Raw genomic sequence first — 57671 nt, forward strand, 5'->3', positions numbered from 1 at the left:
GATGATCCCAGCAAGTTTTTGATCGTAATAGTGAAACCGACAAAAACAGCTACATATAAGGATTTAATTGATATGATTGATGAAATGAAAATTGCCGATGTTAAATCTTATGCCCTCGATGATGACAACATTTCAAAAAATGAAGAAACTTTCATGAAGTTAAAAGGCATATAACAGAAAACCCCGATTTTGTCGGGGTCTTCTGTTAACTTTATATTAAAGGGTAAATTCAGCTTTAACTTTATCTACGAAATCTAATTTTTCCCATGTAAAAAGCTCAACTGTTACGCTTTTCTCTTCACCATTTGGCGTTCTGAAAGTTTTGGTAACCGTTTCGGGTTTTCTTCCCATATGACCGTATGCAGCGGTTTCGCTGTAGATTGGATTTCTCAATTTTAACCTCTGCTCAATGAAGTAAGGGCGCATATCGAAAATTGATTCTACCTTTTTGCTTATTTCGCCATCTGTAAGGCCTACTTTAGAAGTTCCGTAAGTAACCACATTTATTGATGTTGGCTTGGCAACACCAATAGCATAACTTACCTGAACTAAAATTTCATCGGCGATGCCGGCAGCGACTAAGTTTTTAGCAATATGACGGGTTGCATAGGCTGCACTTCTGTCTACTTTACTTGGATCTTTACCTGAAAATGCACCACCACCGTGTGCGCCCTTGCCGCCGTAAGTATCAACAATAATTTTTCTACCTGTTAAACCTGTATCACCATGCGGGCCGCCAATTACAAATTTTCCGGTAGGATTAATGTGGTAAGTAATCTGGTCGTTAAACAAATGGGCATATTGAGGATATTTTGCCTTAATTCTGGGAATTAAAATTGAAATCAAATCTGATTTAATTTTTGCAAGCATTGCTGCTTCTTCATCAAAATCGTCATGTTGCGTAGAAATTACGATGGCATCAATGCGTTGCGGCTTGTTATCATCAGAATACTCTAAAGTAACCTGCGATTTTGCATCCGGACGCAAATAAGTAATTTCAGAATTTTCTCTTCTTAAGTTTGCCAGTTCTATCAATAAGGCGTGAGACAAATCCAATGCTAAAGGCATGTAGTTTTCTGTCTCATTGGTTGCGTAACCAAACATCATACCCTGGTCGCCTGCGCCTTGTTCTTCTTTAGTTGTTCTATCTACACCCTGGTTAATGTCCTGAGATTGCTCGTGAATTGCAGATAAGATACCACATGAATTAGCCTCGAACATGTATTCACTTTTAGTATAACCAATTTTCTTGATTACATCACGGGCAATTTGCTGAACATCCAGATAAGTTTTGGATTTCACTTCGCCCGCCAAAATAACCTGCCCGGTGGTAACCAAAGTTTCGCAGGCAACCTTCGATTCGGAATCAAAAGCTAAGAAGTTATCAATTAAAGCATCCGAAATTTGATCGGCAATTTTATCAGGATGGCCTTCAGAGACAGATTCTGATGTAAATAAATACGACATGTATTAAATAATTAAGAATGAAATTAAAACAATTTAATATTGCTAATGTTCCCTGAAACCAGGTTCATTGTATTATAGGAAGGTATTAGCAATTTTTTTAAGTGGTTGCAATCCGGTCCCGATGTCTCGGGATAGCAAATCAATCCACTTTTAAACGTTGCAAAATTAGCATATTTTCTTTATTTCAAAAATTATAGATTATTTTGTGTCCTCATTCTAAAGTCTTGCAAGTCAAAATTAATATTTTATTCATAATTAACCCCATCTCAGGCGGAAGGGCAAAACTGCGCATTCCTGCGCTTATAGATAGATATCTGAATAAAGAAAAATTCAATGCAAATTTCTTTTTAACTGAATATCCAGGCCATGCATCGGAAATTGTTGAAGAGGCGATAGCAAAAGATTTTGAAGTATTCGTTGCAGCCGGAGGCGACGGAACGATAAATGAAGTTGCGTCGAAAGTGCTCGAACACGGGAAAACACTTGGAATTTTACCTTTGGGATCAGGAAACGGTTTAGCGAGATTCTTAAACATTCCGCAAAATTTAAAGGCCGCTATCTTGCTGCTCAATCAGTTTAAAAAAGATAGGATCGATTCTGCTTATTTTAACAACAAATACTTTTTCAACCTGGCGGGGATGGGTTTTGATGCCCATCTGAGTTCTGCTTTTTCTAAAGATAAGAGAAGAGGATTGGCAGGATACATTAAATTAAGCCTTAAGGAAGTATTTAGCTATAAAGAGGAAATTTATGAAATCAATATAGACGGCGTAAATTATAAGAGAAAAGCATTTGCGGTTACTATCGCTAATTCATCTCAGTATGGTAACAATGTTTACATTTCGCCTGATGCCTCCGTGAAAGATGGCTTACTGGATGTTTGTATTATCAAACCATTTTCCATATTGAAACTACCCCTTCTAAGTTATGTTTTGCTAAAGGGCACAGCAGAAGCTTCTGATATGATAGAAATTATTAAAGGAAAAGACATCAGAATATCCAGGCCAAAAGATGGGCCGGTCCATGTTGACGGAGAACCGTTAAAAATGGGGAAGGAAATACAAATTACTGTAAATCCATTATCATTGGAGGTGATTGTTCCCTGATCATCTTTGCAGCCATTTCAAATCTTCCCTTACATTTGTATTATGAAACCAAAAAAAAATAGTTTAAGTGATTTAGGCGGGATCATGTACTCTACAAACCCCGATTTTGAATACCCGATAGAAACAGATGATATGGCTACCGCCCCAAATCAGCAACAAGACTTACGGGTAATGCTCGATAAAAAGAATCGTGGAGGTAAAGCTGTAACGCTAATTACAGGCTTTAAAGGGAAAACTGAAGATTTGGAGATTTTGGGCAAAATGCTGAAAAATAAATGTGGTGTTGGTGGTTCCGTTAAAGACGGCGAAATTCTAATTCAGGGCGACGTTAGAGATAAGGTATTGCTTTTGCTTCAAAAACAGGGTTATAAAGTAAAAAAAGCAGGAGGATAGCCGGGCTGCTTAGTGTATTTTTCAAAAATTTTTAACCTCCTTTTTATTTGCTTAAATAATTGTATATAAGATGATTAAGTCATAGCGTACAAGCTACAATATGTAAAAAAGTCGTTTAAAAAATTTGATTCTTCCGTAAAAATCTGATTACATTTGCTCCACTAACTAACTTATTGTTATGAGCAAAATGGAACTTCAATCGCCGGATTTAAGCTATTTAAATCTCCAGCCTGGTTTATGTGTTAAATATCAGTTATCTGCTGCCGAACTGGTTAGAGAAGCACTTAAAAATGAGGAGGGCATTTTGGCTTCTTCGGGTGCTCTTGCTGTTGATACCGGAAAGTTTACCGGCCGGTCACCTAAAGACAGGTATATTGTATGCGATGAGGTTACAGAAGACAGCGTTTGGTGGGGTGATGTTAATATCAAGTTTAGTCCATCAAATTTCGACAAGCTCTTTCACAAAATCACCACTTACTTAAATAATAAAACAATTTATGTCAGGGATGCAAAGGCTTGCGCAGATCCTAGTTATTCAATTTCCATCAGGGTCGTAACAGAAAATGCCTATCAAAATCTTTTTGCAAATAATTTATTCCTGCGTCCGGCAGAAGACGAATTAGGTAAAACTCCGGAATGGACAATTATTGCTGCCCCTGGTTTTTACGCTGATTCACTCGTCGATGGCACGAGGAAGGAAAATTTTTCGATTATAAACCTTTCAAAGAAGATGATTTTGATTGGTGGAACAGGCTACACCGGGGAAATTAAAAAGGGCATATTTTCAGTTCTAAACTTTCTGTTGCCTACATATAATGATACGCTTTCTATGCATTGTTCAGCTAATTTGGGTGTAAACGGCGATACAGCCATCTTTTTCGGCCTGTCGGGAACAGGTAAGACCACTTTGTCAGCCGATCCTCAAAGGTCCCTAATTGGCGACGACGAACATGGTTGGGGAACAGAGTCCATATTCAATTTCGAAGGTGGATGTTACGCCAAATGTGTGGATTTAACTTTGGAAAAAGAACCACAGATATTTAAAGCAATTAAATTCGGTGCACTATTAGAAAACATAAACTTTTATCCAGATAGCCATGATGTAGATTTTTCGAACATTGAAAAAACTGAGAACACCAGGGTTGCTTATCCTATCAATTATATTGATAACGCTGTCCTGCCATCAGTGGCATCAAGACCTGAAAATATATTTTTCTTAACAGCAGATGCTTTTGGCGTGCTTCCGCCAATATCTAAATTAACTGTCGAACAGGCCATGTTTCATTTTATGAACGGCTACACAGCAAAAATCGCAGGCACAGAAGCCGGCATTACTGAGCCTCAGTTAACTTTTTCAGCCTGTTTTGGTAAGGCATTTCTGCCTTTGCACCCTTCAAAATACGCGGATTTATTAGGTAAAAGGATAAAAGAGCATAACGTGAATGTCTGGCTGGTAAATACCGGGTGGACAGGCGGACCGTATGGGATTGGGCAAAGGATGAAATTAAAATATACCAGGGCGATGATCACTGCTGCATTAAATGGTGATTTAGCGCACCACAATTACAAAAAGCACCATGTATTTGAGTTAATGATGCCTTTACATTGCCTTAACGTTCCTGATGACGTTCTGGATCCGGCAAAAACGTGGAATAGCCAGGAAGAATATTTTATAAAGGCCTATGAATTAAATAACGCATTTATTGAAAATTTTAAACAATTTCAGCAAACTAAGGTGTCAGAAGAGGCCAAAGAAGTATTGAAAATGTGTTAAAATGCAGTTTTAAATGCATTTTTTGATCAAAAAATTTGCAATTCGATTTTTTTTTAGTTTTCATTGTGAAAGAATTGCCTCCGGCTGGGGCAATTTTTTTGTTATAGACCGACATATAAGTGGTGAACTAAAAAGTTAAGTAACGATTTAATTGTTTATTGATTTATTAATTTGTAATTTAAAATCAATTTATAAATTTGTTTTCGCAACAAAATCAGGTAAACTTGCGTTGTGTGTAATACAATATAAAAAAACAGCTAAAAATTAAAACAAGAACTAAAACTAAAAATTAAAAAAAAATGGCAAACGCACCAAAACCAACAACTGTTAAAACTGAAAGCTCTTCAAGTGCATCGAATGTATTTGCAACATTTGTTATTCCAATTTGTATCGTTATCGGATTTGTAATCTGGAGATTCGTATTGGGTGCTTCTGATAACTTTATCGGAGGAGACAACAATAATTTACCATTACCTAACAACTACCCTGGTACAGCCTATAAAGGTGGTCCGATTGTAGCTATTTTAATCGGCTTACTTTTAGTTGTTATCGTTTTCTCTATCGAGCGTTTGATCGTAATTGGTAAAGCAAGCGGTAAATCGAGCTTAGATACATTTATCGTTAAAGTAAAAGGTTTCTTAAATTCTGGCAACATCGAAGCTGCTAAAGCGGAATGTGATAAACAACAAGGTTCAGTTGCTGCAGTAATTAAATCGGGTTTAAAAAAATACAGTGAAGTAGAAGCAGACACGAATATGGACGTTGAGCAGTCAATTGTGGCCATCCAAAAAGAAGTAGAGGAAGCAACTGCATTAGAAATGCCAATGTTAGAGCAAAACCTAACTGTAATCGCAACTTTAGTGTCAATTGGTACACTAATCGGTTTATTAGGTACTGTAACAGGTATGATTCGTGCATTCGCTGGTTTGGCAAACTCTGGAGCTCCGGATCAATCAGCATTAGCGGTAGGTATTTCTGAGGCATTAATTAACACCATGACAGGTATTGCTGTATCTACTTTAGCTATTATCATGTATAACATCCTGACTTCTAAAATTGACAAGTTAACTTATGCAATTGATGAAGCTGGTTTCAGCATCGTTCAAACATACGCTAGTTCGCATAAATAAGAATTTTGAAAAAATTTTTACCGGCTTTATGGAAAACCGGAAAAAAGATCATCATTATTAAAAAACTAGTAAAAATATTATGCCTAGAATAAAAGTTAAAAGAACGAGTACAGTGACAGATATGACGGCCATGTGTGATGTGGCATCATTGTTACTTACTTTCTTCATTTTGACTGCTACGGCAAGACAACCCGAACCATTAGCTGTTTCGACGCCTTCATCTACTTACGAGTATAAGGTGCCTGCAGAGAATAACGCAGTTTTAACAATTGGGCAAGGGAAAGTTTTCTTCGAAGTAGCAGGAACAAAAGTGAGACAAAGAACATTGGAGCTGATGGGCGAACAGTACAAGATAGCGTTCACGCCTGATGAAAGTAAAAAGTTTTCAAATATTGGAAGTTTTGGCGTGCCAATACAAAATTTAAAATCATTAATTTCTATGAATCCCGGAGATCGGATGAAACCAGGTGTTCAGCCAGGTATTCCTTCTGATTCAACCGATAATCAGCTGAATTCTTGGGTTTTAAATGCACGTAAAGCCACTAAAGAACTTAACAACCAAGACATGAGAATTAGCATCAAAGGTGATGCTAAAGAAGAGTATCCTATTGTGAAAAAAGTTGTTGATGTCCTTCAGAAGCAAAAAGTGAATAAGTTTTTGCTGGTAACAAATTCTGAAGCTAAAAAGAAGAAATAAGAAATGGCAGAATTAAACACAGGCGGGAAGAAAGCCACGCCAAGAGTCGACATGACTCCAATGGTTGATTTAATGTTTCTTTTGGTAACATTTTTTATCTTAACTACAGTGATTTCTACGCCTCAGGCAATGGATATTACGAAGCCTGATAAGAATGATAAACTGCCTGAAAACAGATTGGAACTTAAGGCGACAAAAACTATGACAGTTCTATTGGGCAAAAACAATAAGATAGCATGGTATATGGGTGAAGCGGGTAAAAGTTCACCAGTTATTGAATCATTCTCAGATATTGAGAAAACAATTGATGAAAATAGAACAAAAGCAAATAATTCTGGTGTAGCAGGTGAATTTACTGTTTTGGTTAAACCAACTAGTGGTTCTACTTTCCAAAATTTTGTTGATATGATGGATGAGCTGGAGATTATGAAAGTTAATTCTCGTCAAATTGATGATGACAACATCCTTGATAATGAGAAGGCTTTCATGAAGGAACAAGGAATTTTATAATTAGTAATCAGGAATTATGTCGAAGTTAGATATATTTAGAAAAGAATGGCTGGAAGTCGTTTTTGCTGATAAAAACAAAGCTTATGGTGCTTACCAATTAAGAAAAGGTAGCGCTAACAATACAACTAAAGCATTGCTTTACGGTTCTGTTGTATTTTTGATTTTGTTTTTCTCACCGAAAATCTACAGTCTTATAAAAGGCGCTATTCCGGAAGAGGAAAAATTAAAGGCACAGGAAGTGGTACTTAGTCCACCGCCCCCTGTTAACCCTGAAACGCCACCTCCGCCACCAGTAGAGCCACCGCCACCAAAAGTTGATCAGGTAAAAATGCCACCTCCGATTGTAAAACCGGATATTGAAGTTCAGGACGAACCACCTACAGTCGAAAAACTAAAAGAGGCAGATCCAGGACAAAAAGATATCAAAGGTGATCCTACTGCGGATATCGTTATTGCAGAACCAGTTGGTGAAGGACCTAAGAAAGAGGCAGCTGTTGCTGTTGATGATAATAAAGTTTATGACTTCGTTAGCATTGAAAAGGTTCCTGAATATCCGGGTGGTATGCCTGCCTTCTATAAATATTTAGGGCAAGCCATTAAATACCCCCCTATGGCACAGGAAAACAACGTTCAAGGTAAAGTTTGGTTGTCTTTCGTTGTGGAACGGGATGGTTCTTTAACTGATATTGTAGTAACCCGTGGTTTAGGAAGCGGTACAGATGAGGAAGCTAAGCGTGTACTTAAAGCAAGTAAACGGTGGATCCCAGGTATCCAGAATGGTAAGCCTGTACGTGTAAAATACAACATAAACATCAACTTTACACTTCAATAGTAGAATGTTAAATTTTGATATTTTTAAGCAAAAATCGCCTAAACAGCGGTTTTTGCTCATTTTAGGCCTTATCATGTTCGTGTTTTATTTAGGTATTGGCCTTGCCTGTATATTTTGGGCTGAACTGCCTTTGAATATTGCCCGGCCTTATAAAATTGGTATCGGGATATTTTTAATTATTTATGCTTTTGTAAGATTACTAAGCCTGGGAAGACGGGATTAATCATTATGAAAAGAATTATTATATTATTCTTCGCGTTATCATTTTTTGCCTGTAAACGGAAGGAAAAAGCGAGCGGCATCGAAGAGACTCGTACTAGCGGAACGTTAAAAATACTCGTAGACGAAAGTGTCGGGCCAATTGTTCAGCAAGAAATTGAAATATTTAAACTGGATTATCCTCAGGCAACATTTCTGACTACAGTAAAACCGGAGTTGAAATTATTGCCAGCATTTTTAAACGACACCGCCCGAGTAATTGTTTTACCGAGAATGCTGACTAAAACAGAGGAGAAATTTTACAAACAAAGGAATATCAAAATTAATACATCGAGATTTGCAGTAGACGGATTGGCATTAATTACGAATAAAGACAATATTGATAGTACAATTAACGTTAAGGATGTAGTTGATATATTACAAGGGAAAGGATCCGGGAGACAATTGGTATTTGATAACGCTTATTCCAGCACATTTCAGTATTTTAAACAATTGGCTAAGATTAGCCAGTTTCCTTCAAAAGATGTTTATTCTAAAAATTCCAGCAATGAAGTAATTAAACTAATTGCAGAAAATAAAAATTTTATTGGTATTTTAGGAGTTAACTGGCTTTCAGATAAGAACTCAGAATGGAGTAAGCATCAAAATAATATTAGAATATTGGGTGTAAAAAATTATATTGGTCAGCCCGGAGCTGATAGATATTACCAACCTACACAAACAAATTTGATAAACGGGGATTATCCGTTTTTGAGAAATATAAATATAATAGATTGTGAAGGAAGGGATGGTTTAGGCACAGGGTTTGCTGTATGGTTAAGAAGTCAGAGAGGACAACTCATCGTACTAAAGTCCTCGTTGGCACCTCACAAATTAATGCCCAGAGAATTAAATATTACAAAAAAATAATAAATTGAACCACGGTTGCCTGATAGCAATCAAATTAAAAACAGATATCAGATAAGGACTGCTTTACATAAGCAACTTTATAACCATTAAAAAACATATTAAAGAACTATGAAAATTTCAAAGAAAGCAATAACCTTAAATGTAGGTTTGGTGTTGATGGGTTCTGCAGTTTTTGCTCAAAGTTTAAACGACGCGAAAAAAGCGATTGATGCTGAACAATATCAGAAAGCATCGTCAATGCTTAAAGCATTAACAACCTCCCAAGCGTCTAATGGTGATAATTTTTACAACCTTGGATTGGTGTACTTGAAAACCGGATACATTGATTCCGCAAGAGCAGTATTTAATAAAGGCATCGCAGCGGATGCAAAAAATGCATCTAACTACGCTGGCTTAGGAGAGGCCGATTTGTTGTCTAACAACCCAACATCTGCCAAAGCTAATTTTGATAAAGCAGTTTCCGTTGCACCAAAGGATTATAAAACGTATTTAGCAATTGGCAAGGCCTATTTGGCACAGGATAAACCTAGTGAAGATGTTTCTAAACCAGATTTCACTAATGCGATTGCAAATTTAACTAAGGCAGATGAATTAGATGCTAAAGATAAAGATGCAGAAGTTTTTATCGGCTTAGGTGATGCTTATGCATTGCAAAAGAAAAATTCAGAGGCAATTGGTCCTTATTTCCGTGTTGCAGATATCGACCCGACTAACAGAAGAGCGTCAACTCAGGTTGGTAAAATGTACAAGGAAGCTCGTTCATTTCCTGAAGGAGAGGAGGAATTAAAAAAAGTAATTACGGCTGATGCCAATTACGGTCCTGCTTATCGCGAATTGGGTGAACTATACTTACAGTGGAGTAGCTTTGGTACAGATAAAGAAAAGGCGGCTAAAGGTGTAGAATACTATAAAAAGTATCTTGATTTAACTGATAAATCATTGGAATCTCAGTTACGTTACATGCAGTTTTTGTTTTATGCAAAAGATTACCCTGCTTTAGAACAAGTTGCATCATCAATTCAGGTTCCTGCCAACGATCCGAAAGGCATAATCGTTTCAAGATTGAAAGGATGGTCAGCTTACGAGAATAAAAATTACCCTCAGGCATTAACGAACATGACGGATTATTTCGCTAAGCAAAAGGATACAACAAAACTACTGGGTTTCGATTACCTATATTTAGGTAAAGCCCAATTAAAGGCCGGACAGGACAGTTTAGCTTTGATCAACATTACTAAAGCTGTTGCTAAAGATTCTACTAATGCAGAAGCATTATCAGAAGTTGCGAAAAGCCTTTACGATGGCAAGAAATATGCTAAAGCAGCACAGGTTTATGAAAAGGCTATAAAAGCAAATCCTAGCGGTAAAGGTGCTTTATATAATTACTACTATAATGCACTTGCGAATTATTTCGATTACGGTGCTAAATATAGTGCTAAACAAAACCCATCGAAAGATATTTTAGTAAAAGCTGATTCATCAATTGCCAAGGTAACGCAATTGGCACCAGAGACTTATGATGCCTATTTAACAAGAGCTCGTATCAACAGTTTAATGGATGATGATAAGGATCCAAAGGGTTTAATGGTTCCTTTTTACGAGGAGTTTATTGCAAAGGTAACTGCTAAACCAGAAGTTGCAAGTTCAGGTACTTATCCAAAACGCCTTTCGGAAGCTTATGATACTTTAGGCGGTTATTATTTTTATAAAGATAAAACTAAGGCAAAAGAATATTTTGATAAAAGTGTAGCTGTTTATCCAAGTGGAACATTTGCAGCAGCGAAGTTAAAAGAATTAGCTGCGCCTACTCCAAAGGGAAAAGGAAAATAATATTTATAGTTAAATAATTTAGAAAGGCAGAGTTTGGTAACTCTGCCTTTTTCTTTTACTTTTGTTCAGAAATACAAAATTATGCAAGCGCAAAGTTCGTCAATAGATTTTTTACCAATTATATTTCAGGTAGTTGTTGCTTTAGGCTTCGTTGTAACAACTTTGGTTGCTACACACTTTTTAGGGCCGAAACGTAAAACCAGTGATAAATTAGAAACTTTTGAGGCCGGTGTTAAGTCAGTAGGTAATGCCCGTCAGCCCTTCTCTATTAAGTATTTTGTCGTCGCCATTTTATTTGTATTGTTTGATGTTGAGGTGATTTTCATGTATCCCTGGGCAGTAAACTTTAGGGACTTAAAAATGGACGGAATGATAGAAATGTTTATTTTTATGGGGACATTGTTGCTGGGCTTTATTTATGTTATTAAGAAAAAAGTATTGGATTGGAACTAGCCAGCTGGCAGTTTTCGGTTTGCAATTTCAAAACTCAGAACAGAAAATTGGCTTCTGAAATTGAAGTGTATCGATTACAATACTCAAGTAGGAAATTATTTAGAAAGGTTCTAAATCAGGTTAAGCTACTTTAATTGCCTTTAAAATATTGTAAATTTGTTGCTCATTCTGCAAAGGGATGAGCATTTTTTGTTTATACACATGAGTGAAATTAATATAGTTGATGCGCCTCCAGGTACCGAAGGGCCTGGCTATTTTGCAACATCTTTAGATAAGGTGATTGGTTTGGCTCGTTCAAATTCTTTATGGCCTTTGCCATTTGCAACTTCCTGTTGCGGAATTGAATTTATGGCAACCATGGGTTCTCACTATGATTTAGGTCGTTTTGGTGCAGAACGCTTGAGTTTTTCTCCTCGTCAGGCAGATGTTTTAATGGTGATGGGAACCATTGCGAAAAAAATGGCTCCGGTATTAAAACAAGTATATATTCAAATGGCAGAACCACGTTGGGTAATGGCTGTTGGTGCTTGTGCAAGTAGTGGAGGTATTTTTGATACTTATTCTGTTTTACAAGGTATTGATGAGGTTATACCGGTAGATGTTTATGTTCCGGGTTGCCCGCCAAGACCTGAAGCTATTTTAGATGGTTTCCAACGTATCCAGGATTTAGTTAAAAACGAATCAGGCAGAAGAAGGAACTCTGATTACTATAAGGATCTTTTAGGTCAATACGGTATTAAATAATGGAAGAGACAACGCTGAATAACACCATCCATATTAAGCTAACTGAAAAGTTTGGCGAAAAAGTTACTGCCATTTCTGAGCCATATGGTTTATTAACTTTTGTAGCCTACAAAGATGTTATTGTAAATGTGCTTTCACATCTTAAGGAAGAATTAAAATTTAATTTTCTTACTGATATTACTGCTGTTCACTATCCGGGCAAAGACCATGGCATTGCTGTTGTTTATCACCTGCATAATATGGTAGAGAAAGTTAGGGTTAGAATTAAGGTTTTCATTTCTGAGCAAAATCCTACCATTCCAACTGCGACAACGGTTTGGAAAGGAGCCAACTGGATGGAGCGTGAAACATACGATTTGTTTGGAGTTAAATTTGAAGGCCACCCTGATTTGCGCCGTATTTTAAATATGGACGATTTAGGCGTACACCCGATGTTAAAACAATATCCTTTGGAAGATCCGAACAGGGTTGATAAAAAAGACGAATTTTTTGGAAGGTAATTTATATGAATCATAACCATCCGGTATTTACAGATAACGACCCGCAAAGTGAACTGGTAACCTTAAATTTAGGTCCGACACACCCTGCAACACATGGCGTTTTTCAAAACGTTTTGCAACTAGACGGCGAGCGTATTGTAAGCGGCGTTTCTACAATTGGGTATATCCACCGTGCTTTCGAGAAGATTGCCGAGCACCGCCCTTTCTATCAAATTACACCACTAACCGATCGCTTGAACTATTGTTCTTCGCCTATTAACAATATGGGCTGGCACATGACGGTTGAAAAATTGTTGAATATCCAAATGCCAAAACGTGTAGATTATCTTCGCGTAATCATTATGGAGCTCTCGCGCATTGCTGACCACATTATCTGTAACACCATTATAGGTCAGGATACAGGTGCAACAACAACTTTTCTCTACCTTTTTCAATTTCGTGAACATATTTACGAAATCTTCGAAGAGGTTTGCGGTGCCCGTTTAACTACTAATATTGGTCGTATTGGTGGTTTTGAAAGAGATTTTAATGAAATTGCTTTTACTAAAATAAATAAATTTTTAAAAGAGTTTCCGATAGCGTTGAAAGAGTTCGAAAACCTCTTAACCCGTAACCGCATTTTTATAGACAGAACAGCAGGTGTTGCTGAAGTAACTAAAGAAACGGCTTTGGAATATAGCTGGACTGGTCCACTTCTTCGTGCAACAGGAGTAGATTATGATGTTCGTGTGAGTGACCCATATTCCTCTTATCAGGATTTCGATTTTGAAATACCAGTAGGAACGAGTGGTGATATTTATGATAGATACTTAGTTCGTAATGAAGAAATGTGGCAAAGTTTGCGCATTATTGAACAGGCAATTGTGAAGTTAAAAACAGAGCCAAAGGGTATCTTCCATGCCGACGTTCCTGAATTTTACCTTCCTCCGAAACAAGAGGTTTATAACAATATGGAGGCATTAATTTATCACTTTAAAATTGTGATGGGCGAAATCGATGCACCGAAGGCAGAAGTTTATCATGCAGTAGAAGGCGGAAATGGTGAGCTTGGTTTCTATCTGATTAACGACGGCGGCCGTACACCATATCGTTTGCACTTTCGCAGACCGAGTTTTATAAATTACCAGATGTTTGCGCCGATGAGTGAAGGCATGTTATTGTCTGATGCCATCATCAACATGAGTAGTATGAATATTATTGCAGGAGAATTAGATGCTTAAAGTAGAAGAACAAACACCTGTAGTGTTCTCATCAGATTTGCTTGCCAAATTTGATGATGTTATAAGTCGTTACCCAGAAGGTAAACATAAATCTGCATTATTGCCATTGCTTCACTTGGTGCAGGCCGAGTTTCTTTGGGTGCCGACATCCGCAATGGATCAAGTTGCTGAATATTTAAATATTCAGCCAATTGAAGTTTATGAAGTAGCAACTTTTTATACCATGTACTTTTTGAAACCCCAGGGTAAATATGCCTTGGAGGTTTGCCGTACGGGTCCTTGCTGCTTGGTTGGCGCAGAAAAAATATTAGATCACTTAGAAAATAAGTTGGGGGTTAAAGAAGGTGAAGTTACATCAGACGGTTTATTCAGCTTTAGAGGAGTTGAATGTTTAGCCGCTTGTGGTTTCGGTCCGGTACTGCAAATTAGTCCGGAATATACTTTCTATGAAAACTTAACGATCGAAAGTGTAGATAAACTGATTGAAGATTTGAAAAATAAATAAGATTTGAGAAACCAGATATGAGATATGAGAATTAGCAATTTGTCTAGATCTCAGGTCTCACATCTCACATCTAAAAAATAATGAGTCGCAAATTATTACTTGAGCATATAAACGTACCGGACATCAATACACTTGAGGTCTATCGCCAAAAAGGTGGGTACCGTGCCGTAGAAAAAGCCCTTAAAACTTTAACACCTGAAGAGATTGTTGAAGAAGTTAAGAAGTCAGGCTTACGCGGTCGTGGTGGTGCGGGTTTCCCAACGGGGATGAAATGGAGCTTTTTGGCTAAGCCTGAAGGCGTTGCACGTTATTTGGTTTGCAATGCTGATGAATCTGAACCGGGAACGTTCAAAGACCGTTATTTGATGACTTACATTCCTCATGCTTTAATCGAGGGCATGATTGTTTCGAGTTTCGCCCTTGGGGCAAAAGTTTCCTACATTTACGTTCGTGGAGAAATGATGCCTCAAATTCGTATTCTGGAAAAAGCAATTGCTGAAGCAAAAGCTGCCGGATGGTTGGGAAAAAATATATTAGGAACAGGCTACGATTTAGAATTATATGTTCAGCCAGGCGGTGGAGCTTATATCTGTGGTGAAGAAACGGCATTATTGGAATCACTTGAAGGCAAACGAGGTAATCCCAGAATTAAGCCACCATTCCCTGCAATTGCAGGTTTATATGGTTGCCCAACAGTGGTAAATAACGTAGAATCGATTGCTGCAGTAGTACCAATTATCAATGATGGTGGCGATGAGTATTCAAAAATTGGTATTGGAAGAAGTACAGGTACTAAACTAATATCAGCCTCTGGAAATTTGGTGAAACCAGGTGTTTATGAAATTGAGTTAGGTTTACCTGTTGAAGAATTTATCTACTCTGATGAATACTGCGGTGGTATAGCGAATGGTAAGAAATTAAAAGCGACGGTTGCAGGTGGTTCATCTGTACCGGTTTTACCAGCTAATTTAACGTTAAAACTCGCTAATGGCGAACCTCGTCTAATGAGCTATGAATCTTTATCCGAAGGTGGTTTTGCTACAGGAACCATGATGGGCTCCGGCGGTTTCATTGCTTTTGATGAGGATCAGTGTATTGTTCGGAATACCTGGAATTTTTCAAGATTTTATCACCACGAAAGTTGCGGACAGTGTTCGCCTTGCCGTGAGGGTACCGGATGGATGGAAAAAGTATTGCATAAAATCGAACATGGTCATGGTTCAATGGATGATGTCGATTTACTTTGGGATATTCAGCGTAAAATTGAAGGAAATACGATTTGCCCATTAGGTGATGCGGCAGCCTGGCCGGTAGCAAGTGCAATTCGACATTTTAGAGATGAGTTTGAATGGCACATTAAAGAGCCGGTTAAGAGCCAGCAACAGAATTATGGTTTAGCAAATTATGCTAATCCGATAGAAAAAGCTCCGGTGACAGAAGAAAAATAATTTAACTTGTTAGTAAGGGTATATAAATATATTAAATCTTAAGGTCACAAGATGTGACCTTAAGATTCAACTTAATAAAGAAAACATATGTAAATGAAAGATGTAATATCACCAGCAATCATCCCCAACGAAGTAATAATCAATAAAATATATCTTTTTAGGGGAGTCAAGGTGATGTTAGATTCTGATTTAGCAGAACTTTTTGGCGTTGAAACTAAACAACTTAAGCAACAAGTTAGAAGAAATATAGAGCGTTTTCCTAAACACTTTATGTTTGAATTAACAAAAGAAGAAAATGAAGTTCTAAGGTCACAATTTGTGACCTTAGAACAAGGAAAATATTCAAAGTACCTCCCGTTTGCTTTTAGCGAACATGGTATTTTGCAACTGTCAACCGTTTTAAAAAGTAAACAGGCGATAGAAGTTAGTATCAAAATTATAGATGTGTTTGTTCAACTTAGAACAATGGTTTTAAGTAATACAGAAATAAGATTAGAAGTAGAGAAAATAAAAAAGAAAGTAGATAGTCAAGACAAGAACATTGAAGTAATATTCAGGTATTTTGATGAACTATTAGAACAAAAAGTGCAGCCAAGAAAAGAAATTGGTTACAAAATCTCGAAAGAGAAGAAATAATAAAATTGGTTCGTGAAAACACGAATCAAGGCGAGACAAAGAAATAAAAGATTATCATTAACCATGAGTGAAAAAGTTAAGGTTACGATAGACGGGATAACAGTAGAGGTTGATAACGGAACCACCATTCTAAATGCTGCAAGGCAAATTGGAGGTGATATTGTTCCGCCAGCGATGTGCTATTATTCTAAATTGGAAGGCAGTGGTGGTAAATGCCGTACTTGTATTGTTAAGGTAACAAAAGGATCAGAGAAAGACCCACGCCCAATGCCGAAATTGGTTGCATCTTGCCGTACAACAGTAATGGATGGCATGGAGGTCTTAAACATTACTTCTCCGGAAGTTTTGGAAGCACGTGCGGGTGTCGTGGAAATTTTATTAATCAACCACCCTTTAGATTGCCCGGTTTGTGACCAGGCAGGTGAATGTGATTTACAAAATCTTGGTTACGAACATGGCTTGCAAAAAACGCGTTATGAGTTTGAACGCCGTACTTTTGAACGAATCGATATTGGCGATAAAATTCAGTTGCACATGAATCGTTGCATTCTGTGTTATCGTTGTGTTTTCACTGCCGACCAGATTACAAATAAACGTGTTCACGGTATCTTAAACCGTGGCGATCATTCAGAAATCTCGACTTATATCCAACAAGCAGTTGATAATGATTTCTCTGGAAATGTAATTGACGTTTGTCCGGTAGGCGCTCTAACTGATAGGACTTTCCGCTTTAAAAATCGTGTTTGGTTTACAAAACCAGTTGATGCACACCGTAATTGCGACCATGAAAAATGTAGTGGTAAGGTTACGCTTTGGTATAAAGGTGAGGATGTATTACGTGTTACAGCTCGTAAAGATCAGTTTGGCGAAGTAGAAAGTTTCATTTGTAATACTTGTAGGTTCGATAAAAAGGCTACATCAGATTGGGTTATTGAGCATCCAACGCATATTGATGATACTTCGGTAATTGCATCCAATCATTACGAAACACTGAAACCTTTGCACGTTATTCAGCCAAATGAGGCTCTGCAAGTAGCAAATGAGATTGAATTACATAAAACAGTTAAATACTAATGGACATAGCTTTTATCATAGAGAAATTCATTCTGGTCGCGGTAATATTCGGTATCAGTTTGGTAATTGCCATGTATTCTACTTATGCAGAACGTAAAGTTGCGGCTTATCTTCAGGACCGTTTAGGCCCGGATAGAGCCGGTCCGTTTGGGATTTTACAGCCGCTTGCTGATGGTGTGAAAATGTTTATGAAGGAAGAAATAATTCCTGCTTCATCAAACAAATGGTTATTTATCGTTGGTCCGGGTTTAGCATTACTTTGCGCCTGTATTGGTACAGCCGTTATACCATGGGGAAGTCCGATGGAAATCGGGGGGAAGATTGTTCCGCTTCAGGTTTCTGACATTAATGTTGGCGTTTTATACATTTTTGGTGTGGTATCACTCGGTGTTTATGGTGTAATGATTGGCGGCTGGGCATCGAATAATAAATATTCGTTGTTAAGCGCTATCCGTGCTGCCTCACAAAACATCAGTTATGAAATTGCAATGGGATTGTCAATTATCGCATTGCTTCTAATGACCAACACTTTAAGCTTAAAAACAATTGTTGAGCAACAACATGGCTGGCATTGGAATGTTTTATATCAACCGTTGGGATTTCTAATTTTCATGGTCTGTTCTTTCGCTGAAACCAACCGTGCGCCTTTTGATTTACCTGAATGTGAAACAGAATTAATCGGTGGTTATCATACCGAGTACTCATCAATGAAATTAGGTTTTTACCTTTTTGCTGAATACATTAATATGTTTGTTTCTTCAGCAGTAATGGCAACCTTATATTTCGGTGGTTACAACTATCCGGGCATGGATTATATGGCAACATTGCTGGGCCCAACTTGGGCGCCTTTATTCGGAACAGCTATTTTGTTTGCTAAAATATTTTTCTTCATCTTTTTCTTTATGTGGGTACGTTGGACAATCCCTCGTTTCCGTTATGATCAATTGATGAATTTAGGTTGGAAAGGTTTGATACCTTTGGCCATTGCTAATATTATAATAACTGGAGTTGTGATTGCGATTATTGAGAAGTTTTAATTATGGAGTCATTAAGTAATAAGAAAAAAGTACTGGAACAAAAGCCGTTGAGCTTTATGGAACGTATGTATCTGCCTGCAATTGCAAAGGGCATGGGCATTACGATCAGCCACTTATTCAAAAAAGAGGCTACAGTAAGATATCCGGAAGTGGAACGTGAATTCTCTGCAAACTTTAGAGGTATGCACTCGCTTAAACGTGATGAGAACGGAAAAGAGCGCTGTACAGCTTGTGGTTTATGTGCGTTATCTTGCCCGGCTGAAGCAATTACAATGATTGCTGCGGAACGCAAGCCAGAAGAAAAACATTTATACCGTGAAGAAAAGTATGCTGCAACGTATGAAATTAATATGTTGCGTTGTATTTTCTGTGGATTATGTGAAGAGGCTTGTCCGAAAGAGGCAATTTATTTAGACGGGCCAATTGTGCCTGCGGATTATCTGCGAAAGGATTTCATTTATGGAAAAGATAAATTGGTTGAAGCTCCGTTGGAGATGAAAAAATAAGTTATGGTTCGTGAGGACACGAACCATGGCAATAGATAAACGGCATTAAGCCTCCGGTTCGTGTCTTCACGAAACGAAATACAAGAATGGTTTGTGGAGACACAAACCATGGACATAAACAAATAATAAATTAATGAGTACACAAGTATTCTATTTCGTAGCCACATTAAGTATCATCTTTTCGCTGATGGTGATTTTTGCAAAAAATCCAATCCACAGCGTTTTGTACTTAATCCTTACTTTTTTCACATTCACTGTGCATTACGTATTGTTGAATGCCCAGTTTTTGGCCGTTGTAAACTTCATTGTTTATATGGGTGCCATCATGGTGCTATTTTTATTCGTATTGATGCTCCTCAACCTGAACAAGGAGACAGAACCGGTAAAATCTCCTTTAATTAAAATTGTAGGCGTAATTGCAGGCTGTTGCTTAATTGTAACCTTAGTGGGTTCATTTAAAGCGGCTACCATTACAAGTCCTTTAATTTTGAAAAATCCTGGATTAGGTTTGGTAGAAAACTTAGGTAAAGAGCTTTTCGGGCCATTCTTATTGCCATTTGAATTATCATCTCTATTACTATTGGCAGCAATGGTTGGAGCCGTTTTATTATCTAAAAGAGATGAGGTAGAAGCATAATGGAAAATTTAACTACACAAATGGCAGGCGTTCCGCTAAATCATTACATTTATTTATGTGCAATTATTTTCACAATTGGCGTAATCGGCGTGTTAACCCGTAGAAATGCAATCGTAATTTTTATGTCGGTAGAGTTGATGTTAAATGCAGTAAACTTGCTTTTAACGGCTTTTTCTGTGCATAGCAATGACCCATCAGGACAGGTTTTTGTATTCTTTATTATGGCCCTTGCAGCTGCGGAGGTAGCAGTCGGTTTGGCGATTATCGTAATGGTTTACAGAAATACGAAATCGATAGATATTAATGTTTTGAATCGCCTTAAGTGGTAAATATATATTAAGAATGACAATAGAACAATTGATTTGGTTAGTTCCGTTACTTCCTTTTTTAGGATTTGTGATTAACGGTCTGGGCAGAAAATCTTTATCCAAAGGGCTTGTTGGTATCATCGGAAGTGGCGTAATTTTGGCTTCGTTCATCATCAGCTTGGCTATCTTCTTTAGCTTACAAGGCGACGCGCAAAAATCTCACGAGGTATTTTTATTCGATTGGATTAGCGCGGGAACATTGCATATTCCACTTTCATTTTTGGTTGACCCGCTGAGCTCAATTATGCTTTTGATTATCACTGGAATCGGTTTCTTAATCCACTTATATTCTACTAGCTACATGCATAATGATGAGGGATTCGGAAAATTCTTCTCTTATCTGAACCTGTTTGTGTTCTTTATGCTACTATTAGTATTAGGCTCAAACTATATCGTTATGTTTATTGGATGGGAAGGCGTAGGTTTATGCTCGTATTTGTTAATTGGTTTCTGGTACACGAACACGGCTTATGCATCGGCAGCAAAAAAAGCTTTCGTAATGAATCGTATTGGCGATTTGGGCTTTTTACTGGGTGTATTCTTAATGTTCAATTTCTTTGGAAGTGTAGAATTCTCTAAAATCTTTCCCCAGGCCGCGAATATGCTACCAGGTAACAATACAATTGTATTAATTACCATTTTATTATTTATCGGAGCTTGCGGTAAATCGGCGCAATTGCCTTTATTTACCTGGTTACCGGATGCGATGGCTGGACCAACACCAGTGTCTGCATTAATTCATGCAGCAACAATGGTTACAGCAGGTATTTACATGATAGCCCGTACAAGTGTATTGTTCGATTTAGCACCAATTACACAACATATTATTTCCATTGTTGGTATTTCAACAGCCTTAGTTGCGGCAATTATTGCTTTAACTCAAACTGATATCAAGAAAGTATTGGCTTATTCAACTGTATCTCAACTGGGCTATATGTTTTTAGGCTTAGGCGTTGGCGCTTATACGGGTTCATTCTTCCATGTATTGACACATGCATTCTTCAAAGCATTATTATTCTTAGGCGCTGGTTCAGTTATTCATGCCATGCACCACGAGCAAGATATGAGGCACATGGGTGGATTGAGAAAAAAACTTCCGGTTACTTTTTTAACCATGATGATTGGTACCATCGCTATTGCCGGTTTACCTCCTTTTTCAGGTTTCTTTTCTAAAGATGAAATCTTGGCAAATGCCTACCAATATAGTCCGATTCTTTGGGGAGTTGGGGTGTTAACCGCATTCCTAACATCTTTTTATATGTTCAGAATGATGTTCCTTACTTTCTCTGGAAAATACAGAGGTACACATCACGAAGAAAGTCATGTACATGAGTCGCCAAAAGCGATGACTATTCCTTTGATCATCCTGGCAATATTAGCTGCGATTGGTGGAGCGATTAACATTCCTCACGTTTTCGGTGGAAACGAATGGTTGGCACATTGGTTAAGCGGTGCTGGCGTTGCACAACACGAATTAGCATTAAGTCATTCAACGGAATTTACCTTAATGGGTGTTTCAGTTGTAGCCGCGATCATCGCTTTGCTTTACGCTTACACCAGATATGTTAAAGGCGCTCGTGTTCCTGTGGCTGATGAAGCACCGCGTTCTGCTTTGGCAAAATTATCTTACAATAAATTTTATTTAGATGAGATTTACGATTTCATCATCACCAAACCTTTAGACGCTTTCTCGAGATTTTTCTACAGAATTATCGACACGAAATTTATAGATGGGATTGTGAATGGACTAGGCTGGAGTACAAACGAGGCAAGTAAAGGAGTTCGTTTATTACAAAGTGGAAACGTTGGTTTCTACATATTTATGATGGTAGCTGGTATCATCGCATTGCTTGCTTATACATTTTATTACATATAAAAAGGGTTCAAAAATAAATAATGGAACAACTTTTACTACTTATATTTCTTCCGCTTGCGGGTGCTATCATTACGACTTTTGCGGGTAAGTCTGCTAAAATCGTCTCGACCGTAATTTCGGTCGCTTCTTTAGGCCTGGCCTTGTTCATTGCCTGTAACTTTATTCCAAATGCAAGTACTCAGTTTGAAGCGAACCTGCCATGGATTTCAGACTTAGGCATTCGTTTTCATGCCGGAATCGATGGCATCAGCATGTTGGTGGTATTGCTTACCAATTTATTGGTGCCGATTATAATTCTATCAAGTTATAAGCATGATTATAAGAATCCATCAGCCTTTTATGCATTAATTTTATTTATGCAAACTGGTTTATTGCTGGTATTTACGGCAATGGATGCATTTTTGTTCTACATCGGTTGGGAAGCAGCTTTAATTCCGATTTATTTCATCTGCGCATTCTGGGGTGGAAAGGATAGGGTTCGCATTAATATGAAATTCTTCGTTTATACGACTGCAGGTTCACTGTTCATGTTAATGGGAATTATTTATTTGTATTTGCAGAATCCTGCTCAAAATTTCGACATTCAGGCATTTTACGCTTTGAACTTAGATAGCGCACAACAAGGCTGGATTTTCTGGGCCTTCTTTATTGCTTTCGCGATTAAGATGCCTATTTTCCCTTTCCATACCTGGCAGCCAGATACCTATACCGCAGCTCCAACTCAAGGGACGATGTTGTTGTCAGGTATTATGTTAAAAATGGGTATTTATGGTGTAATCAGATGGTTATTACCAATCGTACCTACAGGCGTTCAGGATTGGTCTGGTCTGGCGATGGTGTTATCTATTATAGGCATTGTTTACGCCTCACTAATTGCCTTTACGCAGAAAGATGCTAAACGTTTGGTTGCTTATTCCTCTATTGCGCACGTTGGATTAATTGCCGCAGGCATATTCGCATCCTTTAATCTTGGCAATCTTGGTCAGCAAGGGATGCAAGGAGCGATGGTGCAAATGTTAAGTCACGGTATTAACGTGGTAGGTTTGTTCTTCGTTTTGGATATTGTATTTGCAAGAATAAAAACCAATAGGATTGAAGAGTTAGGCGGAATTGCTAAAGTTGCCCCCCAATTGGCAATCACATTCTTAATCATCGTGTTAGGTACAGTCGCTTTGCCAGGAACAAATGGTTTTATTGGAGAGTTCTTATTGTTGATGGGCGTTTATAATTACAGTATTTGGGCGGCGGCAATTGCAGGATTGACAATCATTTTCGGAGCCGTTTACATGTTGCGCATGTATCAAAATGTAATGCTTGGCGAAACCAATCAATTAACGATCACTTTCACCGATATTCAGGGGACTGAAAAATGGGTTCTTTATATCATTTGTGCTCTAATCATCTTTTTGGGTGTTTATCCGAAACCTTTATTGCACTTAACAGAGGCATCTGTACAGCATTTATTAGAACAGGTAAATCAAAAATTAACATCAGTAAAATAAGCAATGAATATTATCATAACCATTAGTATAACCGCTTTTATTGTACTTTATGCAGGTTTGTTTAAAGCAAAAAAAGCCTTATTGCCGCTTACCGTTGTTGGCTTACTCACTGCATTAGGCTTTACTGCTGCTGCATGGAATGGTAACGCCGTTCATTTCGGAATGATGCAAACTGATAATTTCGCTTTGGCATTTTCGGGTGTTTGTATTGTAGGCACACTTTTAATTTTCCTGTTGACTCAAAATTATTTTCATTCAAAAAGTGACAACATAGCAGAATATTATACTTTAATCCTTTTTGCACTTGCGGGGATGATTATGATGGTTTCCTACAAAAATATGGCTATGCTTTTTGTAGGCCTGGAAATTATGTCGGTAAGTTTATATATCCTCGCGGGTATCCGGAAGAAAAATTTTGCATCAAACGAAGCCTCACTAAAATACTTTCTGATGGGCGCTTTCTCTACCGGATTTTTATTATTTGGTATCACCTTAATTTATGGTGCTACGGGTTCATTCGATTTAGACAAAATTCTAGCTTATCTGGTAAATAACAGCAAGGCGATTTCTCCAATCTTTTATCCGGGTGTGATTCTGATGATGATTGGTTTGTGCTTTAAAGTTGGCGCGGCTCCTTTCCATTTTTGGACACCAGATGTTTATGAAGGGTCTCCTACATTAATTACTACCTTCATGAGTACGGTGGTTAAAACGGCAGGGTTTGCAGCTTTTTTAAGATTGTTTGCAGGTGCTTTCGAGCCACTTCATGATTTCTGGGTTGCTCCGTTAACTGTTATCGTTTGTTTAACCTTGTTCATTGGTAACGTTACTGCCCTGTTTCAAAAGAATTTCAAGCGAATGCTGGCGTATTCGAGTATATCTCATGCTGGTTATTTATTGTTTTCATTAGTTGTAATCGGCACAAACTCCCAAAATAGTGTTCTGGTCTATGCGGCTGCGTATACTTTTGCATCAATCATTGCTTTTGCAGTATTGATCTTGGTGAAACAAAAAACTGGAAGCGATAGCTTCGAAAGTTTCAACGGCCTGGGTAAGAAAAACCCTTTGGTTGCTTTATCCCTTACAGTTGCCATGTTGTCATTGGCAGGTATTCCATTAACAGCTGGTTTTATTGGGAAATATTTAATGTTCCTTAATGTAATGGGCGAATACCACACAATTCTTGTTGGATTTGCAATCTTAAACGCATTAATTGGTTTTTATTATTATTTCCAGGTTGTTGTTGCCGTTTGGTTTAAAGATGGCGCGGAAACAGAGCTTTCAACGCCTGGACAATACAGGGTTGTTTTACTGGTTTCGGTTGCTATTACATTAATTTTAGGGATTTATCCCGGGTTAATTTTAAACCTGATATAGGTATGCACTTGTTTAATAATTATTTGTAGTTTTACGAATAATCGACTATGCAAGATTTTTGGAATAACCTGCAACATCTAATTGATCCCGAAAAGCTATTGAGGGAAGGTGGTTTCTATCTCGTTGTATTTGTAATCTATGCAGAAACAGGCTTGTTCTTCGGTTTTTTTCTTCCTGGCGACTATTTGTTATTTTTAGCAGGAATGTTCGTTGCCACGGGCAAGTTGGATGTAAACATTGCAGTTTTACTAGCGGGTTTATGTATTGCTGCAATCTCAGGAAATTTTACAGGTTACTGGTTTGGCCGCAGGACGGGCCCATTATTATACACCAGAAAAGACGGTTTCTTCTTTAAGAAAAAATATTTAAAAGCTGCTGAAGCATATTACAATAAACAAGGGGCATTTGCATTGATTATGGGGCGATTCGTTCCAATTGTAAGAACTTTTGCACCGATTTTTGCTGGAGTTGTAAAACTGGAATTCAAGAAATTTGCTTTTTATAACATAATCGGGGGGATCCTTTGGATTTGTTCACTTACATTATTAGGTTATTTTTTGGGAAAAAGATTTGAAAAAGAGATAAATCATTATTTATTATATATTATTATTGGCTTTATCGTGATAACAACTATCCCTTTATTGATTACCTTTGTAAAAAGTAAAGTAAAAAGCCCTGAAGAGGAAAAGACAGATTTAAATTAAAAATGGCAAAAGACGATCACCACGCATGGCATAGCGTATCTCCCGGTAAAAACGTTCCGGAAATTGTAAACGCAATCATTGAAATACCAAAAGGCTCAAAGGCTAAATATGAAATAGATAAAGAATCCGGCTTAATTAAGTTGGACAGGGTTCTTTTTTCTTCAGTAATGTACCCCGCTAATTACGGTTTTATTCCACAAACCTATTGCGATGACAAGGATCCTTTAGATATCTTAGTGCTTTGCTCAGTTGATGTTTATCCGATGACTTTAATTGAAGCTAAAGTTGTTGGGGTAATGCACATGGTTGATAATGGTGAGCAAGATGATAAAATCATAGCCGTTGCAGCACATGATATGTCGGTTAACTACATTAATGATTTAGACGAATTACCTCCACACCAAATGAAAGAAATTGTACGTTTCTTTCAGGACTATAAAGCACTGGAAGAGAAAAACGTAACCATCGAACATTTATTAGGTGTTCGTTATGCACATAAAGTTATAAGGGAAAGCATAGAACTTTACAATACAACATTTAGAGAATTAGCTTAATGGATTTACCCACGGTCTGTTTATTTTTTAATTTAGAACTAAGTGCAGTTTTACCAACAAATGTAATTTTACTTGCATTAGAAGAACCGGATACCGGTTCTGTTGGTTGGAGATTGTTTTTGGCGTTGTTTTTAGTATTGTTAAACGGATTTTTCGTAGCAGCAGAATTCGCAATCGTAAAAGTAAGGGCCTCACAGATAGAAATTAAAGCAAAATCGGGCAGTCGCGTAGGTAAAATGGCTAAGGGCATCATTCATAACCTTGACGGTTACCTGGCCGCCACCCAATTAGGAATAACGCTTGCATCACTCGGCCTAGGTTGGGTAGGTGAAGGTGTAATGCATACAATTTTTAAAAATCTTTTTTATAGTTTACACTGGGGTTTCAGTGACACATTTATTCACTCAGCATCAACAGTGGTAGCATTTTCTGTGATTACCGTGATGCATATTGTTTTTGGTGAACTCGCTCCCAAATCTTTTGCAATACAAAGACCGGTAGCTACAACTTTATTTGTTGCCGTCCCCTTGCAAATATTTTATGTTGTTTTCAAGCCTTTCATCTGGACCTTGAATAGCTTAGCTGCAGTTATTTTAAAACCATTTGGAATTGATACCTCAGGCGGCCATGAATCTTTACACAGCACAGAAGAACTGCAATTTTTACTCGATCAGGGTAAAGAAAGTGGTGCGCTGGATAACAACGAGCATGAGTTGATTAAAAATGTTTTCGATTTTAATGAGCGCGTAGTTAAGAATATAATGGTGCCGAGAACAAAAATTTCCGGCATTGAACGAACCTCTCCAAAAGAAGAAGTGGTTGACACCATCATAAAAGAAGGTTATTCACGTTTACCTGTTTATGATGAAATCATGGATAAAATTGTAGGTATTATCCATGCAAAAGATATTTTACCGCTGGTTGCATCCGGTAATCCAATCTGGACTGTAAGCGACATCATCCGCAAACCGTATTTTGTGACTGAAACTAAGAAGATCAACGATTTAATGAGTGAGTTGCAAAGCAACCGCATTCAAATCGCAATTGTATTAGACGAATTTGGAGGAACTGCAGGGATGGTTACTTTGGAGGATATTGTAGAGGAACTGGTCGGTGAAATCCAGGATGAATACGATGAAGAAAAGCCGTTGGTTGAAAGAATATCTGATAATGAGTTTATTGTAAATGCCTTCGCAACTGTTTATGATGTAAATGAGCATTTGCCTCACGATTTACCCGAAGATGAAGATTTTGATACTATTGGTGGCCTTGTATCTCATATTTTTGAACGCATTCCGGAGGTGGGAGAGAGTAACGAATCTTACGGCTATCTGTTTACCATTCTTAAGAAAACAGAACAAAATATTGAAACAATTAAATTAGAGTTGGTTATCAATAAAGGAGATATGGTTGATAATCACTAATTTCAACTATGCATATTTTTTATACACCTGATATAACTCAAAAAAATACCTACACACTTAACGAAGAAGAAAGCAAGCATTGTGTGCGCGTATTGCGTTTACCGATCGGTTCGATCGTTAATCTGGTAGATGGTAAAGGTGGATTCTATACGGCCGAAATTACTTCTGATAATCCTAAGAAAGTAAGTTTATCGATATTAAAAGTTGAGTCCGAATTTCATAGAAGAAATCATTATCTGCATATTGCTGTTGCGCCTACGAAAAATATCGATCGCATTGAATGGTTTTTAGAAAAGGCTACGGAGCTTGGCATTGATGAAATTACACCGATAATTGCTGATAGGTCTGAACGTAGAGTGGTTAAGGAAGACAGACTCAATAAAGTTATCACCTCTGCCGTTAAACAATCTATAAAGGCCTATCATCCTAAATTAAATAATGCGATTTCTTACAATGCCTTTATGGATATCCCTTTTGAAGGAGATAAGCTAATCGCACATTGCATTGATAATGAAGAAAAGAAATACATTTCAGATTTAGTAAGCCCACAGCATAGATATTTAATTCTTATTGGTCCTGAAGGCGATTTTACTGCTGATGAAGTTGATTTAGCTTTGAATAAAGGCTTCAAAGCTTTAACTTTAGGAGAAAACAGGTTGCGCACTGAAACCGCTGCGTTGGCTGTTTGTTTTGAAGTTAATTACCTTAACCGATGAGAAGAGTTGAATGTTGTAAGTTGAAAGTTATAAGTTTGAGTTCATTGTTGTTAAAACGATTATGTTTGTTTGTCTTTATTCCCTGTTCTTTATTCCTTGTTCTCGTTTCATTTAGCGTTCCCGCTTACAGGATGGCCAAGCTTAAATATAGCGGAGGTGGGGACTGGTATGCAGATAGAACCGCACTTCCGAATTTAATTGCGTTTTGTAATAGCAATTTAAAAACGAATTTTTTTGCTGAAGAAAGTATTGTTGAAGTGGGTTCTAGAGAACTATTTAATTACCCTTTCGTGTATATGACAGGACATGGAAACGTGGTGTTCAGCGATCAGGAAGTTAGGAACTTAAGGCGATATCTTGCGGGTGGGGGCTTCTTGCATATAGATGATAACTACGGCTTGGATAAATTTATAAGGCCACAAATGAAAAAGGTATTTCCCGAACTAAGTTTCGTTGAGTTGCCATCCAATCATATCCTCTATAACCAGAAATTTAAATTTCCAAATGGATTGCCCAAAATCCATGAGCATGATAATAAACGGCCTCAGGGATTTGCATTAATATACAAAGGCAGGGTTGTATGTTATTATACTTTTGAATGTGATTTGGGAAATGGTTGGGAAGATTTTGGTACTTACCCTGAAGATACACAGGAAACGCGTTTAAAAGCGCTTAAAATGGGCGCTAATTTAGTTCAATATGCTTTAACGCAATAGGATATGTATAAAATAAAAGTTAACGATAAGTTTAATTTTGATGTTGACACAAAAGGTGAATCTATTCTATTAAATAATAAACCTTTAGATGTGAGCATAAGGGATTTTGGTAGCAACCTTTCCCATATCATTTATAATAACAAATCGTTTAATACAGAAATAGTAGAAATTAATAAAATTGAAAAGTTCTGCGTTATTAAGGTTAATGGGAATCGTTATAAAATCGATATAGAAGATCAGTTTGAACAGTTATTAAAACAGATGGGCCTTGATAAGCTGGTTTTAAATAAGGTTGCAGAAATTAAAGCGCCTATGCCTGGTCTGGTTTTGGCAATTAAAGTGTCTGAAGGCGAAGAAGTAAAAAAAGGCGATAATTTATTAGTACTGGAGGCAATGAAAATGGAGAACATTTTAAAATCTCCTGCTGATGGCGTTATAAATAAAATACTGGTCAAACAGAATGATAAAGTTGAGAAGAACCAAATCTTAATACAATTTAAATAAAGATTTGGTTTACCATATAAAAAAGTCCCGATTTAATTTAAACCGGGACTTTTTAGCTTTTATCTTTTAGGATTAAAAGGTTTCGCTTTTATTTCCTTGAAATTTCGTTTGCCTGCGGTGCTGATCTCCGGAGCACCTAACATGGTCATCGCACAACGGAAACCGACTTCTGCCGAAGCCTCGTCCTGCTGTAAGAAACGACGCGTAGCGGGATTTAGCCAGTAAGCCATATCATTCCATGAACCGCCTTTATAAACCCTCGATTTATCATTTACTAAAGAAACGCCTTCTTCATTTAACAACTTGTTCTGTCTGTCTCGATAACCCCTCTCGTCAGCCTGGTAAGAAGTGACCATAGCCCTGGGATCTGGTGATTTAGAAATCGAATCAGCTCTTTTTGCTAAAGCCTGTTTTTCTGCCCAAGTCAATTTTTTACCTGAGTAGGCATTTTCTTTAATTGGTTTGCCATATTTATCCAAAGCAATTTTGCCATTAGCTGCATCAGCAAGCTGTTTATCCTGGAACTGGTTACCACGGTAAGGGTTAAAAGCTTCAGCATCTGTAAAAGTACCGGTACGATAAACATCATTTACCCATTCATTTACATTCCCCGCCATGTTATATAAACCAAAATCATTTGGAGCATAATAGCGAACGGGTGCCGTTAAATCTGCTTTATCATTTAATGAACCGCCAACACCCATATAGTCACCTGGAGCTCTTTTAAAGTTGGCTTGTACTAAACCTCTTGTTTTTTTTGCTGCAGAGCTAACACCAAGGCCATTCCATGGATAAATTTTATTTTGACTGATGTTTTCGTATTCGGTATTCCCAATTAAGCCTAAAGCAGCGTATTCCCATTCTGCTTCAGTTGGTAAGCGGTAAGGCTGCATAATAACACCATCTTCCAAAGTCGCGTTTCTCGTAGGTGTGGCATTTCCGCCTTTTCCACCCGCAGCACCAACAGATGCACCTGCTTTAGCATTATAATCTTTAGGAGCATTTCTGCCTTTATCATCATACTGACCGTTTAAGTAGGCATCAGTATTGAATGGTTTATCTGGTCTGGCAGCTGCCGTTGTTCCTGTAGTTGTGTTGCCACCGCCTGTTTTATTTGAAGCCGCCAATGTTCTATAATCAGTTAAAATACCTTTCTGACGCAAAATATACTCGTTTGCCTGAGAAGTTCTCCACTCGCAAAAACGCGATGCTTGTTCCCAACTTACACCAACAACAGGATAATCCCTGTATGCCGGGTGTCTTAGGTAATTATCAACATAAGGCTCATTATAGGACAAGGCACGGCGCCAAACCAGGGTATCAGGAAGTTCGTTATAATAATATTCCCGGTCTTCAGGATAGCTCGTTCTAATCCAGTGTAAATATTCCAGCCAATCTGTGTTCGAAACTTCAGTCTCGTCCATGTAAAATGAAGGAACAGTAACTTGTCGCTTATAATTGTAAATGTTAGGCTCAACGCCCGCGACTTCAATTGCACTGCCACCCACAACTAAAACACCACCTTCAATGGGAATTAAACCCGGACCAGGGGCACGTTTGTATTTGCTGGCAACAGCGAAACTACTATAAGTTTTGTTGTTTTTGTCAGCGTATGGAATTCCGGTTTTGCTGGATACGCCTCCTTTATTACCTCCACAGGAAGAAAGTAAGGCAGCTAGGGCAAAACAAGAAAAAGAATATAGTATAAGTTTTTTCATAAATGCTGTTTAATGACAATCAGGGCATGTTCAACGGATAAATTTACGTAAATTTAAATGATTTGGTAAATTTTGTCTAAATAAATGTTTTGAAAGTTTTTTTCTATGCAAAACGTATTAGTTTTCAATGTATTGTGTATTTATAAAAATACTTTTACAGAAGTCCTAATTATGGTTAAAACCTATCTTTACCTGTTTATATCGGTTATAGTTTCTACTTTATGATTTCATTTCTTAAACTAATACATGAATTTATTTTATTGATTCAAAAGTAGGCAAGTTTGAAACCTGGTTAAATGAATAATCCGAAATTTTTAAAAATTCGATCAAAGTAAGTTTACTGTAAAATATAATTTCCGACTTTACGTTTTATGCATATATCAAGCAAAAATATTAACTTACCAGAAATCTTATTACGTACCTTCAGGATGAATTTCAAGTACATCAGTAAACTTGCTTTTTCTGCTTTGCCTCTTGCCTTAATTTTTGGACGGGCAAATGCCCAGGCAACGATTTCAGGTACCCAGACCAATGGGAGTGAATCTAATAACGTTGTCACAGCAGTTCCTTTTTTATTGATCGTACCGGATGCCCGCGCAGGTGCAATGGGTGATGCGGGCGTTGCCGTGCCTGGTGATGTAAATTCAGCAAGCATAAATCCCGCTAAACTTGCTTTTTTAGATAAACCCTACGGGTTTGCGGTTTCTTACAGCCCGTGGTTAAAAAATCTTGTTCCAGATATTAATCTTGCCTATTTAGGTGGTTTTTATAAACTTGATGACAGAAATACACTCGGCGCTTCTTTAAGGTATTTTTCTTTAGGACAAATCCAGTTAACAGATATTAATCAACAGGATTTAGGGATTTCTAATCCTAATGAACTTGCTTTAGATGTTACATTTGCTCGTTCATTTGGTAAAGAATTTTCGTTAGGCAGTTCATTAAGGTACATCTATTCGAATCTCACTTCCGGCCAGTTTTCTTCCACAGGACAAGTTCGGGGTGGAAGTGCAGTAGCTGTGGACATTGCGGGGATGTATAAAACTTCCACAATGTTATTCGATAAAAACACGATTTTGTCGGCCGGTGCAAATATTTCCAATATTGGCACAAAAATGAGTTATTCTGATGGCGGGCAAAGCTATTTTCTGCCAACTAATTTTAAACTTGGCGGTGCGGGAACAATTGCCATCGATGATTTTAATACGTTTACGTTAGCCTTAGATTTTAACAAGTTACTGGTCCCGACACAGCCGATTTACGATTCAAACAACAATATTGTGAGTGGTAAAGATCCTAACCGCTCAGTTCCAGCTGCAATATTTGGCTCATTCTCTGATGCTCCAGGCGGTTTCAGTGAGGAATTAAAAGAAGTTGGCATTTCTACAGGTTTTGAATATTGGTATAATCAACAGTTCGCCATTCGTGGTGGTTACAATTACCAGAGTCCTCAAAAAGGAGATATTCGTTATTTTACTTTGGGTGCTGGTTTAAAATACAATGTTTTCAATATCGATTTTGCCTATCTGGTTGCAAGTACACAATCTAGCCCTTTAGCAAATACCTTGCGCTTTAGCCTTTTATTTAATTTTGGAGAGAAAAAAGGTCTGAAGTAAAATCAATTCAGATTATTTTAGCAATTTCACACCTTTAATTTCTAATTACATATATGAAAATCAGGGTAGGATTTGGATTTGACGTGCATCAATTAAAAGATCAGCATCCTTTTGTTGTTGGCGGGGTAACACTTGAGCATCATAAAGGTGCCTTTGGTCATTCTGATGCGGATGTAATGTTACATGCGATATGCGATGCATTACTGGGTGCTGCGAACCTCAGGGACATTGGTTTTCATTTTAAAAATACGGACGACAGATGGAAGGGCATAAGTAGTGTTATTCTATTACAGGAAACAGTTAGGTTATTAGAAGAGAAAGGCTGGCAGGTTGGAAACATCGACGCGATGCTTTGCCTGGAAGCGCCAAAAATCAATCCGCACATTCCTGAGATGCAGAAAAATATTGCCGAAGCGATTGGGATTTCCACTGAAGACATTTCCATTAAGGCAACTACCAACGAAACTATGGGATTTGTGGGCAGGGAAGAAGGAGTAGTTGCTTACGCTGTTTGTTTGATAGAGAAGATATAGCTTTTAGGTGTCAAAATCAAAGAGGCTGTTTTAAAAAGATTTACGCCTCGTTAAGCAATATATTTTAATAGTCGTTATTCCCAATTTAATTCAGAATCCTAATGCCATTGTAGAGCGCTTTAAGATTAGCTTCGCTGAGCAATCGTGCTTCGCGCGTGCGTGAAAATGAAGAAAACCCAATAGAGTTCTGTTCTAACTGCTAGATTTTTACTTTTGATAAAGCCTCGTTTTTAGGTTGTTGCCTCCTTTACATTTCCGGTTCTTTTCAATGTTCCCCAGGTTTCGAGTTCCCCTTTAATTGCTTTGCGGAACGAACGGAATAAAACCAGGTACATTAATTGTCGCCAGAAGAAACGTTGAGGAAATATATAAAGCAGATTTTTGAACTTTTCATTTTCCATTTTAAAGGCAATGGCAGCAAAAATCATGTCAACGACAATGAATATCAGATAGTAAAATAAAACCTGTCCGAATCCATTATGTAAACTTAATATTCCTGAAAAACCTGTTAGGGTCAGGTTGTTTACCGCGCTTAGTGAAAACAAGCCGCTGATTAGCGAAATCAACATGAACAAATCCGCTAGTGGTGAAAATAACGGCAATATGATTTGATAAATCAGGATGTTAGGCATACCGACCATTCCGAAATAACTGTATTTTTTATTCAACAGGGTTTTTCTATTTTTCCAAAAACTTTGCATTACGCCAAAGCTCCAGCGGAAACGTTGTTTTAAAAGCATATTCACTGTCTCTGGTGCTTCTGTATAAGCAATTGCGGTGCTGCAATTTTTAACTTTATAACCGGCCTTTAAAATCCGCATCGTTAAGTCGCAATCTTCTGCAAGTGTATCAGTAGTAAAACCGCCTACTTCCAAAACAATCGCTTTACGGAAAGCCCCAATTGCCCCGGGGACAACTGTAATGGTATTTAATAGATCGAAGGCACGGCGATCCATATTTTGTGCAGTAATATATTCGATAGACTGCCATTTTGTAATTATGTTATGGGCATTACCAACTTTCACAGTGCCGGCAACTGCTGCGATTTTTGGGCTGTAGAAATAGCGCATCAACTCGGTCACGGCATCTGTTTTCAATTGTGTGTCGGCATCGATGCAGATAATATACTCCGAGCTTGCTTTGCTAATTCCATAATTCAGGGCTGAAGCTTTTCCTCCATTGTCTTTACGATAAACTTTAACCTGAGGATGATTTCCAAAGTGTTCATTGATAATGTTGTAGGTTTTATCCTTCGACCCATCATCGACAAAAATCAATTCAAAATCCGGATAGGTTGTTTTCAACAAACTATTAATGGTCTGAACTGCCGTAATTTCTTCATTATACGCCGGAATAATTATGCTGACTTTTTCTGAAGGGTTTTTTAATAATTTATGGGCATTTCTTTTAGACCGGTTTCTTTGCCTTATGGCTAAATAAGCAATAAAAATTGTCCTCAAAATAGCCAATACGATTGCAACAGAAAATATGATGTTTAAAATTATGTTTCCGTAATAAAAGAAATTGATGAAGAAGTAATCACCCGAGCCTGAAAAACCACTATTTGCTGTTGATTTAACTGCAGGCATCAGTTCTGATCTTTTTTTGCCCATTAAATCGCCCACAGTAGTAAAAGTGAAGCCCTTTGCTTTGAAGAATTTAATAATTCGTGGTAAAGCGGCAACTGTTGCTTCACGGTTTCCTCCTGCGTCATGTAATAAAAGAATATTGCCATTATCTTGTTGTTTTACAACGTCGTTAAAAATCTGATCAGCAGTTTTACCAGGTTGCCAATCTTCAGGATCAATATATTCTCCAATATTGATGTAATTTTCTTTACGGCTTTGGGCAACAGGGAGGATTTCGGAAATATTTTGCGGCTCGGCATCAGCATTAAATGGCGCCCGGAATAAAATTGTACTGTGTCCTGTAACGGCTTCAATTAACCTGCGGGTTGCGTTCAATTCGAATTTTACACGTTGTGGGCCAATTGCCGACATATCCGGATGGAAAAAAGTATGGTTTCCAATTTCGTAACCGTCATTATACTCCTGTCTAAGCAATTCCATATTCTTCTCAGCCATAATGCCAACTACGAAGAAACAACCAGGTACCTTTTCGCGATTTAGGATATTGAGTACTTGCGGGGTGTAAACAGGGTCGGGACCATCGTCGAAAGTTAATGCAATTTTCTTATCGGCCTCTCCAAACCTTTTAATGACATACTGCTCAGGTAGCCTGGTATATTTTTGATCAGCGATTGTAAAATTATCTTTGTTTAAGGTGAATTTTACACTTCCTGGCGTTGGTGTAGAAATCAGATCCAAAATTTCGCCATCACCCAAATAGGAGATTCCACCCATGTTTAATGAAGCAATTTTACGCAGGTCGTAGGGTTTTTTCTTTAATGCTTCCAAACTAAGGTTGTCCGAGATAAACGACCATATTCGTTTATCTTCAGAACCCAAGCGCCATAGTGCGATACCGGCAATATCCCAATCGTCGGCTTTTCGAATTAAATTAAAATAGGTGGCTGCGTCGGTAAAGTAAACCTCATGTCTAATTCCGCTGCCATCATTATAGCTATAATTTAAGTTGGCCGAAACTGGGTTGTAATGTATTTTGCTTTTGTAATTAACGGCCGAAGTCATTGCTTCTTCATAGGTTACTGGCTTACCAATGCTGTTGTCTGGCCAATCGTAACCATAGCAAGCCAAGGCAAGAATTACTTTATTGGCATCTATCTTATTACAGATATCATCCAGTTTTTCTTCTACCCATTCCTGATGAGAAATGTCGCCGGCATTACTCTGTTCTGTATGCTGGTCATAAGCCATGAGTACAATGTAGTCATTGTATTTTTGAAGTATTTCTGGTTTATAGTCGTCGTTTTCCGGCGAAATATCCTGGGAAACCAGCAACTTTTCAGCATGGAACTGGTTATAGAGATTTTTCATAAAAGCATTGAAACCTACGCTATTTTGAAGGTTAAGCTCTTCGAAATCTATATTGATACCACTATATCCGTATTTTTTGGTGATTGAGATGAGATCGTGGATTAACTTTTGTTGCGCTGTCTGGTTGCTTAATAATCTCCTTACCGCTGGGCCATCCCAATGATTTTTATTGTAATTAGAAACGACCGCAATAGCCGATTTTTTGGCAGTACGAATTACTTTAAGTGCGGAAGTATCCGCTTTGTCGACAATAGAATCGCCATTTAAAAAGAAAGACTCTGTAGCAACCATATCCAGATGGCCTATGTTTCGTTTTAAATCCGATATCGACCTTTCTTTACTCGCCGCCCAACTTACATAAAAAGCCATATTAATACGCTTATTATTGCCGTGACGAGTTGAAATGCGGCGCTCACGGTCTTTCTTAATTTTTTGCAGCTTCGATTTCTCAATCGTGAAGTCCTTATATTGCTGCGATTTTTTTAACTTCTCTAACTGCTTCTGTGTTAGAGGTGAATTAGTGTTAATAAAGGGCAAGTTGGGTTCCTGCACGGACAAAAGGGTGTACACCACGCACAGGATCGCGCCTATGAAAACTATGAAGAAGGTACGGCTTACCCATGTAAAAGCATGCCAGCGTCTTTTAGTCTCAGTTTGAAATATTTGTTTTCCGGACATTTTTCTTCTGATTTATTAATCAAATGTCCTCAACGAATATGAAGATTGTATGAATGCCGTATTTAATACGTTCTGAGAAATAATTTTATATAAAACTATCTATCAATAAAGTTCAACGTAAAAAGCCGGCAACTTAAAAAGATGCCGGCTTCAAGATATAAATTGTAACCCTATTTTATTCTTCTAAATAACCAAATTTACCTTGGTTATAATCAGAAATTGCTTCGTTAATTTCTGCTTCGGTATTCATTAGAAACGGACCGTATTGAGCTATCGGTTCATCAATTGGTTCTCCGCTTAATATTAGAATTATACTATCTTCCAGGGCTTCTATATGAATCTCGGTTCCCTCATCCTCAAAGTAGATGAAGTTATCGGCATGAACTGTTTCCTTACCGTTTACATTAATCGAGCCTTCTATTATCATGAAGCCAGTGTTAAAGCTAGCGGGGAAGGTAAAATCGGCTTTTCCGCCTTTGTTTAACCGGGCATTATACATTTCAATAGGGGTGAACGTGCTGGCATTACCTTTAATATTGTGAAAGTTACCCGCAATAATTTCAATTTTCCCTCCATTTTCAGGTAAAACAAAATTAGCCATTTCAGCCTGTTTTATAGCCTGATACTTTGGTTTACTCATTTTGAATTTCGCGGGCAAATTAACCCAAAGCTGAACCATCTGAAACGGGCCACCTTGTATGCTATAACGCTGCTCATGGTATTCTTTGTGGAGAATTCCGCTTGCTGCTGTCATCCATTGTACGTCGCCTGGGTAAATTATGCCACTGTTACCCGAGCTATCATGATGCGCAACGGCCCCATGATATGCAATGGTTACAGTTTCGAAGCCACGATGTGGATGGATGCCTACCCCACGCGGTTCTTTTCTGGCAGAGAATTCTATTTTAGAGCCGTAATCCATCAGGAAAAAAGGGCTCATATCTATTTTATACCCACTCGGAAAAAAGTTGTGTACTCTAAAACCATCGCCAACCATGTGTGGGGCTGGTGCTTTAAGTACTTTTCCTATTTGTTTTTTTTCCATTACCTTTATAGTTAGATAAGGCATGGGGCTAAGCGCATAGTGCCGCAATACGCTTAACTCTACGCGCTATGCTTGTTTTACAAACTGTAATTCGCCTAAGATGCGTACTTCTTCGCTTACCATAACGCCACCAGTTTCTAATGCAGCGTTCCAGGTTAAGCCAAAATCAGAACGGTTAATTTTTCCGCTCAAGGTAAAACCTGCTTTTGTATTTCCCCATGGGTCAGTTGCAATACCGCCAAATTCCGCAGTCAATTTTACAGGTTTGGTTTCGCCTTTAATGCTTAAGTCACCTTTAACGATATAATCGCCACCATCTTTTTCTATTGATGTAGATTTGAATTCAATGTGTGCAAATTTTTCAGCATCAAAGAAATCGCCACTTTTTAAGTGATTATCACGATCAGTATTTCCGGTATCTAATGAATCGATGTCGCCTTTAAAAGAAATTTCGCCGTTTTCAAACTCATCACCTTCAGAAGTTAAATCTGCAGTGAAGGATTTTAAGCTACCTGTTACAGTGGTAATCATTAAGTGTTTTACTTTAAACTGTAATTCGCTATGTGTTGGATCTAGTGTCCATTTAGTAGTTGCCATATCTTTTTGTTTTTGAGTTATTTAACATTTACAACACAAATATACAGCACGTGATTTAGCCAGAAATTGATGTATGGTAAGAAAGTACCAGGATTTAAGGATTACATGATTGAAGAAGTATAAATCTAGGAATCCTTAAATCTTAATATCCTGAAAATCCTGGGTAATTATGGTCTGAAGTGTTTATTCGCTAGTTCTTTTCTTACACGACTTAAAGATTCGGGTGTGATTCCTAAGTAGGAGGCAATCATCCATTGTGGAACGCGTAGGGTGAGGTTGGGATAGAGTTTGATGAAGTCGAGGTATCGCTCTTCCGCTGTTGCACTCAGAAGCATGTTAATCCTTTTCTGCATAAAGCGAATAGAATTACTAAGCAATCTGGTATGCATAGGTTGTAAGCATGGCACCTTTACGGCGGCCTGTTCCATAAAGTCGTTTGGCATAACAACGACTTCAGTAGCTTCAATTGCCTCAATAAAAAATATCGATGGCTCATTGTTCATGTTATTCCTATCAGATATTAACCAGTTCTCAGGAGCAAATTGAAGAATGTGCTCTTTGCCTTTCGAATCAATGGAGTAAGCACGTAGCAGACCTTTGCAAACGAAAAAGCCATGCTTGCTAATGTCACCGGTATATTGGATGATTTCGTTTTTGTCGAATTTTTTTATTTTCAAATCGGCGGAGATGCTGTCGAATTGTTCATCAGTTATCTGGATTTTTTCCTTAAGATAATTTTTAAACTGACTAATCATAAAGAGCGGGAATTACTTTTTAGCAGGCTTAATATCAGAGAAATCTACACCACACTTGCAATTACCGCCACAGCCATCTTTTTTTACCTGTAAAGATTTAAAAACCAAACGGCCAACATATACTAATGCTACCGCAAAAAGTAAAAAGACTAAAATCGTTTGCGTATTCATAAAACAAATATAAGGGCTTTTGTTATTTAGGTGTTCAATTGAATGTAATTTATTGCGGTTACAAAATATTTAACCGCAAAGTGCGCAAAGGTTTTCGCTAACGGACGCTAAGTTAAAGGCGTATTCTGGCTAAATTTAAAGGGATTCAGATCTAGTGCTATGATATTCTTTGCATGTTCTTGACCTGACATTGCTTTGCGTTTAAGGAAACTATACCTCCATAAAACCAACTGTCCCGCCGACCCAATCGAAATCTGCATTATAACGAACACCAATCATTTTTCCTCTGCTTAACCGGGCTAAGTTGATACAAAGTTGTGGCTCCCCGCCATCGGGCCAAAGGTACATCATTCTGATTTCAGCTTTTACACCACCATCTGGCGATTGAACCGCAGGTTCGTAATTTACTTTCCTCTGCAAAATCCAATTTTCAGGGTCAGGGATGTTGTTGATATCAGCTTCGCTAACATCGATTATTACACCCATTCCGGCGAAAGAAAATAACGGCTTTAAAACATAGTTCTCCAAATCTGCTGGGATACCTTCTACCTGATTTAAAAAACGGGTTTCAGGAACAACTTTACTGTTTAAAAAAGGCATGGTATATTTACTGATTCTGTAAAACCAGTTTGGATGTGTTACCCATTCAATATCCAGCTCCTCTCGCGGATCAAAACTGTTTGCGAATATTTCATTATTGTCTGCTACCTCATCGAATATCAAACGATTATAAATTCTTTTTAACTGAATTTGCCTGCCATCTTCTTCGTAAAATAGTTGGTTACCAATTTTCCTGATGTCTTCCAAAGCAAGGATTTTAATGCCCAGCATTTTTTGTGTTACAAAAAAATCGATTGCCGTTTTCTGGTTGGAGGCATCAACATCCATCAGCGCAACTTCATACGGTTTGTGTTTTCCTATAATAACTTCTTTAAAAACTTCGACGTACTTCTCTTCATCAAAACCATTGAGTAAATGATTGGTCGAATCATCAATTTCGAAACACTTTCTGAATGTATTGGCCAAATGAATCTGGAAACCGTATAGAGACGGAAATCCCTGCATTTCAATCAACATTGGTGTTAATTCACCTGCTTCGTTTTTACAAATGCCAAAATCGAAAGTTAAAAAATGTGGCTGTTCATTCTCGTTTGGAACATTCCAGTTTGCGGGAATTGATTTCTGAGTTAATTCCTTAAAGTTAGGTTGCTTTATTAAGTTTATGATTTCCTCACCTGCCAAAATTAGTTTTTCTTTTAATGCCTTTGGCACAAAAACAGGTGTTTCTGCCACTCGAAAAGGAATTTCAGGATAACCATTTTCGAGTTCAAGCATAAAGTTTTTATACTTTTCTTCGGTAAACTGCTGGTTATATTTCTGGCGTTGTGAGGGTATCATAATGTTATTCTAATACTATCGATTACCTATTTTAGCCCCTTTAGAGGTTGGGGCTATGCCTCCTGTAAATTCCCTACGGCTTTGTTTAGGAAATTAGGAAGAATTACACTTTGAGTTAATACAATTCTGGCCGGGTCGTCTAAACTATTTAACATGTCGAAGTATTTTTGTTCCCCATGTAAATCAACAATCGCTTTTTTTCGGTCTTCCTGAAGTAAATACATTTTCATGCCAACCGGGTCTGCTTCCGGGTGGAATTGTGTACCTATAATTTCGTCAGAAAAACGAATGGACATCATACATCTTTCTAAATTGACATGCTTACGTTCTTTCTCTATTGCTAAGAGTTTAGCGCCTTTGGCTTCGAAAGCAGCAAAATCAGGTTCTAACACCTGCCAATCTCTGCTGTCAACAGAGAAGAAAGGGTTTGTAATGCCATCAAAAATTTCGTCCTGTTCGCCATCTTCCGTTAAAGTGATTGGAAAAATTCCAAAAGCGTTTGAGCGCCTTTCAGTAACGTTCCCCAATTGGTATTTCCTACATGCCAGCTGGAAAGAGTGGCATATTAAAAATGCATATTTCTTTTGTTCTTCATGTGATGAATTGAAGGCTTCGATCTGGTCTAGCAGATTAAAGAATTCGTTTTCCCATTGTTCTCCTTTGCTATCTATTGGGCTGCCCGGACCGCCGCTTGAAATATATGCATCATATTCAATGCCTGGTATTTCCCCTTTCTGTCTTAAATCGAAAATATCGAAAGAGACATTGATATTATTTTCGTTTCTAAACCGGGATAAAATTTCCTGAATTCCCCGCATACCCTGATTAGGTGCGCCGTTATTCATGTCGATAACGGCGACCTTTAAATCTCTTTTATCCATATTAAAAAATTACTTTGCGCCTAAAAGTGTTTGAGTAGTAATGTAGTCTACCACTGACTCAAAGTTACCAGTTTGTTGGTAAACTGCCAACTGTCTGTCCGCACCTGTGCCATGTTCGAGTATTTTATGGACATATTCCAGGTCGTTTCTGCAACCTAAATCATCCACAACATCATCCACAAAATCGAGTAATTCTAAAATTAAATTCCGACAGTTCACTTCCATTTCCTTACCAAAGTCGATTAAGTTTCCATCGATTCCATAACGGGCAGCACGCCATTTGTTTTCGTTAATCAAGGCTCTCGAATAACTGATAAATTCCATATTCTGCAAGCGTAGTTTGTACAATTTTGCGCATAAAGCCTGGAATAAAGCCGTAAAAGCCATGGTCTCATCAATTAACATCGGGCAATCGCAAATACGAAACTCAACGGTATCGAAGAATGGATGTACCCTGATATCCCACCAAATTTTCTTCGCATTATCCATGCAATTGGTTTTGATTAAGAGTTTTACGTAATTATCATAATCTTCAATGCTATTGAAGATATCAGGAATGCCCGTTCGAGGAAACTTGTCGAAAATCTTGGTCCTAAAAGATTTATAACCTGTATTTCTTGATTCCCAAAAAGGAGAATTGGTTGACAAAGCAAATACATGCGGTAGGAAATACCTCACCTGATTTGCAATGTGAATGGCCAGCTCGCGGGATTGAAATCCGACGTGAACATGCAAACCGAAAATTAAATTTGAACGGGCGGCTTCCTGTAATTCATTTACAATTTCGTTATAACGGGGATGTTCTGTTATTAACTGTTTTTCCCAATGAGAAAACGGATGTGTACCCGCAGCACCAATTCTCAAGCCTTGCTCGCCTGCGAGTTGAGAAACTGTATATCTTAACTGAGAAATTTCCTTACGGGCCTCTTCTGTTGTTCTGCAAATACCCGTTCCAACTTCTACAACAGCCTGGTGCATTTCTGCCTTTACCTGGTCTTTATGTATTTTTTGTGCGGCTTCTACAATTTTCTGGTCATGCGAGGTAAGCTCCCTGGTAACGGGATCAATTACCATGTATTCTTCCTCAATGCCGAGCGTGAATTCATTCATTTCAGTGATATTTGGTTAAAATCCCTTTTTATTTTATAGGTTTTTTCTTAGCAACCGCTTTTGGCTCCGCTTTAGGAGCAGCTTTTGCTTTTGCGGGCGCTTTCTCTGCCTTCGGTATCGCAGGTTTTGCCGCTGCCTTTGCCATTAGTGGTTTGCCTGCAACTGATGCTTTGATGTATTCGCCCCAGGTTAAGTTGTCCTGACCAGGTTTTTGTGCTTTAGCTCTATCTATTGCATAATTTGCAGTAGTTTCTACAACCCAGTCGAAGTTTTCCTGGCCAACACTTTTTATATCAGCATCTGGTGCAGGGTTACAGAAATCGATGGCGATAGGCACACCATCCCGAACAGCAAATTCAACTGTATTAAAATCATAACCTAAATACTGGCATAATTTCAAAGTATATTCTTCAACGGTTTTCAGCAACTTCGGATCCGGCGTTTTACCGTCGACCGCGTAACGCAAATGATGCGGATTACGTGGCTCATACTGCATTATGCGAACGTGTTTTCCGCCGATGCAATAACATCGGAAATATTCATCGAAAATAATTTCTTCCTGTAAAAGCATAACCAATTGATCGGTCCCGCTATGTTTATCGAAGAAATCTTCTTTGTCATGAAGTTTGTAAACATCTCTCCATCCGCCACCGTCATAAGGTTTCATATAAGCTGGAAAACCAACATAATCGAAAATCGCATCCCAGTTTAAGGGCATAGTTAAATTTGAAAACGATTCGCCGGTTGTTCCTGTTGGGTGTTGTCTTGATGGAATCAGAGCAGTTTTTGGTACCGGCACACCGATTTGTTCGGCTAATGCATTATTAAAAAACTTTTCATCGGCACTCCACCAGAATGGATTGTTAATTACTGCTGTTCCTGTAATTGCGGCGTTTTTTAATGATGCGCGGTAAAAAGGTACATCCTGCGAAATACGATCGATAATTACCGCATAATCCAATGGCTTATTCTGGAGTATTTTCTCTATTTTAACAGGTTCGGCCGTAATGCCGTCTTCTGCTTTCTGATTGATTCGCTCTACAACGGCTTCAGGAAAAGAGCGTTCCTGGCCGAATAAAATCCCTATTTTCTTCATCGTTGCTATTATTTTATTGTGTAACTGCTTAACTAATTAATTGTTTGAAACCAATGAAGTCTATTTCTATTGAATTTCTAAAGTTGGGCTATGTAATTGGGGAACATTTCTCTCCAGATTGGCCAGTCATGATCGGCATTCTGGCGAATATCCAGCCAGTGATTAATACCTTTCTGGGCTAAAATTCCTGATAAACGTTCATTGTCAGGTTTGCACATATCCCTGTCGGTTGTACCCAAAACAATTTTCATATAATGTAATTCCGGGTTGCTGTTATTCATCAGGTTATCAACCGGATTGTTAAAATAAACATCATCATTATAAAATCCATCTAATTGCCCCGTAATGTCGAATGCACCACTCATACTAAACATATGACTAACCAACCAGGGATGGCGAAAGGCAAAGTTTGCGGCATGATAACCTCCGAAACTACAGCCAGCAGTAATGATTTTACTGTGCCCGGTTTGATGTCTGGCTAAAGGCGCTACTTCCTCCAAAAGGTACTTGTCATACCAAATGTGATTTTTAACTCTATCTGCAGGGTGTATGCTTTTGTTATACCAGCTAAGTTTATCAATCCCGTCAGGACAATAAATCTTAATCTTTCCTTCATTAATAAAACCTTCAACAGAATCTATTAATTTGAAATCTTTGTTTTCAAAATACCGTCCCATACTGGTGGGAAACAGCAGAATGGGGATGCCACCATGACCAAAAATGAGCATGTCGATCTCAGCACTTAAATTCGGGCTATACCACTTTTTATGTTCTTCTTTAACCATAAGTAAGATTGAATGTTTAAGATAGAAATTTAATTCTGTAAACGAATTGATTAGCTAAAAATAAAGCGTATTGTAAAAATAATTTCCTGGTATTTAATAATTTGTCAGGATTTGTACCTTTGCCGGGATTAGTGGCACTGCCAGGTGATAGTGGATTTGATTATATGTACACAGCAATTTTATCAGTAAAAGTTAATATCAGTAATTTTAAAATACCTTCTGCTTATTTAAAGCGTGAGGTTGAAATAGATATTTATGCACCTGAGGGTATTTTAGGTAATGAAAAAATAGAACTTCTTTTATTAAATGATGGTCAGGATGTAGCCAAAATGAATTTCACAAAAATTCTGCAGAATGCGCATCATAACAAAAGAAACCATCGGTTAATTGTTGTTGCGATTAAAGCTTCAGAAGATCGATTAATGGAATATGGTGTTGCAGGTTTTCCTGATTTTAAGGGGCGTGGCGCGAAAGCCAATTTGTATACGGATTTCGTGGTTAAAGAACTTCTACCTTTTGTAAAGAAGAAAATTGCTATGCCAGTTATAGGAAAAGTAGCTTTTGGCGGTTTCTCTTTAGGTGGCTTATCGGCTTTCGATATTGCCTGGAATAATCCATCTGTTTTTGATGCGGTAGGCGTTTTCTCTGGTGCTTTCTGGTGGCGTAAAAAAGATTTGACCGAAGGTTATACCGATGCAGACAGAATTTTGCATGCCTTAATCGATTCTACATCTACAAAAGCCGATATGAAATTCTGGCTGATGACAGGAACGGAAGATGAAAAAGCAGACCGGAATAAGAATTTAATCATCGATTCTATTGACGACACCATTGATGTGGTAAAATCACTTCTGAAAAAAGGGTATAAACGTCCTGATCAAATCTTTTACTATGAAAAAGTTGGCGGCAAACACGATGTTCCAACATGGGAAAGCGCAATGCCTGCATTTTTAGATTGGACCTTTTCTAACTAGCTAATTTTTAGTATGTTGATTTAGTGAGTATAATCTTTGTGCCATCAAGTTGCTCTACCAATAACTCCTGCTTTTTAATTTGTTCTGCATACCAGGTGATAAAGTGACATGTATCGGTGAACGTAGCAGCAGCGCGCCCGTTTATCGCATTTACCTCTTGCCCGACCCGTAACACGTTTGCAGAATTGTTTGCCGTACAATTTAAAGCGACCACCTGGATTTTTCTGCTATCGTTAAAATAGAAACCTGCATCGAAGTTCGTCGGCTTTTGAGGCGAAATGTGGTTCGGCAACAGCCAATACTTTAGCTCAGTATTGTTTAATATGACTTGATTAAAGTTCTTTCTCAAAAAAAACAGACCGATTTTGTTATGGGTTTGTTCCATGGCATTGACTTTAAAATTATTAAATGTTAATCCGCCAAAAACAACTGAATCTACAAAGAACGAAGTAGTTTCCTTTCCTATTGAGTTCGAATTTAAACCACTCGAAAAGCTCCTGCTTTTATATAAGCGTTCATTTAACTGTTTATTAATAATCTTTTTGGTGGTTTTGGCTTCGATATCCATGGTGCAATTGCCGCCGAAACCAAAATCTATCAAGACGTTATCGATTTCTATACCAGCTATGTTTAGATTTGAAAAGTGTCTGTTTGCAGTTATCTTTATCGGCATTTGCGTCATTCGATTTTGCGGTACAAACGGCATCTTTGAGAAGTAAACAATTTTTTTATCAAAGTCGAACTTCCAGTTCAACTTGTTGATTACATCGCCCCCCAGTAAGTAAAAGCGGTTACAATATAAAAAGGACATATCGGTAACCACGCTTGTGATATTTAAAAAAGAATGGGACCCAATTCTTAAACTATCAATTTTTGCTTGCTCTATTCTGGCAGTTTTTTTCTGGCTATCATTAATTTTTATTGATCCTATTATTTCAACTTTAGAGTCATTTATATTTTTACTATTTAAAACGCCCATGGAAGCGCCAGTATCAAAAGCGAAATTTGTCTTGATTCCATTTAAATAACCCTCTATTGATAATAATCCACTTTCTGTGCTGAAGTTTAAGCTATCTATTGCATTATTTTGTGCCTTTATGGTTTTTGCCAGGCAAAGAGCCATAAAAATTAGCCATAGGGATTTTGTCATATTTAATTCTTTACCTGTAAGATGTAAAATTTTGTTTAAAGGTTGCAGGGTAAATAGTAAAATGATTGTATTTGTTTATTTAGGTATAACCAAATTTACAAAATCAACAGGCTGCATCCGGGCATTGATGTGGCGCATGAAGCAAACAAGTAAATGCGATTGCTTTTGCATTTATAAATGAGATAATTACAACATTATCATAGCATTAAATAGTAGTTGATATAGTAGAATATCCATTTTTAAACACTATCTTTGCGCCAAATTTATAGGCGCATTTTATGCAAAAGATTAGAAATATAGCTATTATAGCACACGTTGACCACGGTAAAACCACTTTGGTTGATAAAATTTTACACTCTTGTTCTGTTTTTCGTGATAACGAGCAAAAAGGAGAATTGATATTAGATAACAACGATTTAGAGCGTGAACGTGGGATCACTATTGTATCTAAAAACGTATCAGTACAATATAAAGACGTAAAAATTAACATTATCGATACCCCTGGTCACGCGGATTTCGGCGGTGAGGTAGAGCGTGTATTGAAAATGGCTGATGGTGTACTTTTACTTTGCGACGCTTTTGAAGGTGCGATGCCTCAAACCCGTTTCGTAACGCAAAAAGCTTTGGCATTAGGTTTAAAACCAATCGTGGTGGTAAACAAAGTGGATAAAGAAAACTGTCGCCCGGAAGAGGTTTATGAGCAAATTTTCGAATTGTTCTTTAACCTTGAGGCAACTGAAGATCAATTGGATTTCCCGGTAATTTATGGTTCATCTAAACAAGGATGGATGAGTACTGACTGGCAAAAACCAACTACAGATATTTTCGCATTGTTAGATGCAGTTGTGGCTAACATTCCACCTGCACCAATTAATGATGGAACTTTACAAATGCAGATCACTTCGTTAGATTATTCATCTTTCGTAGGTCGTATTGCAATCGGCCGTGTTCACCGTGGTACTATTAAAGAAAACCAACCGGTTACTTTAATTAAACGTGATGGCAAAATCGTTAAAACGAGAGTTAAAGAACTTTATACTTTCGAAGGTTTAGGAAAAATCCGTACTCAGGAAGTTAGTTCTGGCGATATTTGTGCAGTTGTGGGTATTGATGGTTTTGATATTGGTGATACAATCGCTGATTTCGAGGCACCAGAGCAATTACCGGTAATTAGCATTGATGAGCCAACAATGAACATGTTGTTCACCATCAATAACTCGCCATTCTTCGGTAAAGAGGGTAAATTAGTTACTTCTCAACGTATCAAAGATCGTTTGATGAAAGAAATGGAGAAAAACTTGGCATTAAAAGTTGTTGAAACTGAAGGTGCTGATTCATGGTTAGTTTATGGTCGTGGTATTCTTCACTTATCTGTATTAATCGAAACGATGCGTCGTGAAGGTTATGAATTACAGGTTGGGCAGCCACAGGTTATTGTTAAAGAAATTGATGGTAAAAAACATGAACCGGTTGAGACATTAATTGTTGATGTACCGGCTGAAGTTTCTGGTAAAGTAATTGAATTGGTAACTCAGCGTAAAGGTGAGTTGTTAATTATGGAACCAAAAGGTGATTTACAACACTTAGAATTCGAAATCCCTTCTCGTGGTATTATCGGTTTACGTAACAACGTATTAACGGCTACTGCTGGTGAGGCGATTATGGCACACCGTTTCAAAGCTTACGAACCTTGGAAAGGTACAATTCCTGGTCGTTTAAATGGAGTGTTAATTTCTATGGATAAAGGTACAACCACTGCCTATTCTATTGATAAATTACAGGATAGAGGTCGTTTCTTTGTAGATCCGGGAACTGATATTTACGAAGGACAGATTTTAGGTGAGCACATCCGCGATAACGATTTAGTAATTAATATCGTTAAAGGAAAAGCATTAACCAACATGCGTGCTTCTGGTACAGATGATAATGCTCGTATTGCACCTGCAATTAAATTTTCTTTAGAAGAATCTATGGAGTATATCCAGGCAGATGAGTATATCGAAGTTACGCCGCAAAGCATGCGTTTACGTAAAATTCTCTTAACAGAGCAGCAACGTAAAAATAACGGTAGGTAGTTCGCTTGAATCATTATAATATCAAAAACCTCGATGTAAATCGGGGTTTTTTAGGTTTTAAAGATTTGTTTTTACGACCTCGCATGCCTTGGAACATTTAAGCAAGAAACAGGGGTATTTAATTTATAAAAAGTTAATCATTCGATTGTTTTTTAGTCAGCCTATTTTCATAAAACTTTTAGGAGTAAAAACCTAACACTTCTGTGGCAGTCCGGGTCTAAAGTGCATTTATTTTTGTACTAAGATAAACCAATCAACCATTATGATTAATAAGAGCCTATCCTATGTGGGGATATTTTTATTAAACGCAATTTCTCTTTTACCATTTCTTCTACTTTATAAATTAGCTGATGCTTTTTATATATTGATTTTTTACGGTTTTAAATATCGTAGGAAAGTGGTTAAGGAGAATTTATATAATGCTTTCCCTGATAAAAGCGCAGCAGAACTTAATGCAATAGAGAAAGAGTATTACAAATTCCTTTCTTCCTTATTTGTTGAGATCATCAAAATGAAGCGTATTTCAAAAAAAGAGCTCAATAAGCGTGTAAAATTCAAAAATTCAGATTTAGTCGAAGCTTATCTTCAGAATAATGAAAGCGTACTTTTTTGCTCTTCACATTACGGCAATTACGAATGGGTTTGCATGGCAATCGGATTGAATTTTTCGGGGCAGCATTATCCAATCTACAAACCATTAAGCAGCGAAACTTTCGACAATTGGTTTTTAGCCATGAGGAGTAAATTCGGCAATAACATGGTTGCCATGCGCCAGACTTTACGTGCTATCCAAGCCAGTAAAAACACCGCAAGCATGTTCACATTTGGTAGTGACCAGGCACCGGCAAAAGATGAGTCCATTTACTGGACAAATTTTTTGAATCAGGAAACATCCGTGCAGCTTGGCATCGAGAAAATTGCTAGAAAAACCAATCGTCCAATATTTTACCTCAAAATCAACTATTTAAAAAGGGGTTATTACGAAGTTGATTGTGTTCCGATTTGTTTACATCCTGATGAGACCCAAGAGTTCGAAATCACTGAAATGCATACCCGGTTTCTGGAAGAAATGATAGAGGAGAAGCCGGCTTATTGGTTATGGAGCCATCGCAGGTGGAAATACAAACCGGAGCGTAAGGCATTAAGTATTTTAGAAAATGACGGAGGCATTTCTGTTAATCTGGCTTAAATTTTTTAGGAACGAGTAAAAACGTAAATCTTTTTGAGTTTTTATCGTGTTTTCATTTTTGAGTTTAATTAATCTGATATGATTAAAAAAGGGATTTCCCAAATGGGAATATTTTTTTTAGGCGTATTATCATTACTGCCATTACCCATCTTGTATATATTAGCTGATATCAGTTACGTGTTAATCTATCGGATTTTCGGCTACCGAAAAAAAGTGGTTAGTGAAAACTTAAGCCGTGCCCTTCCAGAAAAAAAACTTGCCGAAATAAAAGCGATTGAAAAAAAGTTCTTTAAATATCTGGCATCACTTATCTTCGAAATTATAAAGATGAGTAACATTTCCAGGAAAGAAATACGAAAGCGATTTGTTTTTAAAAATAAAGAACTCGTACAAGCCTACCTGGATCGAGGGCAGAGTATCTTAATCTGCTCAGCGCATTACGGCAATTGGGAATGGGGAACTTTAGGCATTGGCTTGAATTTTCGTGCTGATCATTACCCGATTTATAAACCTTTAAGCAATAATACTTTTGATAACTGGTTTAAAGCTGTGCGTAGTCGTTATGGAAATAAATTAGTTCCGATGAGACAAACAATGCGGGCCTTGGCAGCCAGCAAAGGTAAGCCAAGTATTTTCAGCTTTGGTAACGATCAGGCACCATCGAAAGATGAATCACATTACTGGACAAGCTTTTTGCACCAGCAAGCTTCTATTCAGCTTGGTATCGAAAAAATTGCGAGGAAAACCAATCGACCTATTTTTTATTTCAAGGTTAAGGTTTTAAAACGGGGATATTATGAGGTAGATTGTGTGCCGCTTTGCTTAAATCCAAGAACGACAAAAGAATTCGAAATTACAGAATTACATACTCGTTTTTTAGAAGAAATTATCAGGGAGGAGCCTGCTTATTGGCTATGGAGTCACCGCCGGTGGAAATATACACCAAAAGAGAAAGCGACGAGTTTTTCGCATAAAGAATATCAGCAACAAGCATAATCTTTTACATTTGTCTTGGGAATCTATATTGATGAAAATCTTAAAAAAGACATTATTTTACTTCTTCCTTGTCGTACTTCTTATTTTCGCAGGTTTGTTTATCTGGCATCCATATTTAATGCGGGTTTTATGGTATCGTACCCCTGATGCTAATACTTACAAGGCTTTTCCACAAGAAATTGTACATAAAAGTGATTCGGTTTTTCATTTCTTTTCTGCTTCGAAAATGAGGGATGATCTTGATACTTTGAATGTTCGGGATGGCAATAAACAGTTTGGCTCTTTTGCTGACTATTTCCAAAATGGAAAATTAAGAGCCTTCATCGTCATTCGGAATGATAGCATTCTCTATCAGAAATATGCTGCGGGTTATAGTAACAGCACATTAACTTCTATATTTTCTGGCGCTAAAAGTATGGTTTCTATTTTGCTTGGTGTTGCTTTGGCCAATGGCGATATCAACAGTTTAAACGATAAGGTTACCGATTATCTTCCGGAGTTAAAATCCAATCAGGCATTTGATCATCTTACCATTAAAAACCTGCTGGATATGAAATCGGGATTGGAGTTTCAGGACGCATTTGGTGGTGTTCTGCAGGCATTTTTTTCTGACGAGGCGAAATATTATTATACAAATGATATGAAGGCTGAATTGATGAAGGTTAAGCTGGTTAATAAGCCCGGAACAGTCTGGAAGTACAAAAGCATCGATCCAATTTTACTCGGTTGGGTTATAGAAAAGGCAACCGGAAGTAAGGTGGCCAAATATTTTGAAGATAATATCTGGCGAAAAATAGGAGCTGAATACAATGCCTCTTTCGGATTAGACCACATTAGTGGTTTAGCCAACACTGCAAGCAGATTTCAGGTTACCGCTATCGATTTAGCTAAAATTGGTCGACTCTATCTCAATAACGGAAAATACAATAATCGTCAGATCATTCCAGCTGAATGGGTGAAACAATCCATTAGTATAGGTACTGAGCGATCGGCATCGGCAAAAGGCTGGCAGAAATCTGCTCATCATTATTTGTGGTGGATTCCGCAAGCTGGTGATAAGGGCGACTATGCGGCTGAAGGTATGCTTGGGCAAAGACTTTATGTCGATCCGAAAACGAAAACGATTATTGTTCAGTTCGCAGAAAGAGGTTCGGGCGATTATCCATATCGAAAAATAAGCAGGTATTTGGCTGGTTTGCCTTTCCGTTATCCGAACGGTGGTTAATGTAAAAGTACGCCAGGCTATGTCCACAAAGAACCAAAGCTTTGCGTCCTCTGCGCTTACTTTAAATTCTTTGCGGTTAAATTTTTAAACGCTACATTGCTTATCAATGGAAAACCAAGACGTAAAAATCCTTAAAAAGAAGCCAATTTTTCCGGTTACACCGGCTTTACAAAAATACTTGCGCACCTATCAGCGTGAATCAAAACTGCCAATTTCTTACAGCGATTTAATGCAGTTTAACGAGGCTTTTCCATTGATGGACAAATTTGGTAAAGATTCGCTTTGGGAAGGACCAATTTACGCACAGGACTTAATTGAGGAGTTGCACAACGGGTTAAAAGAAATTTATGCCAACTTAAAAGCTTCAGGAAATCTTCGCATCGTTGAACATAAATACATTGACAAAATAGAATACTGCACTTTCGGTAACACTCATCCGTTCCGAATCAGGATTGTAAATCGTTTGAATGATGTTTACGATTACTTTTATATAAAAAAAGCAGATGCTTCAAGGATTTATGGCTTAGAACTTGAGGAAATTTTGTCGCCTAACCAGGTTAATTATCTGGTTGACGGAGATACTTTGGTGGAAGAACATATTGCCGGTATCCCAGGTGATGTATTTACGAAAGGTCAACTTTATTCGCCCGAGTTTAATCCGACGCGTATTGCAAAGGAATTTGTTAAGTTTAACGAAAGGTGCCTGATAATGCTTTTAGGCGATATGAGGGCATATAATTTTGTTGTCCAGATTACACCCGATTTTGATGACATTCAGTTCCGCATAAGGGCAATAGATTTCGACCAGCAGTTCTATGAAGGAAATTTAAAGGTTTATTTACCTCAGTTTTTTAAGGAAAATTTACCTTACGTGAAAATGAGCATGGAACAACTTACCGAAAAAACGGTTTTGCAGTACCAGCAGGAAGAGCGATCTTCCATTGTCCATCGCGTTCGAAGCGAAAGGCACAGGTTAACAGACTTACGCGATGTTTCGAATCAGGAAGCGCTTACCACTCCCGAAAACATTGCTTTGCTTAAACAAGCTATGAGTGATTATTTTAAAGAACCGAATTATTTAATGTGTAAGACCATGACTGATATTATTGAATTGAATATAAAAAATATAATCAGGCAGGTTAGGCTTTAAAAATAAACGGCCGGTTAAATAACCAGCCGTTTTTTGAGTAATTTAGGAGAGCGTTCAAAGCGATTTAGGCATGCTGCCCCTCGTGTACACCTTCTGCAAATTCCTCAACAATTTTATCATTAAAAGCAGGTAAATCTTTCGGAGTCCGGCTGGTTACCAAACCCTGATCTACAACCACTTCTTCATCAGACCAGTCTGCACCTGCATTGATTAAATCTTGTGAAATATTTTTTACCGAAGTCAGCTTTCTTCCTTTAACGACATCAGCATTTATTAAAGTTTGTGGTCCGTGGCAGATTGCTGCGACAGGTTTGCCCGCTTCGAAAAATGATTTAACAAAAGCAATGGCGTCCTCATTTACACGTAGCTGGTCAGGATTTATGACTCCGCCAGGTAAAAGCAAACCATTATAATCATCAGCATTTGCCTCCGAGATGGTTTTATCTACATCAACTTCAATCGACCAGTGATCCTGATCCCATGCTTTAATTTTTCCACTTTTAGAGGAGATGATGTGAACGGTTGCCCCCTCTTCTTTTAACCTTTTTACTGGCTCGGTTAATTCAACTTCTTCAAATCCGCTTTCTGAAAGTACAGCTATTGTGCGGTTACTTAATTGTCCCATAATCTTTCTGTTTTTAATAGGTGATGTATTAAATACAGCTTTATAGGAATTTTTGTTTTTAAAAGTTAGGAATGGATTACAATTGTTGTTTCAGTATCTAATTCATTTATAAAAAATACTTCATAAATAATTTTACTTACTATGATTTTTATTTGTTGTGAATCTTTAAAAGATAAAAGAGGTAATTTCAGTTGAAAATATTCTTTTGTTTTATTTCTTTTGAATCCAATAGATTTAAGTAATCTTTTTTTTGCTTTAGGGAAATGGATTTCCCTACCCATTTGTTCATCTGGAGTAATTGAAATAATAAAATTATTCTTTTTGCATTCAAATTTCAGATACAGATTGATGGTCTTTTTAAGATGAAAAATAAAAGATTGAATCTTGCCCTCAACTAAATCAAATGTGGCGTCATCAAATTCCTGCCCATCATAGAATGGCATTACCTCCTGATTATTTAAAGCATCTAAGTTTCTTTCGTCGCGCTTTATTAGCTCATTAATGTAGTTTGAAATTTGGGGATTAATCGACAAAAGATTACGGTAATTTTCAATTTGCTCTTTAAGTTCTTTCTTCTTTAAATAATTTGAGTCTTTAAGGGATTTTAGAATGGTTAGTTGATTATTTAAAATACCCAAACCGTTTTGAAACTGGTTAGCGTACTTATAATCCGAAAATTGTAAGCATTCTGCTAAAAGTTCTTCAATCCTGGTCTTTTCCTCTTCATAATAAATAATGATTTCGTTCAGTTCTTCGTCCATAAACTAATCATTAGTTCTTCTGTTTTTAAGAAAATAGAAACCCAAATTGGTAGCAATGACAATGTGGCTCAGCAAGTTTGGAATTAATCCATAGTATTTAGAAAAAATCTGAAATCGTTCTTTTAAGCTTTCGCGGTGTTTTTTCTTGCTCATGCCACCAACAAGATATTTAGCTACATAACGATGAACATTCACAATATTTGACGACTTTTTTGCCGCCTTAATTATCCAGTCGATATCTGAGCTGTATTTATATTTTAAATCGTAAGGTACAGTAATGCTTCGTTTAATGTAAATTGCCTGGTGACTAACATTCATACCGAACCTAAAGCTTTTCCAATCGAAATTTTCCGGAGCCTCGTGTCTTCTTCGCCCTAAACTTTCCCAATTGTCATTGTACATTTCCGTTTCACCATAATAAATATCGGCGCCCGGAGCGGAGGCAAATACATCTTCAACTGTATGTTCGTCGTAAATTTCATCGCCCGAGTTCATAAATAAAACATAATCGCCAGTCGCCACTGCCAGGCCCTTGTTCATCGCATCATAAATACCTTTATCGGGTTCGGAAACAATTTTGGAAATGTTTGCTTTGTATTTTTCAATGATTTCTAATGTACCATCAGTAGATTTTCCATCTATAATGATGTATTCTGTGTTTTTGTGGGTTTGATTTAAAACAGATTTTATCGTTCGCTCAATGTCGCGAACATTATTGTATACAATGGTGATAACGGTTAATTTAGGCATGCTAATCCATTAATTTTTTTAGGGTTTCAACATCAGGTAAAACCCCTTTGTATGCTGCCGGCAGAACAGTACTTGTTTTGTAGGTAGAAACACCCATTGCCTTATTAAAATCCCTGAAAGAAAATTCGACTATCTTATTTTTTTTTTCCTTACAGAGAATAATTCCAATTGATGGATGCTCATGTGGCTGTTTTACATATTCATCTAAAGCTGAAAGATAGAAATTCATTTTGCCCATATATTCAGGCTTAAATTTACCGGTTTTCAATTCGAAAGCTACCAAACATTGTAAACGGCGATTGAAAAATAAAAGGTCTAAAAAGTATTCCTCTTCTTCTACAATCAGCCGGAATTGATTGCTGATAAATGCAAAATCTGAACCTAAAGACATTAAAAATTTTTTGATGTTTTGAACGATTTCACTTTCTAGAACCCGCTCGTCTTTATCGTCGTTATCTTCGATATTGATAAAATCCAGCAAGTACTCATCTTTAAATGACTGTAATGCTTTTTGCCTTATATCATCATTTGTAATTGTTTTTGAAAAATTGTTGGGTAAACTACCTGTTTTTTGAAAAGTTTGGTTATTAAGATGATTTTTTAAAGTGCTTAAACTCCAGAATTCTGATGCGGTTTTTTGAATGTAAAATATCCTTTCTTCAATTTTTTCAGTACCCTGTATAATTTCTAAATGATGAGAAAAACTTAATCCAAAAAATGATCTTTCTAATTGGGCCGACACTGTCGGTCTAAATGTAATACCCTCTAAGTCAATTTCTTGTAATTGGTCCGACAGTGTCGGACTAATTACAGTTTGTTCTTCCCAAGACTCAAAAAAGAGCCTCATTCGTTTTATGTTCGTTGCTGAAAAGCCTCTTAAACCCGGCAATTCCAATTGTAAATCTGCTGAAAGATTTTCAATTACTTTTGCACCCCATTTTTCTTCTTCAATTTTATGGGAAATAAATCTACCAACGGCAAAGTAAAGGGTTAAAAGTTCTTTGTTAACAAGAGCGGCAGCCCGATAGCGACTCTGAAGAATCGCAGACTTGAGCGCTTTAATATTTTCGAGATGGCTTTTAGATAGTTCCATATTATTTCGGTTGCAAATCAATCAATGTTTCATACAAATGAATATGCTCCGCGGCGATAACTTCTTCGGAAAAATCTGTTAAAATCCCTAACCTTGCTGCTTTCTGAATTTCCTCTTTGTTGGGGCGGTGGTAAAGCCACTCTATTCCATTGGCCAAGTCTGCAGCATTTCGATATTCTGCGAGGTAACCATTCTTTTGATGTTTAACCATATCAGGAATGCCGCCCGTAGTAAAAGCAATTACAGGAGTAGCGCAAGAAAGGCTTTCCATTACTGTATTTGGTAAATTATCTTCGAGTGAAGGTGTTATAAAAGCATCGGCAGCTGAATAACATTTAGCCAAATGTTCATCTTTATTTATGGTGCCCAGAAAAGTCGTTTTGAAAGGAAATTTCGGCATTTCGGCATTTTCTTTATTTCCGAAAATGACCAGTTCTATCTGCTCTTTGTCAATTCCTTTACGCTTTGATAAAATCTCCAGCGCCTCTATTAGATACGGTGTCCCTTTATGTTTATCATTTTTTGAGGGCATAAAACCACTCATCAATACAAATTTCTCCGGGTTGATTTTCAGAATTTTTTTAGCCTCCGTTTTAACATAGGGCTTGAAAATTTTGGTTTCGATGGTATTTGGAATTACCGAAGCCTTTCTGGTACCTAACAAACTGCTAAATTTGACCGAATTTGCCATCCAGTTACTCGGTGCAATAATATGAAAATTTAATGCCGTATAGGCTTTCTGTTTCCGCAACCAGGTTTTGTGCGACATATCATCTTTTCCGCTCAGCTTTAAAATCGGGCAATTACCGCATTGCTGATGGAAGTTTTCGCAACCATAACGTACGTGGCAACCACCTGTAAATGCGTTACTGTCGTGAAAAGTCCAGACAATTGGCTTCTCTAGTTCATCAAGCTCAGCTAAAAATTTTGGCGTAAGGAAGCCGTGATTTACCCAGTGCAAATGAATAACATCTG

General features: G+C 37.5%; 57 protein-coding genes (2 of these 57 only partly in view). 39 read left to right on the forward strand and 18 right to left on the reverse strand.

All coding sequences use genetic code 11. The features are described from left to right. Positions 1-174, forward strand: partial view of a biopolymer transporter ExbD gene (locus tag ASF92_RS01540; RefSeq protein ID WP_056086808.1) — the 3' end only. 354 nt of this gene lie to the left of the window's left edge; 174 of the gene's 528 nt are visible here — the last part of the coding sequence; its start codon lies beyond the left edge, outside the window; the stop codon is at positions 172-174. 42 nt (positions 175-216) lie between these two features. On the opposite strand, the gene metK is transcribed toward ASF92_RS01540, so the two are convergent. Beyond that, positions 217-1467, reverse strand: coding sequence for a methionine adenosyltransferase (gene metK, locus ASF92_RS01545; RefSeq protein ID WP_056086811.1), 1251 nt, complete (start codon positions 1465-1467; stop codon positions 217-219). 224 nt (positions 1468-1691) lie between these two features. Here metK and ASF92_RS01550 point away from each other — a divergent pair, with 224 nt between their 5' ends. From ASF92_RS01550 to ASF92_RS01700, 30 genes are all read left to right on the forward strand, one after another. Then, entirely contained in the window at positions 1692-2573 is an 882-nt protein-coding gene (locus tag ASF92_RS01550) for a diacylglycerol kinase family protein (protein ID WP_231729718.1), read from the forward strand. Between the two features lie 42 nt (positions 2574-2615). Further along, positions 2616-2966 carry a translation initiation factor gene (locus ASF92_RS01555; RefSeq protein WP_056086816.1) on the forward strand — a complete coding sequence of 117 codons (351 nt, stop codon included), beginning with the start codon at positions 2616-2618 and terminating at the stop codon, positions 2964-2966. A 178-nt stretch (positions 2967-3144) separates the two neighbouring features. Further along, positions 3145-4740, forward strand: coding sequence for a phosphoenolpyruvate carboxykinase (ATP) (gene pckA / locus ASF92_RS01560; RefSeq protein WP_056086819.1), 1596 nt, complete (start codon positions 3145-3147; stop codon positions 4738-4740). A 299-nt stretch (positions 4741-5039) separates the two neighbouring features. Next, positions 5040-5870: a MotA/TolQ/ExbB proton channel family protein gene (locus ASF92_RS01565; protein WP_056086824.1), complete on the forward strand. Its 831-nt coding sequence runs from the start codon at positions 5040-5042 to the stop codon at positions 5868-5870. Positions 5871-5949: 79 nt separating this feature from the next. Further along, positions 5950-6567: a biopolymer transporter ExbD gene (locus tag ASF92_RS01570; RefSeq protein ID WP_056086826.1), complete on the forward strand. Its 618-nt coding sequence runs from the start codon at positions 5950-5952 to the stop codon at positions 6565-6567. 3 nt (positions 6568-6570) lie between these two features. Beyond that, positions 6571-7077 (forward strand): biopolymer transporter ExbD, encoded by a 507-nt coding sequence (locus ASF92_RS01575; RefSeq protein WP_056086829.1) that lies wholly within the window; start codon positions 6571-6573, stop codon positions 7075-7077. A 16-nt stretch (positions 7078-7093) separates the two neighbouring features. Next, a complete protein-coding gene (locus ASF92_RS01580; RefSeq protein ID WP_056086833.1) occupies positions 7094-7909 on the forward strand; it encodes an energy transducer TonB in 816 nt (271 codons plus the stop codon). A 228-nt stretch (positions 7910-8137) separates the two neighbouring features. Continuing rightward, positions 8138-9037 carry a PstS family phosphate ABC transporter substrate-binding protein gene (locus ASF92_RS01590; protein ID WP_056086837.1) on the forward strand — a complete coding sequence of 300 codons (900 nt, stop codon included), beginning with the start codon at positions 8138-8140 and terminating at the stop codon, positions 9035-9037. A gap of 108 nt (positions 9038-9145) precedes the next feature. Next, the gene (locus ASF92_RS01595; protein ID WP_056086840.1) at positions 9146-10867 is read left to right on the forward strand and encodes a tetratricopeptide repeat protein; all 1722 of its coding nucleotides are present in this window, start codon (positions 9146-9148) and stop codon (positions 10865-10867) included. Positions 10868-10948: 81 nt separating this feature from the next. Next, positions 10949-11320, forward strand: coding sequence for an NADH-quinone oxidoreductase subunit A (locus ASF92_RS01600; protein ID WP_056086841.1), 372 nt, complete (start codon positions 10949-10951; stop codon positions 11318-11320). 201 nt (positions 11321-11521) lie between these two features. After that, positions 11522-12064, forward strand: a complete 543-nt coding sequence (locus ASF92_RS01605; protein ID WP_047800906.1) for an NADH-quinone oxidoreductase subunit B — start codon at positions 11522-11524, stop codon at positions 12062-12064. Continuing rightward, the gene (locus ASF92_RS01610) at positions 12064-12564 is read left to right on the forward strand and encodes an NADH-quinone oxidoreductase subunit C (RefSeq protein ID WP_056086844.1); all 501 of its coding nucleotides are present in this window, start codon (positions 12064-12066) and stop codon (positions 12562-12564) included. The genes ASF92_RS01605 and ASF92_RS01610 overlap by 1 nt, the downstream gene beginning before the upstream one ends. A gap of 5 nt (positions 12565-12569) precedes the next feature. Next, positions 12570-13784 carry an NADH-quinone oxidoreductase subunit D gene (locus ASF92_RS01615; RefSeq protein WP_056086847.1) on the forward strand — a complete coding sequence of 405 codons (1215 nt, stop codon included), beginning with the start codon at positions 12570-12572 and terminating at the stop codon, positions 13782-13784. Continuing rightward, positions 13777-14289, forward strand: coding sequence for an NAD(P)H-dependent oxidoreductase subunit E (gene nuoE / locus ASF92_RS01620; protein ID WP_056086852.1), 513 nt, complete (start codon positions 13777-13779; stop codon positions 14287-14289). Before ASF92_RS01615 ends, nuoE begins: the two co-directional genes overlap by 8 nt. Positions 14290-14369: 80 nt before the next feature. Continuing rightward, complete coding sequence (gene nuoF / locus ASF92_RS01625; protein WP_056086854.1) at positions 14370-15737, forward strand: NADH-quinone oxidoreductase subunit NuoF; 1368 nt, start codon at positions 14370-14372, stop codon at positions 15735-15737. Between the two features lie 93 nt (positions 15738-15830). Then, positions 15831-16373 (forward strand): ORF6N domain-containing protein, encoded by a 543-nt coding sequence (locus tag ASF92_RS01630; RefSeq protein WP_056086856.1) that lies wholly within the window; start codon positions 15831-15833, stop codon positions 16371-16373. Positions 16374-16436: 63 nt separating this feature from the next. Further along, on the forward strand, positions 16437-17447 hold the full coding sequence (locus ASF92_RS01635) for a 2Fe-2S iron-sulfur cluster-binding protein (RefSeq protein ID WP_056086859.1): 1011 nt from the start codon (positions 16437-16439) through the stop codon (positions 17445-17447). Beyond that, on the forward strand, positions 17447-18484 hold the full coding sequence (gene nuoH / locus ASF92_RS01640) for an NADH-quinone oxidoreductase subunit NuoH (RefSeq protein ID WP_056086862.1): 1038 nt from the start codon (positions 17447-17449) through the stop codon (positions 18482-18484). The genes ASF92_RS01635 and nuoH overlap by 1 nt, the downstream gene beginning before the upstream one ends. A gap of 2 nt (positions 18485-18486) precedes the next feature. Further along, positions 18487-18990: an NADH-quinone oxidoreductase subunit I gene (locus ASF92_RS01645; RefSeq protein ID WP_010601899.1), complete on the forward strand. Its 504-nt coding sequence runs from the start codon at positions 18487-18489 to the stop codon at positions 18988-18990. Positions 18991-19123: 133 nt separating this feature from the next. Next, positions 19124-19627, forward strand: coding sequence for an NADH-quinone oxidoreductase subunit J (locus ASF92_RS01650; RefSeq protein ID WP_056086867.1), 504 nt, complete (start codon positions 19124-19126; stop codon positions 19625-19627). Next, on the forward strand, positions 19627-19956 hold the full coding sequence (gene nuoK, locus ASF92_RS01655; RefSeq protein ID WP_010601897.1) for an NADH-quinone oxidoreductase subunit NuoK: 330 nt from the start codon (positions 19627-19629) through the stop codon (positions 19954-19956). The genes ASF92_RS01650 and nuoK overlap by 1 nt, the downstream gene beginning before the upstream one ends. Positions 19957-19975: 19 nt before the next feature. Continuing rightward, positions 19976-21871, forward strand: a complete 1896-nt coding sequence (nuoL, locus tag ASF92_RS01660) for an NADH-quinone oxidoreductase subunit L (protein WP_157263722.1) — start codon at positions 19976-19978, stop codon at positions 21869-21871. A gap of 20 nt (positions 21872-21891) precedes the next feature. After that, positions 21892-23373 carry a NuoM family protein gene (locus ASF92_RS01665; protein ID WP_056086875.1) on the forward strand — a complete coding sequence of 494 codons (1482 nt, stop codon included), beginning with the start codon at positions 21892-21894 and terminating at the stop codon, positions 23371-23373. Positions 23374-23376: 3 nt separating this feature from the next. Next, entirely contained in the window at positions 23377-24750 is a 1374-nt protein-coding gene (locus ASF92_RS01670) for an NADH-quinone oxidoreductase subunit N (RefSeq protein ID WP_056086879.1), read from the forward strand. Positions 24751-24797: 47 nt separating this feature from the next. Then, entirely contained in the window at positions 24798-25454 is a 657-nt protein-coding gene (locus ASF92_RS01675) for a DedA family protein (protein ID WP_056086883.1), read from the forward strand. A gap of 2 nt (positions 25455-25456) precedes the next feature. Next, positions 25457-26008, forward strand: a complete 552-nt coding sequence (locus ASF92_RS01680; protein ID WP_056086886.1) for an inorganic diphosphatase — start codon at positions 25457-25459, stop codon at positions 26006-26008. Next, on the forward strand, positions 26008-27432 hold the full coding sequence (locus ASF92_RS01685; protein ID WP_082489420.1) for a hemolysin family protein: 1425 nt from the start codon (positions 26008-26010) through the stop codon (positions 27430-27432). Before ASF92_RS01680 ends, ASF92_RS01685 begins: the two co-directional genes overlap by 1 nt. An 8-nt stretch (positions 27433-27440) precedes the next feature. Further along, a complete protein-coding gene (locus tag ASF92_RS01690) occupies positions 27441-28148 on the forward strand; it encodes a 16S rRNA (uracil(1498)-N(3))-methyltransferase (RefSeq protein ID WP_056086890.1) in 708 nt (235 codons plus the stop codon). Between the two features lie 131 nt (positions 28149-28279). Continuing rightward, the gene (locus tag ASF92_RS01695) at positions 28280-28864 is read left to right on the forward strand and encodes a DUF4159 domain-containing protein (RefSeq protein ID WP_231729719.1); all 585 of its coding nucleotides are present in this window, start codon (positions 28280-28282) and stop codon (positions 28862-28864) included. 3 nt (positions 28865-28867) lie between these two features. Further along, complete coding sequence (locus ASF92_RS01700; protein ID WP_056086897.1) at positions 28868-29368, forward strand: acetyl-CoA carboxylase biotin carboxyl carrier protein subunit; 501 nt, start codon at positions 28868-28870, stop codon at positions 29366-29368. Between the two features lie 59 nt (positions 29369-29427). Here ASF92_RS01700 and ASF92_RS01705 read toward each other — a convergent pair whose 3' ends face one another. Then, complete coding sequence (locus ASF92_RS01705) at positions 29428-31086, reverse strand: SUMF1/EgtB/PvdO family nonheme iron enzyme (RefSeq protein ID WP_056086899.1); 1659 nt, start codon at positions 31084-31086, stop codon at positions 29428-29430. A 428-nt stretch (positions 31087-31514) separates the two neighbouring features. Here ASF92_RS01705 and porV point away from each other — a divergent pair, with 428 nt between their 5' ends. Both porV and ispF read left to right on the forward strand, forming a co-directional pair. Continuing rightward, the gene (gene porV / locus ASF92_RS01710; RefSeq protein WP_056089065.1) at positions 31515-32702 is read left to right on the forward strand and encodes a type IX secretion system outer membrane channel protein PorV; all 1188 of its coding nucleotides are present in this window, start codon (positions 31515-31517) and stop codon (positions 32700-32702) included. A 53-nt stretch (positions 32703-32755) separates the two neighbouring features. Then, a complete protein-coding gene (ispF, locus tag ASF92_RS01715) occupies positions 32756-33235 on the forward strand; it encodes a 2-C-methyl-D-erythritol 2,4-cyclodiphosphate synthase (protein WP_056086903.1) in 480 nt (159 codons plus the stop codon). A gap of 230 nt (positions 33236-33465) precedes the next feature. Here ispF and ASF92_RS01720 read toward each other — a convergent pair whose 3' ends face one another. The 10 genes from ASF92_RS01720 to ASF92_RS01760 all read right to left on the reverse strand — a co-directional run bounded on the left by ASF92_RS01720 (position 33466) and on the right by ASF92_RS01760 (position 44708). Then, a complete protein-coding gene (locus ASF92_RS01720; RefSeq protein ID WP_056086906.1) occupies positions 33466-36870 on the reverse strand; it encodes a glycosyltransferase in 3405 nt (1134 codons plus the stop codon). 175 nt (positions 36871-37045) lie between these two features. Beyond that, entirely contained in the window at positions 37046-37915 is an 870-nt protein-coding gene (locus ASF92_RS01725) for a pirin family protein (RefSeq protein ID WP_056089067.1), read from the reverse strand. A 66-nt stretch (positions 37916-37981) separates the two neighbouring features. After that, positions 37982-38512 carry a YceI family protein gene (locus ASF92_RS01730; RefSeq protein ID WP_056086909.1) on the reverse strand — a complete coding sequence of 177 codons (531 nt, stop codon included), beginning with the start codon at positions 38510-38512 and terminating at the stop codon, positions 37982-37984. A gap of 167 nt (positions 38513-38679) precedes the next feature. Beyond that, a complete protein-coding gene (locus tag ASF92_RS01735; protein WP_056086912.1) occupies positions 38680-39267 on the reverse strand; it encodes a Crp/Fnr family transcriptional regulator in 588 nt (195 codons plus the stop codon). 12 nt (positions 39268-39279) lie between these two features. Further along, the gene (locus tag ASF92_RS20745; RefSeq protein ID WP_082489421.1) at positions 39280-39438 is read right to left on the reverse strand and encodes a FeoB-associated Cys-rich membrane protein; all 159 of its coding nucleotides are present in this window, start codon (positions 39436-39438) and stop codon (positions 39280-39282) included. 210 nt (positions 39439-39648) lie between these two features. Then, a complete protein-coding gene (locus ASF92_RS01740; protein ID WP_056086916.1) occupies positions 39649-40836 on the reverse strand; it encodes a hypothetical protein in 1188 nt (395 codons plus the stop codon). Positions 40837-40889: 53 nt separating this feature from the next. Continuing rightward, positions 40890-41717, reverse strand: a complete 828-nt coding sequence (locus ASF92_RS01745; RefSeq protein ID WP_056086920.1) for a type 1 glutamine amidotransferase — start codon at positions 41715-41717, stop codon at positions 40890-40892. Positions 41718-41726: 9 nt separating this feature from the next. Beyond that, on the reverse strand, positions 41727-42827 hold the full coding sequence (locus ASF92_RS01750; RefSeq protein WP_056086923.1) for a carboxylate-amine ligase: 1101 nt from the start codon (positions 42825-42827) through the stop codon (positions 41727-41729). A 28-nt stretch (positions 42828-42855) separates the two neighbouring features. Beyond that, the gene (locus ASF92_RS01755; RefSeq protein ID WP_056086927.1) at positions 42856-43923 is read right to left on the reverse strand and encodes a RimK family alpha-L-glutamate ligase; all 1068 of its coding nucleotides are present in this window, start codon (positions 43921-43923) and stop codon (positions 42856-42858) included. 77 nt (positions 43924-44000) lie between these two features. Then, positions 44001-44708: an esterase family protein gene (locus tag ASF92_RS01760; RefSeq protein WP_056086931.1), complete on the reverse strand. Its 708-nt coding sequence runs from the start codon at positions 44706-44708 to the stop codon at positions 44001-44003. 101 nt (positions 44709-44809) lie between these two features. Between ASF92_RS01760 and ASF92_RS01765 the strand changes: the two genes are divergently transcribed. Beyond that, a complete protein-coding gene (locus ASF92_RS01765; protein WP_231729720.1) occupies positions 44810-45682 on the forward strand; it encodes an esterase family protein in 873 nt (290 codons plus the stop codon). 7 nt (positions 45683-45689) lie between these two features. On the opposite strand, the gene ASF92_RS01770 is transcribed toward ASF92_RS01765, so the two are convergent. Further along, complete coding sequence (locus ASF92_RS01770; protein ID WP_056086932.1) at positions 45690-46832, reverse strand: aspartyl protease family protein; 1143 nt, start codon at positions 46830-46832, stop codon at positions 45690-45692. A gap of 278 nt (positions 46833-47110) precedes the next feature. On the opposite strand from ASF92_RS01770, the gene typA reads away from it, so the two are divergent. From typA to ASF92_RS01795, 5 genes are all read left to right on the forward strand, one after another. Beyond that, entirely contained in the window at positions 47111-48907 is a 1797-nt protein-coding gene (typA, locus tag ASF92_RS01775) for a translational GTPase TypA (RefSeq protein WP_056086935.1), read from the forward strand. Positions 48908-49169: 262 nt separating this feature from the next. Further along, entirely contained in the window at positions 49170-50096 is a 927-nt protein-coding gene (locus ASF92_RS01780; protein WP_056086938.1) for a lysophospholipid acyltransferase family protein, read from the forward strand. A 78-nt stretch (positions 50097-50174) separates the two neighbouring features. After that, positions 50175-51092 carry a lysophospholipid acyltransferase family protein gene (locus ASF92_RS01785; RefSeq protein WP_056086941.1) on the forward strand — a complete coding sequence of 306 codons (918 nt, stop codon included), beginning with the start codon at positions 50175-50177 and terminating at the stop codon, positions 51090-51092. A 31-nt stretch (positions 51093-51123) separates the two neighbouring features. Further along, a complete protein-coding gene (locus tag ASF92_RS01790) occupies positions 51124-52317 on the forward strand; it encodes a serine hydrolase (RefSeq protein ID WP_056086946.1) in 1194 nt (397 codons plus the stop codon). Positions 52318-52423: 106 nt separating this feature from the next. Further along, positions 52424-53467, forward strand: coding sequence for a hypothetical protein (locus ASF92_RS01795; protein WP_056086950.1), 1044 nt, complete (start codon positions 52424-52426; stop codon positions 53465-53467). Positions 53468-53531: 64 nt separating this feature from the next. Here ASF92_RS01795 and ASF92_RS01800 read toward each other — a convergent pair whose 3' ends face one another. From ASF92_RS01800 to ASF92_RS01820, 5 genes are all read right to left on the reverse strand, one after another. Further along, positions 53532-54092, reverse strand: coding sequence for a type 1 glutamine amidotransferase domain-containing protein (locus ASF92_RS01800; RefSeq protein ID WP_056086953.1), 561 nt, complete (start codon positions 54090-54092; stop codon positions 53532-53534). Between the two features lie 65 nt (positions 54093-54157). Beyond that, positions 54158-54853 (reverse strand): hypothetical protein, encoded by a 696-nt coding sequence (locus tag ASF92_RS01805; RefSeq protein WP_056086955.1) that lies wholly within the window; start codon positions 54851-54853, stop codon positions 54158-54160. 3 nt (positions 54854-54856) lie between these two features. Beyond that, positions 54857-55603: a glycosyltransferase family 2 protein gene (locus ASF92_RS01810; protein WP_056086958.1), complete on the reverse strand. Its 747-nt coding sequence runs from the start codon at positions 55601-55603 to the stop codon at positions 54857-54859. Between the two features lies 1 nt (position 55604). Continuing rightward, entirely contained in the window at positions 55605-56696 is a 1092-nt protein-coding gene (locus ASF92_RS01815) for a YhcG family protein (protein WP_056086961.1), read from the reverse strand. 1 nt (position 56697) lies between these two features. Then, positions 56698-57671, reverse strand: partial view of a glycosyltransferase gene (locus tag ASF92_RS01820; RefSeq protein WP_056086964.1) — the 3' portion only. Its footprint extends 298 nt past the window's final position; only the last 974 of its 1272 coding nucleotides appear in the window; its start codon lies off the right edge, out of view; it ends in the stop codon at positions 56698-56700.

It is taken from the genome of Pedobacter sp. Leaf176, assembly GCF_001424305.1.
Taxonomy (GTDB): Bacteria; Bacteroidota; Bacteroidia; order Sphingobacteriales; family Sphingobacteriaceae; genus Pedobacter.

Coding starts and splice junctions, on each gene's coding strand:
- metK (WP_056086811.1), bottom strand. CDS start 1,467: ATGTCGTATTTATTTACATCAGAATCTGTCTCTGAAGGCCATCCTGAT.
- ASF92_RS01555 (WP_056086816.1), top strand. CDS start 2,616: ATGAAACCAAAAAAAAATAGTTTAAGTGATTTAGGCGGGATCATGTAC.
- pckA (WP_056086819.1), top strand. CDS start 3,145: ATGAGCAAAATGGAACTTCAATCGCCGGATTTAAGCTATTTAAATCTC.
- ASF92_RS01565 (WP_056086824.1), top strand. CDS start 5,040: ATGGCAAACGCACCAAAACCAACAACTGTTAAAACTGAAAGCTCTTCA.
- ASF92_RS01570 (WP_056086826.1), top strand. CDS start 5,950: ATGCCTAGAATAAAAGTTAAAAGAACGAGTACAGTGACAGATATGACG.
- ASF92_RS01575 (WP_056086829.1), top strand. CDS start 6,571: ATGGCAGAATTAAACACAGGCGGGAAGAAAGCCACGCCAAGAGTCGAC.
- ASF92_RS01580 (WP_056086833.1), top strand. CDS start 7,094: ATGTCGAAGTTAGATATATTTAGAAAAGAATGGCTGGAAGTCGTTTTT.
- ASF92_RS01590 (WP_056086837.1), top strand. CDS start 8,138: ATGAAAAGAATTATTATATTATTCTTCGCGTTATCATTTTTTGCCTGT.
- ASF92_RS01595 (WP_056086840.1), top strand. CDS start 9,146: ATGAAAATTTCAAAGAAAGCAATAACCTTAAATGTAGGTTTGGTGTTG.
- ASF92_RS01600 (WP_056086841.1), top strand. CDS start 10,949: ATGCAAGCGCAAAGTTCGTCAATAGATTTTTTACCAATTATATTTCAG.
- ASF92_RS01605 (WP_047800906.1), top strand. CDS start 11,522: ATGAGTGAAATTAATATAGTTGATGCGCCTCCAGGTACCGAAGGGCCT.
- ASF92_RS01610 (WP_056086844.1), top strand. CDS start 12,064: ATGGAAGAGACAACGCTGAATAACACCATCCATATTAAGCTAACTGAA.
- ASF92_RS01615 (WP_056086847.1), top strand. CDS start 12,570: ATGAATCATAACCATCCGGTATTTACAGATAACGACCCGCAAAGTGAA.
- nuoE (WP_056086852.1), top strand. CDS start 13,777: ATGCTTAAAGTAGAAGAACAAACACCTGTAGTGTTCTCATCAGATTTG.
- nuoF (WP_056086854.1), top strand. CDS start 14,370: ATGAGTCGCAAATTATTACTTGAGCATATAAACGTACCGGACATCAAT.
- ASF92_RS01630 (WP_056086856.1), top strand. CDS start 15,831: ATGAAAGATGTAATATCACCAGCAATCATCCCCAACGAAGTAATAATC.
- ASF92_RS01635 (WP_056086859.1), top strand. CDS start 16,437: ATGAGTGAAAAAGTTAAGGTTACGATAGACGGGATAACAGTAGAGGTT.
- nuoH (WP_056086862.1), top strand. CDS start 17,447: ATGGACATAGCTTTTATCATAGAGAAATTCATTCTGGTCGCGGTAATA.
- ASF92_RS01645 (WP_010601899.1), top strand. CDS start 18,487: ATGGAGTCATTAAGTAATAAGAAAAAAGTACTGGAACAAAAGCCGTTG.
- ASF92_RS01650 (WP_056086867.1), top strand. CDS start 19,124: ATGAGTACACAAGTATTCTATTTCGTAGCCACATTAAGTATCATCTTT.
- nuoK (WP_010601897.1), top strand. CDS start 19,627: ATGGAAAATTTAACTACACAAATGGCAGGCGTTCCGCTAAATCATTAC.
- ASF92_RS01665 (WP_056086875.1), top strand. CDS start 21,892: ATGGAACAACTTTTACTACTTATATTTCTTCCGCTTGCGGGTGCTATC.
- ASF92_RS01670 (WP_056086879.1), top strand. CDS start 23,377: ATGAATATTATCATAACCATTAGTATAACCGCTTTTATTGTACTTTAT.
- ASF92_RS01675 (WP_056086883.1), top strand. CDS start 24,798: ATGCAAGATTTTTGGAATAACCTGCAACATCTAATTGATCCCGAAAAG.
- ASF92_RS01680 (WP_056086886.1), top strand. CDS start 25,457: ATGGCAAAAGACGATCACCACGCATGGCATAGCGTATCTCCCGGTAAA.
- ASF92_RS01685 (WP_082489420.1), top strand. CDS start 26,008: ATGGATTTACCCACGGTCTGTTTATTTTTTAATTTAGAACTAAGTGCA.
- ASF92_RS01690 (WP_056086890.1), top strand. CDS start 27,441: ATGCATATTTTTTATACACCTGATATAACTCAAAAAAATACCTACACA.
- ASF92_RS01695 (WP_231729719.1), top strand. CDS start 28,280: ATGGCCAAGCTTAAATATAGCGGAGGTGGGGACTGGTATGCAGATAGA.
- ASF92_RS01700 (WP_056086897.1), top strand. CDS start 28,868: ATGTATAAAATAAAAGTTAACGATAAGTTTAATTTTGATGTTGACACA.
- ASF92_RS01705 (WP_056086899.1), bottom strand. CDS start 31,086: ATGAAAAAACTTATACTATATTCTTTTTCTTGTTTTGCCCTAGCTGCC.
- porV (WP_056089065.1), top strand. CDS start 31,515: ATGAATTTCAAGTACATCAGTAAACTTGCTTTTTCTGCTTTGCCTCTT.
- ispF (WP_056086903.1), top strand. CDS start 32,756: ATGAAAATCAGGGTAGGATTTGGATTTGACGTGCATCAATTAAAAGAT.
- ASF92_RS01720 (WP_056086906.1), bottom strand. CDS start 36,870: ATGTCCGGAAAACAAATATTTCAAACTGAGACTAAAAGACGCTGGCAT.
- ASF92_RS01725 (WP_056089067.1), bottom strand. CDS start 37,915: ATGGAAAAAAAACAAATAGGAAAAGTACTTAAAGCACCAGCCCCACAC.
- ASF92_RS01730 (WP_056086909.1), bottom strand. CDS start 38,512: ATGGCAACTACTAAATGGACACTAGATCCAACACATAGCGAATTACAG.
- ASF92_RS01735 (WP_056086912.1), bottom strand. CDS start 39,267: ATGATTAGTCAGTTTAAAAATTATCTTAAGGAAAAAATCCAGATAACT.
- ASF92_RS20745 (WP_082489421.1), bottom strand. CDS start 39,438: ATGAATACGCAAACGATTTTAGTCTTTTTACTTTTTGCGGTAGCATTA.
- ASF92_RS01740 (WP_056086916.1), bottom strand. CDS start 40,836: ATGATACCCTCACAACGCCAGAAATATAACCAGCAGTTTACCGAAGAA.
- ASF92_RS01745 (WP_056086920.1), bottom strand. CDS start 41,717: ATGGATAAAAGAGATTTAAAGGTCGCCGTTATCGACATGAATAACGGC.
- ASF92_RS01750 (WP_056086923.1), bottom strand. CDS start 42,827: ATGAATGAATTCACGCTCGGCATTGAGGAAGAATACATGGTAATTGAT.
- ASF92_RS01755 (WP_056086927.1), bottom strand. CDS start 43,923: ATGAAGAAAATAGGGATTTTATTCGGCCAGGAACGCTCTTTTCCTGAA.
- ASF92_RS01760 (WP_056086931.1), bottom strand. CDS start 44,708: ATGGTTAAAGAAGAACATAAAAAGTGGTATAGCCCGAATTTAAGTGCT.
- ASF92_RS01770 (WP_056086932.1), bottom strand. CDS start 46,832: ATGACAAAATCCCTATGGCTAATTTTTATGGCTCTTTGCCTGGCAAAA.
- typA (WP_056086935.1), top strand. CDS start 47,111: ATGCAAAAGATTAGAAATATAGCTATTATAGCACACGTTGACCACGGT.
- ASF92_RS01780 (WP_056086938.1), top strand. CDS start 49,170: ATGATTAATAAGAGCCTATCCTATGTGGGGATATTTTTATTAAACGCA.
- ASF92_RS01785 (WP_056086941.1), top strand. CDS start 50,175: ATGATTAAAAAAGGGATTTCCCAAATGGGAATATTTTTTTTAGGCGTA.
- ASF92_RS01790 (WP_056086946.1), top strand. CDS start 51,124: ATGAAAATCTTAAAAAAGACATTATTTTACTTCTTCCTTGTCGTACTT.
- ASF92_RS01795 (WP_056086950.1), top strand. CDS start 52,424: ATGGAAAACCAAGACGTAAAAATCCTTAAAAAGAAGCCAATTTTTCCG.
- ASF92_RS01800 (WP_056086953.1), bottom strand. CDS start 54,092: ATGGGACAATTAAGTAACCGCACAATAGCTGTACTTTCAGAAAGCGGA.
- ASF92_RS01805 (WP_056086955.1), bottom strand. CDS start 54,853: ATGGACGAAGAACTGAACGAAATCATTATTTATTATGAAGAGGAAAAG.
- ASF92_RS01810 (WP_056086958.1), bottom strand. CDS start 55,603: ATGCCTAAATTAACCGTTATCACCATTGTATACAATAATGTTCGCGAC.
- ASF92_RS01815 (WP_056086961.1), bottom strand. CDS start 56,696: ATGGAACTATCTAAAAGCCATCTCGAAAATATTAAAGCGCTCAAGTCT.